General features: G+C 60.6%; 44 protein-coding genes, 1 other RNA gene and 1 pseudogene (2 of these 46 only partly in view). 25 read left to right on the forward strand and 21 right to left on the reverse strand.

The annotated features are described in order from the left end of the window. The 4 genes in view from HBO10_RS12150 to HBO10_RS12165 are tightly spaced (at most 37 nt apart) and all read right to left on the reverse strand, a layout consistent with a single transcriptional unit that may run on beyond the window. Positions 1 to 471, reverse strand: partial view of a serine O-acetyltransferase gene (locus tag HBO10_RS12150; protein WP_034128354.1) — the start only. Its footprint begins 522 nt before the window's first position; 471 of the gene's 993 nt are visible here — the first part of the coding sequence; the start codon lies at positions 469 to 471; the stop codon falls past the left edge of the window. A 37-nt stretch (positions 472 to 508) separates the two neighbouring features. Continuing rightward, a complete protein-coding gene (locus tag HBO10_RS12155; protein WP_034128415.1) occupies positions 509 to 1,423 on the reverse strand; it encodes a cysteine synthase family protein in 915 nt (304 codons plus the stop codon). Positions 1,424 to 1,439: 16 nt separating this feature from the next. Then, positions 1,440 to 3,302 (reverse strand): molybdopterin-synthase adenylyltransferase MoeB, encoded by a 1,863-nt coding sequence (gene moeB, locus HBO10_RS12160; protein ID WP_054897195.1) that lies wholly within the window; start codon positions 3,300 to 3,302, stop codon positions 1,440 to 1,442. Between the two features lie 23 nt (positions 3,303 to 3,325). Further along, on the reverse strand, positions 3,326 to 4,270 hold the full coding sequence (locus tag HBO10_RS12165) for an EamA family transporter (protein WP_034128416.1): 945 nt from the start codon (positions 4,268 to 4,270) through the stop codon (positions 3,326 to 3,328). A gap of 109 nt (positions 4,271 to 4,379) precedes the next feature. Here HBO10_RS12165 and HBO10_RS12170 point away from each other — a divergent pair, with 109 nt between their 5' ends. Beyond that, positions 4,380 to 5,804: a PLP-dependent aminotransferase family protein gene (locus HBO10_RS12170; protein WP_034128356.1), complete on the forward strand. Its 1,425-nt coding sequence runs from the start codon at positions 4,380 to 4,382 to the stop codon at positions 5,802 to 5,804. 123 nt (positions 5,805 to 5,927) lie between these two features. Here the strand turns inward: HBO10_RS12170 and HBO10_RS12175 are convergent, their stop codons facing one another. Next, a complete protein-coding gene (locus tag HBO10_RS12175; RefSeq protein WP_034128357.1) occupies positions 5,928 to 6,746 on the reverse strand; it encodes a pyruvate, water dikinase regulatory protein in 819 nt (272 codons plus the stop codon). Positions 6,747 to 6,924: 178 nt separating this feature from the next. Here HBO10_RS12175 and ppsA point away from each other — a divergent pair, with 178 nt between their 5' ends. From ppsA to HBO10_RS12215, 8 genes are all read left to right on the forward strand, one after another. After that, entirely contained in the window at positions 6,925 to 9,300 is a 2,376-nt protein-coding gene (ppsA, locus tag HBO10_RS12180; RefSeq protein ID WP_003193296.1) for a phosphoenolpyruvate synthase, read from the forward strand. Positions 9,301 to 9,406: 106 nt separating this feature from the next. After that, positions 9,407 to 10,396, forward strand: a complete 990-nt coding sequence (locus tag HBO10_RS12185) for an alpha/beta fold hydrolase (protein ID WP_034128358.1) — start codon at positions 9,407 to 9,409, stop codon at positions 10,394 to 10,396. Positions 10,397 to 10,625: 229 nt separating this feature from the next. Then, positions 10,626 to 11,117 (forward strand): ribonuclease E activity regulator RraA, encoded by a 492-nt coding sequence (rraA, locus tag HBO10_RS12190; protein WP_034128359.1) that lies wholly within the window; start codon positions 10,626 to 10,628, stop codon positions 11,115 to 11,117. A gap of 25 nt (positions 11,118 to 11,142) precedes the next feature. Next, positions 11,143 to 12,138: a zinc transporter ZntB gene (locus HBO10_RS12195; protein ID WP_034128360.1), complete on the forward strand. Its 996-nt coding sequence runs from the start codon at positions 11,143 to 11,145 to the stop codon at positions 12,136 to 12,138. An 86-nt stretch (positions 12,139 to 12,224) separates the two neighbouring features. Then, positions 12,225 to 12,470, forward strand: coding sequence for a hypothetical protein (locus HBO10_RS12200; RefSeq protein WP_014719486.1), 246 nt, complete (start codon positions 12,225 to 12,227; stop codon positions 12,468 to 12,470). A gap of 2 nt (positions 12,471 to 12,472) precedes the next feature. Then, positions 12,473 to 13,297 (forward strand): mechanosensitive ion channel domain-containing protein, encoded by an 825-nt coding sequence (locus HBO10_RS12205; protein WP_003193288.1) that lies wholly within the window; start codon positions 12,473 to 12,475, stop codon positions 13,295 to 13,297. An 87-nt stretch (positions 13,298 to 13,384) separates the two neighbouring features. Further along, complete coding sequence (sigX, locus tag HBO10_RS12210) at positions 13,385 to 13,975, forward strand: RNA polymerase sigma factor SigX (protein WP_003193286.1); 591 nt, start codon at positions 13,385 to 13,387, stop codon at positions 13,973 to 13,975. A gap of 107 nt (positions 13,976 to 14,082) precedes the next feature. Beyond that, positions 14,083 to 15,063, forward strand: coding sequence for an OmpA family protein (locus tag HBO10_RS12215; protein WP_034128361.1), 981 nt, complete (start codon positions 14,083 to 14,085; stop codon positions 15,061 to 15,063). 57 nt (positions 15,064 to 15,120) lie between these two features. Here HBO10_RS12215 and cobA read toward each other — a convergent pair whose 3' ends face one another. From cobA to HBO10_RS12255, 8 genes are all read right to left on the reverse strand, one after another. After that, positions 15,121 to 15,864: a uroporphyrinogen-III C-methyltransferase gene (cobA, locus tag HBO10_RS12220; protein WP_034128362.1), complete on the reverse strand. Its 744-nt coding sequence runs from the start codon at positions 15,862 to 15,864 to the stop codon at positions 15,121 to 15,123. Between the two features lie 10 nt (positions 15,865 to 15,874). Further along, positions 15,875 to 18,583 (reverse strand): nitrate reductase, encoded by a 2,709-nt coding sequence (locus tag HBO10_RS12225; protein ID WP_034128363.1) that lies wholly within the window; start codon positions 18,581 to 18,583, stop codon positions 15,875 to 15,877. Further along, positions 18,583 to 18,900 (reverse strand): nitrite reductase small subunit NirD, encoded by a 318-nt coding sequence (nirD, locus tag HBO10_RS12230; protein ID WP_034128364.1) that lies wholly within the window; start codon positions 18,898 to 18,900, stop codon positions 18,583 to 18,585. The genes HBO10_RS12225 and nirD overlap by 1 nt, the downstream gene beginning before the upstream one ends. Beyond that, positions 18,897 to 21,350: a nitrite reductase large subunit NirB gene (nirB, locus tag HBO10_RS12235; protein WP_034128365.1), complete on the reverse strand. Its 2,454-nt coding sequence runs from the start codon at positions 21,348 to 21,350 to the stop codon at positions 18,897 to 18,899. The genes nirD and nirB overlap by 4 nt, the downstream gene beginning before the upstream one ends. A 232-nt stretch (positions 21,351 to 21,582) precedes the next feature. Continuing rightward, the gene (locus tag HBO10_RS12240) at positions 21,583 to 23,250 is read right to left on the reverse strand and encodes a bifunctional protein-serine/threonine kinase/phosphatase (protein ID WP_034128366.1); all 1,668 of its coding nucleotides are present in this window, start codon (positions 23,248 to 23,250) and stop codon (positions 21,583 to 21,585) included. Continuing rightward, complete coding sequence (locus HBO10_RS12245) at positions 23,250 to 24,461, reverse strand: nitrate/nitrite transporter (protein WP_032903097.1); 1,212 nt, start codon at positions 24,459 to 24,461, stop codon at positions 23,250 to 23,252. Before HBO10_RS12245 ends, HBO10_RS12240 begins: the two co-directional genes overlap by 1 nt. Positions 24,462 to 24,607: 146 nt before the next feature. Next, positions 24,608 to 25,183, reverse strand: a complete 576-nt coding sequence (locus HBO10_RS12250; protein WP_003193274.1) for an ANTAR domain-containing protein — start codon at positions 25,181 to 25,183, stop codon at positions 24,608 to 24,610. A gap of 13 nt (positions 25,184 to 25,196) precedes the next feature. After that, positions 25,197 to 26,396, reverse strand: a complete 1,200-nt coding sequence (locus HBO10_RS12255; protein WP_034128367.1) for a CmpA/NrtA family ABC transporter substrate-binding protein — start codon at positions 26,394 to 26,396, stop codon at positions 25,197 to 25,199. A 246-nt stretch (positions 26,397 to 26,642) separates the two neighbouring features. Here HBO10_RS12255 and HBO10_RS12260 point away from each other — a divergent pair, with 246 nt between their 5' ends. The 5 genes from HBO10_RS12260 (at position 26,643) to HBO10_RS12280 (ending at position 29,906) form a co-directional block, all read left to right on the forward strand. Then, positions 26,643 to 27,563, forward strand: a complete 921-nt coding sequence (locus HBO10_RS12260) for a secretin N-terminal domain-containing protein (protein WP_230633871.1) — start codon at positions 26,643 to 26,645, stop codon at positions 27,561 to 27,563. Between the two features lie 14 nt (positions 27,564 to 27,577). Beyond that, positions 27,578 to 27,793, forward strand: coding sequence for a FliM/FliN family flagellar motor switch protein (locus HBO10_RS12265; protein WP_034128368.1), 216 nt, complete (start codon positions 27,578 to 27,580; stop codon positions 27,791 to 27,793). Between the two features lie 164 nt (positions 27,794 to 27,957). Beyond that, positions 27,958 to 28,347 carry a winged helix-turn-helix domain-containing protein gene (locus HBO10_RS12270; protein WP_169922008.1) on the forward strand — a complete coding sequence of 130 codons (390 nt, stop codon included), beginning with the start codon at positions 27,958 to 27,960 and terminating at the stop codon, positions 28,345 to 28,347. Positions 28,348 to 28,381: 34 nt separating this feature from the next. Continuing rightward, a complete protein-coding gene (locus tag HBO10_RS12275; protein WP_096143572.1) occupies positions 28,382 to 28,801 on the forward strand; it encodes a transglycosylase SLT domain-containing protein in 420 nt (139 codons plus the stop codon). Positions 28,802 to 28,886: 85 nt separating this feature from the next. Next, a complete protein-coding gene (locus HBO10_RS12280; protein WP_034128370.1) occupies positions 28,887 to 29,906 on the forward strand; it encodes a quinone-dependent dihydroorotate dehydrogenase in 1,020 nt (339 codons plus the stop codon). 127 nt (positions 29,907 to 30,033) lie between these two features. On the opposite strand, the gene HBO10_RS12285 is transcribed toward HBO10_RS12280, so the two are convergent. After that, complete coding sequence (locus tag HBO10_RS12285) at positions 30,034 to 30,249, reverse strand: ribosome modulation factor (RefSeq protein WP_002553055.1); 216 nt, start codon at positions 30,247 to 30,249, stop codon at positions 30,034 to 30,036. A gap of 532 nt (positions 30,250 to 30,781) precedes the next feature. Here HBO10_RS12285 and rlmKL point away from each other — a divergent pair. After that, positions 30,782 to 33,046 carry a bifunctional 23S rRNA (guanine(2069)-N(7))-methyltransferase RlmK/23S rRNA (guanine(2445)-N(2))-methyltransferase RlmL gene (gene rlmKL / locus HBO10_RS12290; protein WP_034128371.1) on the forward strand — a complete coding sequence of 755 codons (2,265 nt, stop codon included), beginning with the start codon at positions 30,782 to 30,784 and terminating at the stop codon, positions 33,044 to 33,046. Positions 33,047 to 33,270: 224 nt separating this feature from the next. Then, on the forward strand, positions 33,271 to 35,655 hold the full coding sequence (locus HBO10_RS12295) for a GGDEF domain-containing protein (protein ID WP_060765343.1): 2,385 nt from the start codon (positions 33,271 to 33,273) through the stop codon (positions 35,653 to 35,655). A 129-nt stretch (positions 35,656 to 35,784) separates the two neighbouring features. On the opposite strand, the gene dacB is transcribed toward HBO10_RS12295, so the two are convergent. Next, positions 35,785 to 37,245: a D-alanyl-D-alanine carboxypeptidase/D-alanyl-D-alanine-endopeptidase gene (gene dacB / locus HBO10_RS12300; RefSeq protein ID WP_034128373.1), complete on the reverse strand. Its 1,461-nt coding sequence runs from the start codon at positions 37,243 to 37,245 to the stop codon at positions 35,785 to 35,787. 236 nt (positions 37,246 to 37,481) lie between these two features. Between dacB and HBO10_RS12305 the strand changes: the two genes are divergently transcribed. Continuing rightward, positions 37,482 to 37,826, forward strand: a complete 345-nt coding sequence (locus tag HBO10_RS12305) for a YggL family protein (protein ID WP_003193255.1) — start codon at positions 37,482 to 37,484, stop codon at positions 37,824 to 37,826. A 37-nt stretch (positions 37,827 to 37,863) separates the two neighbouring features. On the opposite strand, the gene HBO10_RS12310 is transcribed toward HBO10_RS12305, so the two are convergent. Further along, a complete protein-coding gene (locus tag HBO10_RS12310; RefSeq protein WP_034128374.1) occupies positions 37,864 to 39,054 on the reverse strand; it encodes a benzoate/H(+) symporter BenE family transporter in 1,191 nt (396 codons plus the stop codon). A gap of 339 nt (positions 39,055 to 39,393) precedes the next feature. Between HBO10_RS12310 and HBO10_RS12315 the strand changes: the two genes are divergently transcribed. Then, entirely contained in the window at positions 39,394 to 40,158 is a 765-nt protein-coding gene (locus tag HBO10_RS12315; protein WP_014719469.1) for a GntR family transcriptional regulator, read from the forward strand. Between the two features lie 135 nt (positions 40,159 to 40,293). On the opposite strand, the gene guaD is transcribed toward HBO10_RS12315, so the two are convergent. The 4 genes from guaD to xdhA form a co-directional block, all read right to left on the reverse strand. After that, positions 40,294 to 41,598 carry a guanine deaminase gene (gene guaD / locus HBO10_RS12320; RefSeq protein WP_034128375.1) on the reverse strand — a complete coding sequence of 435 codons (1,305 nt, stop codon included), beginning with the start codon at positions 41,596 to 41,598 and terminating at the stop codon, positions 40,294 to 40,296. A gap of 12 nt (positions 41,599 to 41,610) precedes the next feature. Then, a complete protein-coding gene (gene xdhC, locus HBO10_RS12325) occupies positions 41,611 to 42,450 on the reverse strand; it encodes a xanthine dehydrogenase accessory protein XdhC (protein WP_034128376.1) in 840 nt (279 codons plus the stop codon). A gap of 65 nt (positions 42,451 to 42,515) precedes the next feature. Then, positions 42,516 to 44,942 carry a xanthine dehydrogenase molybdopterin binding subunit gene (gene xdhB / locus HBO10_RS12330; protein ID WP_034128377.1) on the reverse strand — a complete coding sequence of 809 codons (2,427 nt, stop codon included), beginning with the start codon at positions 44,940 to 44,942 and terminating at the stop codon, positions 42,516 to 42,518. Continuing rightward, entirely contained in the window at positions 44,935 to 46,383 is a 1,449-nt protein-coding gene (gene xdhA / locus HBO10_RS12335) for a xanthine dehydrogenase small subunit (RefSeq protein ID WP_034128378.1), read from the reverse strand. The genes xdhB and xdhA overlap by 8 nt, the downstream gene beginning before the upstream one ends. A 280-nt stretch (positions 46,384 to 46,663) precedes the next feature. On the opposite strand from xdhA, the gene HBO10_RS12340 reads away from it, so the two are divergent. The 4 genes from HBO10_RS12340 to ligA all read left to right on the forward strand — a co-directional run bounded on the left by HBO10_RS12340 (position 46,664) and on the right by ligA (position 54,391). Then, positions 46,664 to 47,323, forward strand: coding sequence for a GntR family transcriptional regulator (locus tag HBO10_RS12340; RefSeq protein ID WP_034128379.1), 660 nt, complete (start codon positions 46,664 to 46,666; stop codon positions 47,321 to 47,323). A 2-nt stretch (positions 47,324 to 47,325) separates the two neighbouring features. Then, on the forward strand, positions 47,326 to 50,814 hold the full coding sequence (gene smc, locus HBO10_RS12345) for a chromosome segregation protein SMC (protein ID WP_034128380.1): 3,489 nt from the start codon (positions 47,326 to 47,328) through the stop codon (positions 50,812 to 50,814). A gap of 259 nt (positions 50,815 to 51,073) precedes the next feature. Further along, positions 51,074 to 51,937 carry a cell division protein ZipA gene (gene zipA / locus HBO10_RS12350; RefSeq protein WP_034128381.1) on the forward strand — a complete coding sequence of 288 codons (864 nt, stop codon included), beginning with the start codon at positions 51,074 to 51,076 and terminating at the stop codon, positions 51,935 to 51,937. Positions 51,938 to 52,024: 87 nt separating this feature from the next. Next, complete coding sequence (gene ligA, locus HBO10_RS12355) at positions 52,025 to 54,391, forward strand: NAD-dependent DNA ligase LigA (protein WP_034128382.1); 2,367 nt, start codon at positions 52,025 to 52,027, stop codon at positions 54,389 to 54,391. A gap of 120 nt (positions 54,392 to 54,511) precedes the next feature. Here ligA and HBO10_RS31300 read toward each other — a convergent pair. Further along, positions 54,512 to 54,631, reverse strand: a pseudogene (locus HBO10_RS31300) (outer membrane lipoprotein carrier protein LolA); the annotation flags it as partial. 47 nt (positions 54,632 to 54,678) lie between these two features. On the opposite strand from HBO10_RS31300, the gene HBO10_RS12360 reads away from it, so the two are divergent. The 3 genes from HBO10_RS12360 to HBO10_RS12370 all read left to right on the forward strand — a co-directional run. Next, the gene (locus tag HBO10_RS12360) at positions 54,679 to 55,845 is read left to right on the forward strand and encodes a putative zinc-binding metallopeptidase (RefSeq protein WP_034128384.1); all 1,167 of its coding nucleotides are present in this window, start codon (positions 54,679 to 54,681) and stop codon (positions 55,843 to 55,845) included. Between the two features lie 98 nt (positions 55,846 to 55,943). Then, positions 55,944 to 56,040, forward strand: an RNA gene (gene ffs / locus HBO10_RS12365) — signal recognition particle sRNA small type. 150 nt (positions 56,041 to 56,190) lie between these two features. After that, positions 56,191 to 57,671 carry the 5' portion of a hypothetical protein gene (locus tag HBO10_RS12370; RefSeq protein ID WP_169921998.1) on the forward strand. Its footprint extends 481 nt past the window's final position, so only the first 1,481 of its 1,962 coding nucleotides appear in the window; it begins with the start codon at positions 56,191 to 56,193; its stop codon lies off the right edge, out of view.

Genomic DNA, 57,671 nt, shown 5'->3' on the forward strand with positions numbered 1-57,671 from the left:
ACCGCGCGCACCCAGGGTCACGCCGCAGAGGATGTAGCAGTCGTTGCCGATCACGCAGGTCTCGCCGATGACCGTGCCGTAGCCATGGTCCAGCACAAAGCGCCGGCCGATGCGCGCTGCCGGGTGAATCTCGGCGCCGGAGAGAATCTTGCCCTGGTTACTCAGTTTGAGGGCCATGCGCGAAAAATCGCCGTGGTCAGCGGCCTGGAAATGCCACACCAGGTGCGCAAGGCGGTAGAACAGCACGGCCTTGAACGAGGCGTAGGATTCCAGGATCAACTCACCGCGCCCACGGGACGCGGGGTCGCGATAGGCATAGGCAATCAGGTCCTCGGCCACCGCCTGGGCGGCGGTCTGGATCAACGGTGCCAGGTGCGGCTCCAGCTGCTTCATCTGTCTGGGCGTCAGGGTGGTGATGAGGTGGGTGAGCAACTCATCGTGCAGCTGTTGCATGTCGATAAAGCCCCCCATGGAGACACCCCCGTACATTGAATGGTTGGAAGCCCCGTTATTCGAAACTGGGCAGGTAGCTGTCGGCATTGTCGTAGACCATGGTCAACACCACCGTTTCAGGCGGCAGTTCGGGGGCGAGTTGGGCGATGGCAACCATGTTGGCGGCCGAAGACAGCCCGAGGCTGATGGCATCGGTGCGCATGATGCGTTTGATCATGTCCAGGCAATCGGCGTGCGACACCTTGAGCATGCCGTCGATCACGTCCAGGTTGAGGATGCTGGGGATCAGGCCAATCGACAGGCCCTGGATCCCGTGCGCTGCGTGTTGGTCTTTGAGCAGGTCGCACTCTTCCGGTTCTACACCCATCACCCGCAGCGCCGGCCAGGCGGCCTTGAGGGTTTCGCCGATACCGGTGATGTGTCCACCGGTGCCAATGCCGCTGACGAAGTAGTCCACGCGCTGTTCACCGAAGGCGCGAAGGATTTCCGGGGCGGTGGTGTCGCGGTGGGTTTGGGGGTTGGCGCCATTGCGTTGCTGGTTGAGCATCACATAGTTGGGGTTCTCCAACTGCAGCTCCATGCACTTTTCGCCGTGGGAGTTATTGCCCAGGCGACTGTCGGACAGCACTACCCTGGCGCCATACAGACGCAGCAGTTTCTGTTTTTCCGGGCTGTAGTTGTCAGGGATCACCAGCACTACTTTGTAGCCCAGCACATTGCCGGCCATCGCCAGGCCAATGCCGGTGTTGCCGCCACTGGGTTCGATGATGGTCTGCCCGGAATCACGGATCAGCACGCCGCGGCGCTCGGCATCCAGGATCATGCCCAGGGCGATGCGCGCCTTGTGGCTGCCGCCGGGGTTGAGGGACTCCAGCTTGGCGTAGACCTCGATGCCGAGGTCTTCGGAAAACTGGGCCAGACGCACGATCGGCGTTTGGCCGATGACGTCGAGAATGGAGTTATGCAGCATCAGCACGTCCCCACTTTCAGTACAACGGCATGTCAGGTTCGACGTCGCGAACCCAATGTTTCATGCCACCCTGGAGGACTTTGGTGTTGGCAAAGCCAGCCGCCAACAGGGTGCTGGCGGCTTGCTCGGCACGGGCGCCTGCGTAGCAGATCAGGTAGTGGGTGTTGTCGCGGCTCAGGCTGGCGAGTTGCCCGTCCAGCTCTGCCAACGGGATATGCACCACGCCCGGTAATTTGCACACTTCCAGTTCGCTGGCGTCACGCACGTCGAGCAATACATCGGCGCTGCTGGGGTGTTCAAGCACTTGCTTGAGCACCTGGGGCTTGATATAGCGTTCCGCGGCCAGGGAGGGCAGGCTCGGTACGGCATCGGCGCAGGTGGCCGGCGCGACGGTTTCGCTATGGCGCAGGTCCGAGCAGCAGGGGCAATCAGCGCGGCGCTTGAAGCGGATCTCGCTGAACTTCATCGCCAGTGCGTCAAAGCGCATCAAACGGCCGGACAGGGGTTCGCCAATGCCGATCAGCAATTTGATTGCCTCGGTTGCCTGGATCATACCGACCACGCCCGGCAACACGCCGATCACACCGCCCGCGCTGCAATTGGGTGCCAACTCTGCGGGTGGGGCCTTGGGGAACAGGCAGCGATAGCACGGCCCACCTTTATAGTTGAGCACGCTGATCTGCCCGTCGAAACGGTAGATAGCGCCGTACACCAAAGGTTTGCCCAACTGCACACAGGCGTCGTTGACCAGGTAGCGGGTGTCGAAATTGTCGGTTCCGTCGATCACCAGGTCATAGGCGCCCACCAGTTCCAGGGCGTTGTCGCTGTTGAGCGCGGTGTTGTACGCGTTGATCTGGATATGCGGATTGAGGTCCAGCAGGCGCTGCTTGGCGGACTCGACCTTGGGCATGCCCAGGGTGCTGTTGCCATGCACAATCTGGCGTTGCAGGTTGCTGCTTTCCACCACATCAAAGTCCACCAGCCCCAGGGTGCCGATGCCGGCCGCGGCCAGGTACAGGCTGATGGGCGAGCCCAGCCCGCCGGTACCGATGACCAGCACCTTGGCTTTCTTCAGGTTCAATTGGCCTTCGCGGCCCACGCCCGGCAGGGTGATGTGGCGCACGTAGCGCTGCACTTCTTCGTTGCTCAGCGTATCGATGTCCATGCCACCTGAGGTGGCGAGCAACACTTCGATCCGGGATTTCGGCGGCAGGGCTTCATCGGCTTCGATCAGCGCCTCCTCGGCGGTAAACAGGAAGTGTTCCTTGAGCTGGTTGTTCTTTTCATGGAACAGGTGCTGACGCAATTGGGGGTGATGGGTGCAGAGATTTTCAATGACTTCGCGCAATGTCGATCCGGCCCCCTCAAGGGTCGATTCCGGCAGCTTGGCCACGCGAACCAGAATGTCGGGGAAAGAGACAGCGTTCATGGACAACTCCGTGTGCAGGTCGTTGAAAGGTTGAAGGGAGAAATGCTTGCCATCCCAGGCAAACAGCTTGGAGCCCAGGGCCTGGCCCTGGCGGACATCCACCACCAAATAGCTGACGGGGAAGATCGGCTCGCCCAGAAACAGTGCCTTGTCCTGGTCTTCGTCACTGAAATAGGCGCCGACATCCGGGTGTGAGTGGTAGATCACCACCACCGGGTTGTCACTGCGAAACGCCTTGTTCATCAGCAAGGTGTCGGCCACCGAAAAGGTGTAGCCATTGGCCGCGCTGCGTGGGTACATCTCGGGGTTCTTGCGGTGCAGCTCATTCTGGATATTGCTGCCCAGGTACACGCTGCCGTCGGCGAAGACGAAACCACAGCACTCCTCGGGGTAGCTGCGGCTGGCGTGGGCGTAGATCTGTTCCAGGGCGGTGGGGCGGAGGACGTCCATGTTTCTCTCGCGTTGGTTGAGGGTCACTTTTTCTTGGCCATGAGTTTTTCGATCGGCAACTTGGTAATCGCAAAGCCGGCCAGCAGGATCGCCGAGTACAGCATCAGGTCGCGGGAAATTTCCACGCCTTCGTACCAGGCTCCGATGATGACCGCGAACACCGGGAAGATGATGAAGACGAACGACAGGATGATCGGGCTCAGGCGCTTGAGCAGCATGAAATACACAATGAACCCACCCACCGAGGCCACTAGCCCCAGGTAGAACAGCGCGCTCCAGGAGCGCAGGGTGATGTCGTCGAACGTCGGTGTTTCAAACCACAGGCCGGCCAGGAACAGCATCAGCCCGGCAATGCCGATGGGCAGGGTGTTGTAGGTGATGACGCTGATGGCGCTGCCTTTTTGTTTGGTAATGACATAGCACAAGGCGTGCATGATCGCGGCGCTCAGAATGGCCAGTACCCCGAAGAACTCGGCGTGGTCCAGGTGCAGGCCCTGGCTCTTGATGATCATGTAAAGGCTGCCGAAACCAATGCCGATGCCGACCACCTGGGAGAAATAGATGCGCTCGCGCAGGAACAGCGCGGAGAAGATCAGGATGAACACTGGCATGCAGCTGAACAGCAGGGCCGTGAGGCCCGACGACACATGCATTTCGCCGTAATTGAGCAAATAGTAGGGAACGCTGAAGTAGGACAGGGTCACGAATACGAAGAACCAGCGGCTTTCCCGGGGAAACAGGATCGGCTCACGGCGCACCATGGCAAAACACAGGAACAGCGGAAACGCGATGAGAAAGCGCAGGCCGGCAGATGTCAGCGGCGGCACGCTCTCGACGGCGATCTTGATGCCCAGCCACGTAGTGCCCCAACTCAGGCACACGATAAGGAACATCACGCTGGTCACCAGCCCGGCGAGCCACTGTTTTTGCGTTTTTGTTTTTGCAGTGTTTTCGAGAACGGCGGACATTGGCATCGTTTATTGCTTCCCTGGGCCGAAATTGAACTCTATATTGAACTTGTAATGAGTTATGTTTATCGGCGATTGAACCCGTAAAAGCACACTATTAGGGCGAAAGATGGCTGTCAAAACAAATATTGACATGGTGTCAATTATGCGTGAGGGCCTGTCCAACGGGCAGGGCGTGAAGTACAAGCGCCTGTCTGATGTGATGGAACGGGGCATCCTCGAAGGCTTGATTGAACCGGGACGAAAACTGCCGCCCCATCGGGTGCTTTCCGACAATTTAGGCGTGACCATCGGCACCATCAGCCGGGCCTACGGTGAACTGGAACGCCTGGGCCTAGTGGTTGCACGGGTAGGTGACGGCACCTTCGTGCGCAAGCGTGGGATGGAGCGCCAGCGTGATGAGGGCTTTCGTAATTTCAGCGAGGAGCCGCGCCAGTACTTCGACATGAGCCGCAATATGCACATTCCCGGGCAAGAGACGGTGTTTCTCGCCCAGAGCTTTCAAACCCTGTCGACCAACGCCAAGTTCCTCCAGGACATCAGCGCCTACACCCCCGACGCCGGCCTGCCGCGTTACCGTGAAGCGGGCGCGCAATGGCTGGTACAGCGCGAGTTTCATCCGATTCCCGAGCAGGTCATCTGCGTCAACGGCGGCCAGCACGGCTTGCTGTGCGCCATGATGGCGTTGCTGCGTGCTGGCGATACGGTGGTCACCGAGCAGTTGACTTATCCCGGGCTGATTACCGCCGCACGCATGTTGGGGGTGCGGCTGATCGGCCTGGAGATGGATGAGGAAGGCGTACTGCCCACGGCGCTGGATGAGGTCTGTCGCAATCACCGTATTTCGGCGTTGTACTGCACGCCGACTATCCAGAATCCGACCACCGCTGTGTTGTCGGTGGCGCGCCGCGAAGCCTTGGCCAGGGTGTGTCGCGAACATAACCTGCTGATTCTGGAGGACGAAGCCCACGGTGTGCTGGTGGAGGACCGTCCGCCGCCCCTCAGCTATTTCGCGCCTGAGCGTACGATCTTGATCAGCAGCCTGAGCAAGGCGGTATCGGCCGGTTTGCGGGTGGGCTACGTGCATGCGCCGCCGGCGCTGGTCAGCCGCATCTCGGCGGCGCTACGTTCGACCTGCTGGATGGCCACACCTGTGACCCTGGAACTGGCGACCCAGTGGATTGAAAACGGCACGGCGGAATATTTGTTGCGTCAGCAGATCAACGAGATCAGCCGTCGCAAGACGCTGGTCGAAGATTTATTGACCGGCCTGGCGTATCGCACCCACCCCAATAGCCCGCACTTCTGGATCGAAGTACCGGAGCCCTGGCGCGCCTCGGAAATCGAGGCGGAGCTCAAGCAGAACAATTACCTGATCGCCACCGCCGAGGCGTTTGCCGTGGGGCAGACGGCGGTGCCGCAGTTTATTCGGGCGAGTATCTGCAACACGTCGGGTGATGATCAGTTATTGCGCGAGGGGTTTGATGCGCTGGCGACGGCGTTGGGGCAGGGGGGCGGACGGTTTCATCTGTGAGACCGCGTTATTGCTCGTTCCCACGCTCTGCGTGGGAATCCATCTTGCGACGCTCCGCGTCGCTATTGCGGGACGCGGAGCGTCCCAGGCGGCGTTCCCACGCAGAGCGTGGGAACGATCAGATCACTTGAAGCGCCGCTCCACACCCTTCTCCACCAGAATCTTCGCCGAAATCTCTTCCACCGAAAAATGCGTGGAATTGATGTGCGCAATATTCTCCCGGCGAAACAGATTTTCTACTTCACGCACTTCAAATTCGCACTGGGCATAGCTGGAGTAGCGGCTGTTGGGCTTGCGTTCGTTGCGGATGGCGGTCAGCCGGTCCGGGTCGATGGTCAGGCCGAACAGCTTGTGTGAATGCGCGCGCAAGGCGGTGGGCAGGGTCAGGTGCTCCATGTCGTCTTCGGTCAGCGGGTAGTTGGCCGCACGAATACCGAATTGCATGGCCATGTACAGGCAGGTAGGGGTCTTGCCGCAACGCGACACGCCCACCAGGATCAGGTCGGCCTTGTCGTAGTAGTGGGTGCGGGCACCGTCGTCGTTGTCGAGGGCGAAGTTCACCGCCTCGATACGCTCCATATAGTTGGAGTTATGCCCGATGGAATGGGACTTTCCGACGGAATAGGACGAATGTTCACTCAACTCCTGTTCCAGCGGCGCCAGGAAGGTAGAGAAAATGTCGATCATGAAACCATTCGACGTTGCGAGAATCTCACGAATGTCTTGATTGACGATGGTGTCGAAAATGATCGGGCGAAAACCGTCTTTTTCAGCCGCCAGATTGATTTGTTGTACCATGGCCCGCGCTTTATCCACGCTGTCTATATAAGGCCGGGTGAATTTGGCGAAGGTAATGTTTTCGAACTGCGCGAGCAGGCTCTGGCCCAATGTTTCGGCTGTGATGCCGGTGCCGTCGGAAATAAAGAAAGCAGATCGTTTCATTTGAGCCCTGGGCCTTAAGCTGATGGCGAATCTTGGATATGATAGGCGCGATTTTGCCGTCCCGCAGTGGGCCGCATTCTCACTTATTTTCCAGGTCCAGGCCACAAGCGCTGGCGTTAGCTCCTACTGAGCAACCCGCGTCCTGAGCTTTTCCAACACAGAAAGTGGAGAGATCACCTTGGTAGAGTACGTAGTTTCCCTCGATAAGCTCGGCGTCCATGATGTAGAGCATGTGGGGGGCAAGAACGCATCCCTCGGCGAGATGATCAGTAATCTTGCAGGCGCTGGTGTCTCGGTGCCCGGTGGTTTCGCCACCACGGCCCAGGCTTACCGCGACTTCCTCGAGCTGAGCGGCCTCAACGCCCAGATCCACGCCGCGCTGGACGCCCTGGACGTCGATGACGTCAACGCTCTGGCCAAGACCGGCGCCCAGATCCGCCAGTGGATCATGGAAGCCGAGTTCCCCGAGAAGCTCAACGAAGAAATTCGCACCGCCTTCGCTACCCTGTCGGCCGGTAACCCGGACATGGCCGTCGCCGTGCGTTCCTCGGCCACCGCCGAAGACTTGCCGGACGCCTCCTTTGCCGGCCAGCAGGAAACCTTCCTCAACATTCGCGGCGTCGAAAACGTGATCCGCGCGGCCAAGGAAGTGTTTGCCTCCCTCTTTAACGACCGTGCGATTTCCTACCGCGTACACCAGGGTTTCGACCACAAGCTGGTGGCCCTGTCTGCCGGCGTGCAGCGCATGGTGCGTTCGGAAACCGGCACTGCCGGCGTGATGTTCACCCTGGATACCGAATCCGGTTTCCGTGACGTGGTGTTTATCACCGGCGCCTACGGCCTGGGCGAAACCGTCGTACAAGGCGCGGTCAACCCCGACGAATTCTACGTACACAAGGGCACCCTCGAAGCGGGCCGCCCGGCCATCCTGCGCCGTAACCTGGGCAGCAAGGCCATCAAGATGATCTACGGCGACGAGGCCAAGGCCGGTCGCTCGGTCAAAACCGTTGAAGTCGACAAGGCCGAGCGCGCACGTTTCTGCCTGACCGACGCTGAAGTCAGCGAGTTGGCCAAGCAGGCGATGATCATCGAAAAGCACTACAAGTGCCCGATGGACATCGAGTGGGCCAAGGACGGTGACGACGGCAAGCTGTACATCGTGCAGGCTCGCCCGGAAACCGTGAAGAGCCGCACTTCGGCCAACGTCATGGAGCGCTACCTGCTCAAAGAAACCGGCACCGTGCTGGTAGAAGGCCGTGCCATTGGCCAACGCATTGGCGCAGGCAAGGTGCGGATCATCAAGGACGTGTCCGAGATGGACAAGGTCCAGCCGGGTGACGTACTGGTTTCCGACATGACCGACCCGGATTGGGAACCGGTGATGAAGCGCGCCAGTGCCATTGTCACCAACCGTGGCGGGCGTACCTGCCACGCGGCGATCATTGCCCGTGAGCTGGGGATTCCGGCAGTCGTGGGTTGCGGCAACGCCACCCAACTGCTCAAGGATGGCCAGGGCGTGACCGTTTCCTGCGCCGAAGGCGATACCGGCTTTATCTTCGAAGGTGAGCTGGGCTTCGATATCAAGCAAAACTCCATCGACGCCATGCCCGACCTGCCGTTCAAGATCATGATGAACGTCGGCAACCCGGACCGCGCCTTTGATTTTGCGCAGTTGCCGAACGCCGGCGTGGGCCTGGCCCGCCTGGAATTCATCATCAACCGCATGATCGGCGTGCACCCCAAGGCACTGCTGAACTATGACGGGCTGCCGCTGGACATCAAGGAAAGCGTCGACAAGCGCATTGCTGGCTACAACGACCCGGTAGGTTTCTACGTCGAGAAACTGGTCGAAGGCATCAGCACCCTGGCTGCGGCGTTCTACCCGAAAAAGGTCATCGTGCGCCTGTCGGACTTCAAGTCCAATGAATACGCGAACCTGATCGGCGGCAAGCTCTACGAACCGGAAGAAGAAAACCCGATGCTGGGTTTCCGCGGCGCCTCGCGTTACATCAGCGAAGCCTTCCGTGACTGCTTCGAGCTCGAATGCCGTGCGCTCAAGCGTGTGCGCAACGAGATGGGCCTGACCAACGTCGAGATCATGGTGCCGTTCGTGCGCACCCTGGGCGAAGCGAGCCAGGTCGTGGACCTGCTGGCAGAAAACGGTCTGACCCGCGGCGAGAACGGCCTGCGCGTGATCATGATGTGCGAATTGCCGTCGAATGCCATCCTGGCTGAAGAGTTCCTGGAGTTCTTCGACGGTTTCTCCATCGGCTCCAACGACCTGACCCAGTTGACCTTGGGCCTGGACCGCGATTCGGGGATCATCGCCCACCTGTTCGACGAGCGTAACCCAGCGGTCAAGAAGCTGCTGGCCAACGCCATCCAGGCTTGTAACAAGGCTGGCAAGTACATCGGTATCTGCGGCCAAGGCCCTTCGGACCACCCTGACCTGGCCAAATGGCTGATGGAGCAGGGGATCGAGAGCGTCTCGCTGAACCCCGATTCCGTGCTGGAAACCTGGTTCTTCCTGGCTGAAGGCCAAGCGTCCGCCTAAGGGCGTAAGGTCAAAAGTGCCGGTCACTCGTTGCGGGTGACCGGCATTCTTATCTGTACAGGGCGGGAATCCTTGCGGACGCCGCCCTTTTTTGTGCAAGAGCATTATGCAAAGCAGCAGCCATCTGTTTCCTGTCGCCCTGATCAGTGCTGAACGTCGCGGCGACCTGAGTGAAGACGTCTACCGGCTCAAACCCGGTAACAGCCCGGACGGCACCGTCGAGCTGGCGGTTACCCGTTTGGGCCTGGCCGATGTCCCGGAAAACCGGGGCACGCCGATTATTTTGTTGCATGGCAGTTTTTCCAATCGGCGTTTCTGGTATTCGCCCAAAGGTATCGGCCTGGGGGCTTACCTGGCGCGTCGCGGATTTGATGTGTGGATCCCGGAAATGCGCGGCCATGGTTTGTCCAAACGCAATCACGACTACGCCAGAAACCGTGTCGCCGATTACGCGCGCTACGATTTGCCGGCCGTGGGGGCGTTTGTGTGTGAGCAAAGCGGGCAGATTCCGCACTGGATCGGGCATTCCCTCGGTGCCACTACCCTGGCTGCGGCCTTGGGTGGGCGGCACTTGGATGCATCAGGGGTGGCCTCGGTGGCGTTGTTCGGCTGCCAGGTCAGTCGCACCCACTGGCCGTTGAAAATTCCACCGGTGGAGTGGAGTGGTCGCTTTATTCTCAAGCGCCTTGCCCATCTGTCCGGCCCACGCTTCAAGCGTGGGCCGGAGGACGAACCGGCTGGCGTGATGATCGAAGCGATGCGTTGGAACGGCCTGTTCGGCCGGTTTGGCGATGCCGAGCATGATTGGTGGAAAGGCTTGGCGCAGGTCGATGTGCCGCTGTTGGCGGTGAGCGCAGCGGGCGACCGGCAAGACCCGGACTGGGCCTGCCGCAAGCTCTTCGAGCAAGTGGGCAGCGAGCATCGCCAGTACCTGTGCCTGGGACGTCAGCAAGGTTTCAGCGAGGATTTCGGCCATGTGCAGATGCTGGTCAGCAAAGCGGCCCAGGCCCAAGTGTGGCCTTTGGTCGAGCGTTGGTTGAACGACCCGCTGACACCCTTGTTGGGTACGCAACCCGAGGTGTCCGCAGCGGTTTGACGAAACGCTCTACCAAGGGCGTTTCACTCTTGAATGGTTGCGGCTAAGATATGACGCGCCACGCGCTTCTGGTCATATTCAGTCGCGTAACGTGTATTGCGTTGCGCTGATCGTGGTTTGATCATGGCCGCCGCCCACTCGCAGGCGCTTAAAGAATGCCTGTCGCGGGGCGTTTTCTTGATGTACACCGTGGATGTTCGACCTCTTCTTTGATGACAGGAGTTTCTCGATGAACCATTACGTGACCCCCGACCTGTGTGACGCCTACCCGGAGCTGGTGCAGGTAGTGGAGCCGATGTTCAGCAACTTCGGTGGCCGAGACTGCTTTGGTGGCGAGATAGTCACCCTCAAATGCTTCGAGGATAACTCGCTGGTCAAGGCGCAGGCTGACCTGCCGGGCGCTGGTAAAGTGCTGGTGGTCGACGGTGGTGGTTCGCTGCGCTGCGCGTTGCTGGGTGACATGATTGCCGAGAAAGCCGCGAAAAATGGTTGGGAAGGGCTGGTGATCTACGGGTGCATCCGTGACGTAGACGTCATCGCCCAGACCGACCTGGGTGTGCAGGCCCTGGCCTCTCATCCGAAAAAAACCGACAAGCGCGGCCTTGGCGACCTGAACGTGCCGGTGACATTCGCAGGCGTGACGTTCCGCCCCGGTCAGTACATTTATGCCGATAACAACGGGGTGATCGTGTCACCCAGCCCGCTGAAAATGCCTGAATAAACTGCCGCAACCGATCGGGGTGAGGATGTTCGAAGAAGAAAACGCGCAATGGGGGCTGGTGCATGCCCTGGTGCTGGACGGTAAAGGCGGTGCGCGTTCGATTGCCCGGACTGAGCTCGACGATTTGCAGTTGCAGCCCCAGGAAAGCCTGTGGCTGCACTGGGGTCGCAGCCATCCTCAAACCCAGACCTGGCTGCGTAAATCCAGCGGCCTGAGCGAGTTTGCCTGTGACTTGCTGCTGGAGGAAAACACCCGTCCACGCCTGTTGCCGCTGCCGGACGCCGAATTGCTGTTGTTTCTGCGCGGGATCAATCTCAACCCAGGCGCGGAGCCGGAAGATATGGTGTCGGTGCGCATCTTCGCCGCCGCCAACCGAGTGATTTCCCTGCGTTTGCGCCCCTTGCGCGCTACCGATGAGTTGCTGGTGCAACTGGCAGACGGCAAAGGCCCCAAGACGGCGTCTGAACTCATCCTTTATATGGCTCAGTACCTGACCAACAAAGTGCAGGATCTGGTCGCTGGCTTGTCTGAAATCGTCGATTCCGAGGAAGAAAAACTCGATGCCGACGAACGGTATACCCCGGAGCACGGCAGCGTTCTGCAGATCCGTCGAAGAGCCGCCGGACTCAAGCGCTTCTTGGCCCCACAGCGGGATATTTTCGCCCAGCTGACACGAATCAAATTGGCGTGGTTCTGCGACGACGATGCCGACTATTGGAACGAACTGCACAACAGCCTGACCCGTTACCTGGAAGAGCTGGAATTGGCCAGAGAGCGCGTGGGGCTTGTGCTGGAGGCTGAAGACCGGCGCTTGAGCCTGCGCATGAACCGCACCATGTACCGCTTCGGGATCATCACCGGGATCTTCTTGCCGATGAGTTTTCTTACCGGTTTGCTCGGTATCAATGTGGGCGGCATTCCGTTCTCTGCCAGCCCTTATGGATTCATGATTGCGTGCCTGTTGATGGTGTCTGTGGCACTGGGGCAATGGTGGCTGTTTCGGCGATTGCGCTGGGTTTGACCTGAATATGACCTGAACGTAAGAAAGGGCCGATGTGACCCGATGAATTTTACCCTCGTCTTTTAAATCACTTGCGAGAGGTCTCTATGCACGATCCGTTCGAACAGTCTTTGCGTGACATGCTCAATGCTTCGCCATCCAACCGTGATGACGATGCCTGCCTGGGCCGCGTACTGAAAACCGCCAACCGTCAGGTAGGGGCGGGTGACCTGTTCGGTCTGCTCGGGCGTTGGTTACCAGCGTTGATGATGGCCCTGAACAATGGTTCGGCCCATGTATCACCGGTTTCCCGTCGTAAACCTCTTGCTAGCACTGCTGATAAGGCTGATTGAATATGGAACTTGATCTCTGGACCCAGAGCCTGGTCACCGCGATGACCGCATTGTGGACCAAGGTGGCGAATTTCATTCCCAACCTGTTTGGTGCCCTGGTCCTGGTATTGCTGGGTTTTGTCGTGGCCAAGCTGCTCGATACCCTGCTGTCCAAACTGCTCGCCAAACTGGGGCTCGATCGCCTGATGGCGGGCACTGGCCTGACCAAATTGCTCGGCCGCGCGGGGTTGCAAGTACCGATTTCGACCCTGATCGGCAAGATCGTCTATTGGTTTGTTCTACTTATTTTTCTGGTTTCTGCAGCGCAGTCCCTTGGACTTGAGCGAGTTTCAGCTACGCTCGACATGCTGGCACTGTATTTGCCGAAAGTTTTCGGCGGCGCGCTGGTGCTGCTGGTGGGGGTTTTACTCGCGCAACTGGCCAACGGGCTGGTGCGCGGGGCCGCCGAAGGCGTGGGGTTGGACTACGCGGCAGGCCTGGGGCGAATCGCACAGGGGCTGGTGATCATCATCAGTATTTCCGTCGCGATCAGCCAGTTGGAGGTCAAGACTGACCTGCTCAACCACGTTATTGTGATTGTTTTGATTACCGTTGGTCTGGCAGTTGCGCTGGCCATGGGGTTGGGAAGCCGGGAAATTGCCGGTCAGATTCTTGCGGGAATCTATGTGCGTGAGCTGTATCAAGTTGGGCAACAGGTGCGTGTGGGCGAGGTCGAAGGGCAAATCGAGGAGATCGGCACAGTCAAGACGACCGTGCTGACCGATGACGGGGAACTGGTGTCGCTGTCGAACCGGATTCTCCTGGAGCAGCAGGTCAGTAGCCGCTAATCCGGCAAATCCTGCTAATGTACGCCGCCGCAAACCCGGGTTACCGGGTTGCAGCGGACATTGACCTGACTGTCGGCACGACTTGTTTTGAATAAAGCCCAAACGCTGTCCACGCGCTATGACCCCCGTGAGCTCTCTGATGAGGAGTTGGTCGCGCGCTCGCACACGGAGCTGTTTCACGTAACACGCGCGTACGAAGAATTGATGCGCAGGTATCAACGCACTCTGTTCAACGTTTGTTCAAGGTATTTGGGGAACGATAGAGACGCGGATGATGTCTGTCAGGAAGTGATGCTCAAGGTGCTATACGGCCTGAAGAACTTCGAGGGCAAATCGAAGTTCAAGACCTGGCTGTACAGCATCACGTACAACGAGTGCATCACGCAGTATCGGAAGGAACGGCGAAAGCGTCGCTTGATGGACGCTTTGAGTCTGGACCCCCTTGAGGAGGCGTCTGAAGAGAAGGCGCCGGCACCCGAGGAAAAGGGCGGACTTGATCGCTGGTTGGTGCATGTGAACCCGATTGACCGCGAAATTCTGGTGCTTCGATTTGTCGCAGAGCTGGAATTTCAGGAAATCGCTGACATCATGCATATGGGTTTGAGTGCTACAAAAATGCGGTACAAGCGTGCTCTTGATAAATTACGTGAGAAATTTGCGGGCGAGACTGAAACTTAGTGCGTAGCAAATATCTCTTACGTGTAGGCAAGTTCTGTTAGACTTGTCGCCGAGTTGTCCCCCGGTTTGTGGGACTGCTTTACAATCACCAGATGGGGATTTAACGGATGAAACTGAAAAACACCTTGGGCTTGGCCATTGGTTCTCTTATTGCCGCTACTTCTTTCGGCGTTCTGGCACAAGGCCAAGGCGCAGTTGAAGGCGAGCTGTTCTACAAGAAGCAGTACAACGATAGCGTTAAGCACATCGAAGACGGCTTCAACCCAGGCGCTCGCATTGGTTACTTCCTGACCGACGATCTGTCGTTGAATCTGTCGTACGACAAGACCAACCACACCCGTTCGAACGACGGCACTGGCAACCAGAAGATCAAAGGTGACACTGGCAGCCTCGTTGCTCAGTACCACTTCGGTCAGGCTGGCGTTGATAGCCTGCGTCCATACGTTGAAGGCGGTTTCGGCCACCAGAGCCGTACCAACGTTCAGGCTGACGGCCACAGCGGTCGCGACCAGACCACTTTCGCTACCATCGGTACCGGCGTGAAGTACTACTTCACCAACAACCTGTACGCTCGTGCTGGTGTTGAAGCTGACTACGGTCTGGACAACGGCAAGTGGGACTACTCCGCACTGGTTGGCCTGGGCGTGAACTTCGGCGGTAACGCTGGCGCAGCTGCTCCAGCTCCTACCCCAGCACCAGCTCCAGAGCCAGTTCCAGAGCCAGAAGCTCCGGTTGCTCAGGTTGTTCGTGTTGAGCTGGACGTTAAGTTCGACTTCGACAAGGCCGTTGTTAAGCCTAACAGCTACGGCGACGTTAAAAACCTGGCCGACTTCATGGCTCAGTACCCAGCTACCAACGTAGAAGTTGCTGGTCACACTGACTCCGTCGGTCCAGACGCTTACAACCAGAAGCTGTCCCAGCGTCGTGCTGACGCTGTTAAGCAAGTCCTGGTTAAAGACGGCGTTGCTCCTAGCCGTGTAACTGCTGTTGGTTACGGCGAATCCCGCCCAGTTGCTGACAACGCAACTGAAGCTGGTCGCGCTGTTAACCGTCGCGTAGAAGCGTCGGTTGAAGCTCAAGCTCAGTAATTACTGAGTAAAGAAAAGCCCGGCTCAGGCCGGGCTTTTTTTCGCCTGCGATTTGCCTCAGGCGCTTGCCGCAGCGGTGATGCTAGCCATCTGTGCGGCGCCGGCAACCTGGCCAATCACCAGGATGGCCGGGCTCTTCAGTGCAAAGGCTTTTGCAGCTTCATGCATGGCCGCCAGGGAGCTGCGGCATTCGCGTTGCTGGGGCAATGAAGCGTTTTCGATCATTGCCACCGGCATATCCGCAGCCATGCCGCCGTTGAGCAGCTGTTCGCGGATTTCTTCCAGCTTCGCCACGCCCATATACACCACCAGCGTGGTTCCACCCTCCGCCAGCGCACGCCAGTTCAAGCTACTGTCATCCTGGGTATGCGCGGTGACCAAGGTCACTCCACGGCTCACCCCGCGCAAGGTCAAAGGGATGTCACACTGGGTCGCCCCGGCCAGCCCTGAGGTGATGCCATTGACCAATTCCACCTCGATTCCACGCTCGCGCAGCCAGGTTGCCTCCTCGCCACCGCGGCCAAAAATACACGGGTCACCGCCTTTAAGGCGTACCACGCACTTGCCCTGGCGTGCATAACGCAACATCAGGCGGTGAATAAAATCCTGCGGGGTAGAACGACATCCCCCGCGCTTGCCGACGGTAATTACCCGAGCTCTGGTGCAGTGTTCCAGTACTGTCGGGTTGACCAGATCATCAATCAGCACGACGTCCGCTGCCTGCAGAGCCCGGACCGCTTTCAGGGTCAGCAACTCCGGGTCACCCGGTCCTGCGCCTACCAGCCACACTTTTGCGCTCATGTTGTTCCCCTTAAACACTGATGGCGATTGGCTGCGGGTTGCTGGCCAAAAGACGTTTGATTTCCGGCACGCAGGAGCCGCATTGGGTGCCGCAGCCCAGGGCCTGTTTGAGGCCATTCAGGTCCAGGCCGCTGCCGATACCGGCACACACGGCGTTTTCGCTGACGTTCTTGCAGTTGCACACAATCTTGTTGCTGGCCGTGGTACCGCCCGGCGGCGCGCTCAAGGGCGCCAGTAACCAGCGCCGCAGTTGCTCGTCGGCCCGGCCTTCCAGCCACAGGCTTTGCAGCCAGTGACGGGCCAGGGTTTCGCCGGCCAGGCGCAGGGCGGTGATGCGACCTTTCTCGATTTTTACGCGCTTGCCGATTGAGCGGCGCGGATCGTCATAGGCCATTACCGGGCCGTCGTTGAGGCCCAGCAGGTGGTCGATACGGGTCAAGAGTTGCAGGTCGGGCGCCTCGGTATGCGCGGCGCGCACCAGCAACGCGGGGCGTTCACGGCCAGCCAGGCTCAGGCTGACGTAGGCAAAGGTTTCACACAGTGGGCGCAAGGCTTCGAAGTGCTGCTGTACATCGCCTTCGATCAGCGCAAACAGCTGCCACGGCAGTTGCACTGCTTCCAGGCGCACACCGCTGTGCTTGAGCTCCGGCTGCTTGGACAAAGGGTCGAACGCCGGTTGAGTGAGGGTATTGACGCCGCCCTTGAGAAAGCGGTCGCCCCAGTGCATGGGCAGAAACGCTTGGCCGGGACGCACACTGTCATCGCTGCCGACGGCGACGATCACGCTGCCGCGACGGCTTTTCAGGCTGACTAGGTCACCCTCTTTGAAGCGGTGGCGGCGTAGCTCATCCGGATGCAGGCTCAACAATGCTTCACTGACGTGCCCGAACAGCTGCGCTGCCGTGCCGGTGCGGCTCATCCCGTGCCATTGATCACGCAGGCGACCGGTGATCAGGGTCAGGGGGAATCGCGCATCGCGCTGTTCCTTGGCGGCGCGGTAAGGCTCGGCGACAAATCGCGCCCGGCCCGTGTCAGTAGGGAAAATGCCGTCGGTGTACAGGCGCGACGTACCCGCTTGCGCACCCTCGGGAAAGGGCCACTGCTGCGGGCCGAGCCGGTCGAGCAGGGCGTGGCTGATGCCGGACATATCCAGGTCACGACCTTGGGTCAGTGACTTGAATTCATCAAACAGCTGCGCCGCTTGCTCAAAGGCGAACAGGCTCGGCAACCCCGGACGCAGACGACGCTCCAGGCGCTGTGCGAAATCCACCGTGATCGCCCAATCCGCGCGTGCTTCACCCGGTGGGTTGATGGCACGGCGCACGTGGGAAATACGCCGCTCGGAGTTGGTCACCGTGCCGTCTTTTTCACCCCAACTGGCGGCGGGCAGTAGCAGGTCGGCATAGGCGGCGGTTTCGGTGGTACGAAACGCTTCCTGCAACACCACGAACGGGCACGCTGCCAAAGCGGCGCGCACCGCGTTCTGGTCGGGCAGCGATTGGGCTGGGTTGGTACAGGCGATCCACAACGCCTTGATCTTGCCAGCCTGCACCTGTTCAAACAGTTCGATGGCGGTAAGGCCCGTAGTCGCGGGCAGTTGTTCCACGCCCCAATAGGCCGCTACTTCAGCGCGGTGTTCAGGGTTGGCCGCTTCGCGGTGGCCCGGCAGCAAGTTGGACAGGCTACCGGTTTCGCGCCCGCCCATGGCGTTCGGTTGGCCGGTCAGGGAAAACGGCCCGCAGCCCGGCCGGCCAATGGTCCCCGTGGCTAGATGCAGGTTGATCAACGCGCTGTTTTTGGCGCTGCCGGCGGTGGATTGGTTAAGCCCCATGCACCACAGCGACAAAAAGCTGCTGGAGGTGCCGACCCACTGCGCGCACAGGCGCAGTTGTTCGACGCTGATGCCGCACAGCTGCGTGACCATCTGTGGCGTGTAGTCATGCACCAGGCGCTTGAGTTCGGCCAGGCCGTCGGTATGGGCCTGGATAAACGCACAGTCGATCCAGTCTTCCCACAGCAGTAAATGCAAAATCCCGTGGAACAACGCCACATCCGTTCCCGGCAAGATGGCCAAGTGCAGGTCGGCCAAGTCGCAGGTGTCGGTACGCCGAGGGTCAATCACCAGCACTTTCATCTGCGGGCGTTGCGCCTTGGCTTGCTCCAGGCGTCGGAACAATACCGGGTGGGCGTAGGCCATATTGCTGCCGACGATCATCACGCAGTCGCTGTTTTCCAGGTCTTCATAGCTGCACGGCGGCGCATCGGCGCCCAGGCTGCGCTTGTAGCCGACCACCGCCGAAGACATGCACAGCCGAGAATTGCTGTCGATATTATTGGTGCCCACCAATGCGCGGGCCAGCTTGTTGAAGCTGTAGTAGTCCTCGGTCAGCAGTTGCCCGGAGATATAGAACGCCACACTGTCGGGCCCGTGTTCGGCAATGGTATCGGCGAACACGTTGGCCGCGTGGTCCAGGGCAGTGTCCCAGTCGGTGCGGGTGCGCGCCAGTTCTTTGCCCAAGCGCAATTGCGGGTAAAGAGCGCGGGCGCTCAAGTCGCCGGTCAGGTGCAGGCTCGCGCCTTTGCTGCACAACTTGCCGAAGTTGGCCGGATGGCTGGGGTCGCCTTGCACCCCCACGATCTGTTCGCCGTCATGCTCGATCAGCACGCCGCAGCCCACCCCGCAATAACAACAGGTGGACGCGGTGGTCTGGCGGTTCATCAACCCGCGTCCCGCAGGGCCAGCATCACCCGGCCGTTTTCGACCCGGGCCTGATGATGGTGGGCGCAGCCGATATCCGGGGCCTGGGCTTGGCCAGTCGCCAGGTCGATCTGCCAGTTGTGCAGCGGGCAGGCCACCCGCTTGCCGTAGATCAAGCCTTGGGACAGCGGCCCGCCTTTGTGTGGGCAGCGGTCGTCGAGGGCAAAGACTTCATCGTCACTGGTGCGAAAAATCGCAATGTCACCTTTCGGCCCGCTGATGATGCGCGAGCCCAGGGCGTTGATTTCATTGAGCGCGCAGATATCCAGCCAGTTCATAGCGAGACCTCCAGTTGTTTGACGGGGATCACGTCGAATTCCTTTTTCAGCAGCGGCTGTTCCAGGCGTTCTTTCCACGGGTCCTGCTCGAATGACAACGAGAACTGCAAACGCTCATTGAGGGCCTGGCGGCGGGCCGGGTCTTCCAGCACAGCCTTCTTGATATGCTCCATGCCCACCCGCTGCAGGTAGTGCACGGTGCGCTCCAGGTAGAAGGCTTCTTCGCGGTATAGCTGCAGGAATGCGCCGTTGTATTCGCGTACTTCCTCGGCGGTTTTCACCTTGACGAAGAACTCCGCGACTTCGGTCTTGATCCCGCCGTTGCCACCGATGTACATCTCCCAGCCCGAGTCGACACCGATAATGCCTACGTCCTTGATGCCCGCTTCCGAGCAGTTGCGTGGGCACCCGGAGACCGCCAACTTGACCTTGTGAGGCGACCACATGTTGAACAGGTCATGCTCCAGCTCGATGCCCAGTTGCGTCGAGTTCTGCGTGCCAAACCGGCAGAACTCGCTGCCCACACAGGTTTTGACGGTGCGGATGGATTTGCCATAGGCATGCCCGGACGGCATATCCAGGTCCTTCCATACCCCTGGCAAGTCCTGCTTCTTGATACCGAGCAAGTCAATGCGCTGGCCGCCGGTGACCTTGACCATCGGCACGTTGTACTTGTCGGCCACATCGGCGATGCGGCGCAACTCCGAAGGATTGGTCACGCCGCCCCACATCCGTGGGACCACAGAGTAGGTGCCGTCTTTTTGAATATTGGCGTGGGCCCGTTCGTTGATCAGCCGCGATTGCGGGTCGTCCTTGGCTTCGCCGGGCCAGGTGGAGATCAGGTAATAGTTGAGGGCCGGGCGGCAGGTGGCGCAGCCATTGGGGGTGCGCCAGTTCAGGTAGCGCATGGTGCTGTCGATGGTCAGCAGGTGCTGCTCGCGGATGGCCTGGCGGATCTGCCCGTGGTTGAGGTCGCTGCAGCCACATATGGCTTTTTCACTTTTGGGTTTGACGTCGGCGGCGCCGCCCACGGTGTTGATCAGGATCTGCTCGACCAGCCCGGCACAGGAGCCGCAGGAACTGGCGGCCTTGGTGTGTTTTTTCACCTCATCGACACTGAACAGCCCTTGTTCCTGGATCGCCTTGACGATGGTGCCTTTGCACACACCGTTGCAGCCGCAGACTTCGGCGCTGTCGGCCATGCTCATGGCTTTGTCCTGGCCTTGGTGGCCGACATCGCCGAGTGCATTTTCACCGAACATCAGATGATCGCGGATTTCACCGATGGCGTGGTTCTCACGGATCTGGCGGAAATACCAGCCGCCATCGGCGGTATCGCCGTACAGGCAGGCGCCGACCAGGATGTCGTCCTTGATCACCAGCTTCTTGTACACGCCGCCAATCGGGTCGGAGAGCGTGATGGTTTCGGTGCCTTCGCCGCCCATGAAGTCGCCGGCGGAGAACAGGTCGATGCCGGTGACTTTCAGCTTGGTCGAGGTCACCGAGCCCTTGTAAGTGGCAAAGCCCAATTGGGCCAGGTGGTTGGCGCAGACCTTGGCCTGTTCGAACAAGGGTGCCACCAGGCCATAGGCGATGCCGCGATGGCTGGCGCATTCACCGATCGCATAGATACGCGGGTCGTAGGTTTGCATTGTGTCGTTGACCAGGATCCCACGGTTGCAGGGGATGCCGGACTTTTCCGCGAGTTCGGTATTGGGGCGGATGCCGGCAGCCATCACCACCAGGTCGGCCGGGATGATGTCGCCATTCTTGAACTGCACCGAGCCGACGCGGCCATTGCCGGCATCGTGCAGGGCCTGGGTTTGCTCGCACAGGCGAAACACCAGGCCGCGACTTTCCAGTTCGGTTTGCAGTAGCTGGCCGCTGGTCTTGTCCAGTTGCCGCTCCAGCAGCCATTCACCGATGTGCACCACCGTCACGTGCATGCCGCGCAGCATCAGGCCGTTGGCCGCTTCCAGGCCGAGCAGGCCGCCGCCGATCACCACCGCATGCTTGTGGGTCTTGGCGGTGTCGATCATCGCCTGTGTATCGGCAATGTCGCGGTAACCAATCACGCCCTGCAAGCTGTTGCCGGGAATTGGCAGGATAAACGGCGTGGACCCGGTAGCGATCAGCAGGCGGTCATATTCGGCCTCGGTGCCGTCTTCGGCGATGACTTTGCGCTTGACTCGGTCGATCTGCACCACTTTGCGGTTGAGCAGCAGTTTGACGTTGTTGTCCAGGTACCAATCCAGGTCGTTGAGCACGATCTCTTCGAAGGTTTGTTCACCGGCCAGTACCGGCGACAGCAGGATGCGGTTGTAGTTGGTGTGAGGCTCGGCGCCGAACACGGTGATGTCGTACAGCTCGTTGCTCAGCTTGAGCAGTTCTTCAAGGGTGCGAACCCCGGCCATGCCGTTGCCGATCATCACCAGTTTGAGTTTTTTCATGTCGTTCTCCGCAATGGCTCGACAAATCGTGCGCAAACAAAAAAGGCATCCCCGCTAGTCAGCTAGCGAGGACGCCTTTGTCCTGGTCCCGTTCTCTCGGGAAGCTCGGCCCTTCGTCGTTGAAGGAGCGGCTATATGTGGGGTGTTGAGAACGTTAATGCAGCAGCTGTGCCAAGTCCCTATAGCCCAGGTTTACTGGGCGTTTACACGGAGAGTTGACGGATTCTGCCCGCTAGTGGTGCATCAGCCAGTACAGCAGCACCAGATTGAGTAGCAGCGAAGCCATCGCCAGGGTCTGCCAGACTTTCAAGGGTTCGCGTTCGAGCAAAGGGCGTGGGCGTACGCTCAATTCGCGGCGATCGGCCTGCTCCAGCACCAATAGCCATTCTTCGGCGGTTTCATAACGTTGGGCCGAGACAGCGGTCACCGCTCGTTCCAGGCTGTGTGGCAACCATTCCGGCAAGTCGGGGCGATAACGGCTGGCGCTGACGGGTTGGGAAAACCTGGGCCGTTGGAAGGCCTCGATTTCACCGTAGGGGTAATGCCCAGTCAGCAGGTAATACAAGGTCACGCCGACGCTATATAAGTCCTGTTGTGCCGTAGGCTGCTCGCCAGCGAACGCCTCGGGCGCGATGAAACTCGGGGTGCCGGGCAGCAGTTGCGCACGGTCCTCGGAGAGCCCGGGGCAATAGGCCAGGCCGAAGTCCAGCACCCGCAGTTCGCCATCTTCTCCCAGCAGCAGGTTTTCTGGCTTGATGTCGCGGTGCAGGATCTGCCGGCGATGCAACAGGCCCACGGCGCGCAGCAAGCGTTCGGCAATCGACTGCCATTGTGCCAACGGCAGCGGGCCCTGTTGTTGGAACAGTTGGGCCAGGGTTTGCCCGGCGTATTCGCGCATCACGTAGTACAAATGCTGACGGCCACTGGCGGCATGCACTTCGGGAAAGGCCCGGCCGGCGACCCGGCGCAGAAACCATTCCTCCGATAACAAGGCCTGGGCGGCGTCGGTATCGTCGCAACGCAACGGCAAGGTCTTGAGCAGCCAGGGTTGCCCCTGGGCGTCGTGCACGCGGTACAGCAACGACTGCCGACTCTGCGCCAGCACGCTTTGCACCTGCCAGCCTTCAAAGGTTTGCCCGACTTTCAGCGGTGGCGGCAGTGGCCATTGCTGCAACTGCACCAAGGCGTCGCCGAGGGTGGCCGCGCCGAGTTGATCGATGCGCACCAGCAAGGCGCTGGCGTTGTCTTGACTACCCGCCAGGTGGGCGGCGTTGACCAGGGTGTTGACGGCCAGCTCGAGGTCGCTTTGTTCGCGCAGGATCGCGCCGATGCTGTGATCGCCCAGCGTGGCCCACACCCCATCGCTGAGTAGCAGGAAACACTCGCCCTCGCGCAATGGGCCATCGAGGAAATCCAGCACCAGATGCTGATCCAGGCCGAGGGCGCGCTTGAGCACATGTTGCATGCCCGGCTGTTCCCACACATGGTCTTCGCTGATGCGTTGCAACTCTCCGTCAAGCCAACGATACGCCCGGCAATCACCGACATGGGCCAGGGTGAAGCGTTGGCCGCGAAACACCAGGGCGCTGAGGGTGGTGAGCAACGGTTGGCCGCCGCCGTTGGCTTGCAACCAGCGATTCTGCGCCAGTAACAAGCGCTCCAGCGCTTGGGCCACGCCCCAGGTCTGTGGCGTAGCGTAGTAGTCCAGGGCCAGGGCCTGCAGGGTCGAGCGTGCGGCCAGGCCACCGTCGGCGCACTGGCTGACGCCGTCGGCCAGTGCGCACAGGTAGCCTTTGCTCGCGGCCAGTTCCGCCATGGGCGTGACCACCCGCAGCGCATCCTGGTTCTCGCTGCGCGGGCCGATGGCACTGGCCTGGGCGACGCTCAGTTGCAGGCTCATCAGACGCGGGCGGCGGTCACGGCGGCCGAACCCCAGGTGGTTCTCCAGCGCCGTTTCACCCCATGCAGGCCGAACCAGGCCAACACACCGAGGCTGGCGAACAACCACAGGGCCAGTTGATAGCTGCCAGTACTCTGCTTGATCGCGCCCATGCCCGCCGCAAGGGCGAAGCCACCGATGCCACCGGCCATGCCGATCAGGCCGGTCATGACGCCGATCTCACTGCGAAAACGCTGCGGCACCAGTTGGAATACTGCGCCATTGCCGGCGCCCAGGCCGAGCATGGTGCAGACAAAAAGCGCCAAGGCTGCGTAGGAGCTGGGCAAGTTGAACCCCACTGCCGCAATGCAGATCACCGCCACGCTATACATGCCGAGCAGGGTCTTGATCCCGCCGAATCGGTCTGCCAGGGCGCCACCCAATGGGCGCATCAGGCTGCCACCGAACACACAGGCGGCGGTGTAATAGCCGGCGGTCACCGGGCTCAGGCCGTACTGGTCGTTGAAGTAGCCGGGCAGGGCGCTGGCCAGGCCGATAAACCCGCCGAAGGTCACGCTGTAGAAAAACATGAACCACCAGCTGTCGCGGTCGCCCAGGGCCTTGAAGTAGTCGGCCATGGATTTGGCTTTCGGCCGTTCAGGCGCATTGCGCGCAAGCCAGGCGAATACGATCAGGGTCAGCACCAGTGGGATCAGCGCAAAGCCGAATACATTGCTCCAACCAAAGGCGGCCGCCAGCACGGGCGCCAGCAACGCCGCAAACACGGTGCCGGAGTTACCGGCGCCGGCGATGCCCATAGCCTTGCCCTGATGCTCCGCGGGGTACCACTGTGACGCCAAAGGCAGGGCGACCGCGAAGGACGCACCGGCCATGCCCAGGAACATGCCCAGCAGCAGCGCTTGTTCGTAGCTGTGGATCCCCAGTTTCCAGGCGCAGAACAGCGCCACGATCACAATCACCTGGCCAATCAGCCCGGCGGTCTTGGGCGACAGCTTGTCGGCCAGCATCCCCATCAAGAAGCGCAGTACCGCGCCCGCCAGGATTGGGGTGGCCACCACCAGGCCGCGCTGTTGGGTGGTCAGGTGCAAGTCAGCGGCAATCTGCACCGCCAGGGGGCCCAGCAGGTACCAGACCATGAAGCTCAGGTCGAAATACAGGAACGCGGCAAACAGGGTCGGGGTGTGCCCGGATTTCCAGAAGCTTGATTTCATCACGCACCTCAACGGTTGGGGGTCTAGAAACGAAAAAACGCCGCCACCGGGTTCGCGAGGGCAAACCGGGTGGGCGACGTCTTTGTCGTGAGGGGGCAACCGCCGTTGGCTACCTGTGATAATTCTTTAGCAAGAGCTGAGCCAGATCAGCCGAGCAACTCGCTCATGGCAATAATCTGCTCCGCCACCTGGATCAGTTTCTGTTGACGGCTCATGGCCTGGCGGCGCATCAGGGTGTAGGCCTCTTCCTCGTTGCAGCTCTTCATCTTCATCAGCAGGCCCTTGGCCAACTCGATGCGCTTGCGTTCGGCCAGTTGCTGGTCGCGGGCATGAAGCTGGGCGCGCAGGGCCTGGTCACTCTCGAAGCGCGCCATGGCCACATCGAGGATCGGTTGCAGGCGCTGGGCCTGGATGCCTTCGACGATATAGGCACTGACGCCGGACTTGATGGCCTGGCGCATCACATTAGGGTCGTGCTCGTCGGTGAACATCACGATGGGCCGTGGCTGATCGCGGCTGACCAGCACCACTTGCTCCATCACATCGCGCCCGGGTGACTCGGTATCGATCAGGATCACATCAGGACGCACTGTTTCGACGCGTGCGGGCAGGTCGATGGTCAAGCCGGACTCATCGATCACCTCGAAGCCGGCCTCGGTCAATGCGGCCTTGAGGCGCCCGACCTTGCGCGGGGTGTCGTTGATCAACAGGATTCGCAGCATCGTCGGGCTCCTGTCAGCGCAGCGCTTGGCGATTGGCATCATCGGCCAGGGCATGCAGGTGGAAGCTGCGGGCGTAGCCAGCGGGGTCGCTGCCGTCCCAGGTCTTGCCATCGAGCAACTGGCTGCGGCGCATGTCCGATTCGCCTGCGTTAATGCCCACCGCCTCGGCAGCCTGGCGATACAGTGCCAATTGCTGAACTTGCCGGGCAACGCCCAGGTAGTCAGGGTCTTCCCGCAGCAAGCCCCAGCGCCGGAACTGGGTCATGAACCACATGCCATCGCTGAGGTAAGGCAGGTTCACCTCGCCGTCGGCGAAAAAGCGCAGTGCATGGGGATCCTGCCAGTGGTTGCCCAGGCCATCGTCATAGTGCCCCAGCAGGCGCGGTTCGATGCAGGCCACAGGTGCGTCGAGGTATTCACTGGCACTGAGCAACTGGGCGGTAGAGCGGCGGTTTTCACGGCTCTGCTCGATAAACCGGCTGGCCTCGAGGATCGCCATGACCAGTACGCGTGCGGTATTGGGGTACGCGTCAGCGAAGGCTTGGGTGCAGCCCAGGACTTTTTCCGGGTGGTCCGGCCAGATTGCCTGGCTGGTCGCCAGGGTAAAGCCCTGGTTCTGTTGCACTGCGCTGGCGCACCAGGGTTCACCCACGCAAAGTCCATCGATGCGTCCGGCTTGCAGGTGCGCCACCATTTGCGGCGGCGGCACCACCACACTGTTCACATCCTGCAATGGGTGAATGCCTTGGCTCGCCAGCCAGTAATACAACCACATGGCGTGGGTGCCGGTGGGAAACGTCTGAGCGAAGGTCAGTTTTGTCCGACTTTGGTGCACATGGCCTTTCAACGCCTCAGGAGTGATCACGCCTTGCTGTTGCAGGCCGTGGGACAGGTTGATGCCCTGGCCATTCTGGTTCAGCCCCATCAGCACTGCCATGGGGCTGGCGGCGACGCCGCCGATGCCCAGGTGTACGGCATAAATCAGCCCGTAGAGACTGTGGGCGGCGTCGAGTTCACCGCTGACCAGCTTATCGCGCAGGTTGGCCCAGGACGCCTGGCGTTTGAGGTTGAGTGTGAGGCCGTAAGGTTGGGCGAAGCCCTGGGTGGCGGCGACCACCAGCGAGGCGCAATCGGTCAGGGCCATGAACCCAAGATCCAGGCTGCTCTTTTCCGGGGCATCGCTGCCGTGTACCCAAGCCAGCGGATCGTTCATCAATACCTGCCTTTTCTGAAAAAAAAGCGCCGTTTCCCAGGCTGGCGTTACAGGCCATTGCAGGGAAACGACGCCTCTGTCCGTAGGCCCGTACCGCCGTTGGTGCGAGCCTGATACAGAGTGCATAGCAAGGCACATGCCATGGGTGGGTCGGTGCAACTGGCCGTCAACTTTCCATCATGATTGAACCTCGTGCGCCTCGCAGTATGGCCGCTTCCTCAGGCCAGACCGCCAGGCATTCCCACGGTGCACGCTGATTTCCTCGCAACCCTCAATTGCCGCTGGCTGTACAGCGTGCTGCTGTGCGCCGCGCTGTTGCTGGGCAGTCGCACGGCCTGTGGCGAGGTGTACCAGGCACAGGATGAGGGGCTGCCGGCTTTCTTTGCTGCGTTGTCTGTGTCATTGGGCCTGCCCGTGGTGACCAGCCGTGCCGTGGCTAGTAGGCAGGTGAGCGGAGCGTTCGATTTTGCGGCGCCGCAACAGGTCATTGAAACGCTCGCCGCGCGCGAAGGCTTGATCTGGCACAGCGATGGCCAAGTGTTGCACGTCTACGCTGCCGACGAAGCGAGAAGCTCGGCGGTGGCGCTGCAACATATTAGTGTCGACAGGCTGCGTGGCATCATGCGGCGTGCAGGGCTGGATGAGCCGCGTTATCCGCTGCGCGCAAACGGGGCGCGCATGTTCTACGTGTCCGGGCCTCCGAGCTATGTCGATCATATATTGCGGCTGACGCAACTGATGGATCGACCCCCTCGCAAGGCGCCAGAGCGCCCGCCTGCATTTGGCGTGGTGCAAGTGGTCAATTTCCCGGTGGAAGATCACCCGCACGGCGTGGGTACCAACAGGGGCCTGGTACCAGGCATGCTCTCGATGATCCATGCCCGGCTATCCCAGGCGCAGAGGGTCCAGTTGGCCGACGGCCGCCTTGCGTTGCTGGCCTATCCGGATACCAACAGTGTGTTGATCAAGGGCTCGCCTGCCCAGGTGAAAGTTATCGAGAAACTGCTGGCCGAGCTGGATGTGGCCCAGGTGCTGAATGAAACCTTGCCAGGGCAGGCGCATGCCGGTGGTGGCTACTCGCAGGCCGGGCCACCTCAGTTGACCGCCGCGCAATATGAGCGTGTGCAACGTGCGTTCCTACGGACGGAGCGCGAGTTTTCCCCCTGAAAAGGCATTTGTCCATGCACCTGGAAATACTGCTGCAGGAGCAATTGATCAGCCGCAAGCGTTTGGCCGCGTTCGCGCCGGGAAAAGTGCTGCCCTTGGACCCAGGCGTCACACGATGTGTGGAGGTGCGGGTCAATGGACAATTGATGGCGTTAGGTGAGTTGGTGCAGTTGGAGGACCGGCTAGGGGTTGAGTTGCAGGAGACTTTCCAGGAGTGGCTGTCGCGATAAGGGGTGCAAGCGATTTGTCTGACCGGCAGCGGCCCAAAAAAAACCATTGAATGGGTTTTTTCCTAACGCGAGTCTGCGGGGCGGTTTTTATAGTCGTGCCAATGGCAGGTGAGCCGGTTCACACAGTAAGGATTTGAATGTCAGTAGTCGATACAGAGGTGCGTATGGCCGTCGTGACGCAAGAAACGGCGGCATCCCTGGTCTTCGCTCGCTGGACCTTGCACGGCGATGGTCCTTTGATAGGCGCGGATGCGGATATACAGCTGCCTCCCAAGGAGGGGCAGGTGCTGAGGTTGCTGCTGGCCTCCGGTGGCGCACTGATGACCAAGGACCGCTTGCTGGAACTGGCCTGGCCTCGGGGCGAGGTAGCCGATGAGTCACTTACGCGTTGTATTTATTCCCTGCGCAAGCATTTGAGGGCCGACAAAGGCTTTATCAAGACTATTTATGGCAAGGGCTATCGCTTTACATGCCCGGTACGGGTGGGTGATCAACCGAGGGCTGTCCTGCACCTGTGCGCCGTCTGTGGTCAGGCCAGTAATGTTAAAAGTTAGGGTCGGGGGCAGAGGCCTGTTGTTCAGTGTGCTGATGGGCTGTAACCCGGCATGGGCCTATTGCTGGGAAGAGGCGGCCAGCCGCTACGATCTCGAGCCAGAGTTACTGCAGGCTATCGCCTCAGTCGAGTCGGGTTACCGTGCGCAAGCGATGAACTACAGCAACCGAAACGGCACACGGGATATTGGCTTGATGCAGATAAACAGCATTCACCTGCCTCGTTTGCTCAAGCAGGGTATTACCGAAGAGCGGTTGTTGAACGAACCTTGCCTGTCGGTGGAAGTAGGCGCCTCGATTCTTGCCGATTTTATACAGCGTTTTGGCTACAACTGGACGGCAGTGGGCGCTTACAACGTTGGGCCCGGCCCTGGCCCTCAGCGTGAGGCATTACGCCTGCGCTACGCCGAGAGGATCTGGGTGCGCTATGAGGCCTTGATGGCGCAGCGTCAATGAGATCGAGTGTCATGCCTCGCATGCAACCCACCGCCGCGGCTATAATCACCGCCACCTTTTACCGCCATCCGAGTCTAGCCCGCCCATGTATAACCTGGCCCGCCAGCTGTTGTTCAAACTCTCCCCGGAAACCTCCCACGATCTGTCCCTGGACCTGATCGGTGCTGGTGGCCGCCTGGGGCTCAATGGCCTGGTATGCAAGGCACCGGCGAAAATGCCGGTGTCGGTGATGGGGCTCGACTTCCCCAACCCGGTCGGGCTGGCAGCCGGTCTGGACAAGAACGGCGCCGCCATCGACGGGTTTGCGCAGTTGGGTTTCGGCTTTGTCGAAATCGGCACCGTGACCCCACGGCCGCAACCGGGCAACCCCAAGCCCCGCATTTTCCGCCTGCCGGAAGCGGAGGCGATCATTAATCGCATGGGCTTCAATAACCTCGGCGTCGACCATCTGCTGTCGCGGGTTCAGGCGGCGAAATACACCGGCATACTGGGTATCAACATCGGCAAGAACTTTGACACCCCTGTGGAACGTGCGGTGGATGACTACCTGATATGCCTGGACAAGGTCTATGCCCACGCCAGCTATGTCACCGTCAACGTCAGCTCGCCCAACACTCCGGGCCTGCGCAGCCTGCAATTTGGCGATTCCCTCAAGCAACTGCTCGAAGCCTTGCGCCAGCGCCAGGAAGACCTGGCCGTGCGTCACGGCAAGCGTGTGCCGCTGGCCATCAAGATCGCGCCGGACATGAGCGATGAAGAAACCGTCCTGGTGGCCCAGGCCCTGGTGGATTCAGGGATGGACGCGGTGATTGCAACCAATACCACCCTCAGCCGCATGGGTGTCGAGGGCCTGGCCCATGGTGACGAGGCGGGCGGCCTGTCGGGCGCGCCAGTGCGTGACAAGAGCACCCATATCGTCAAGGTGCTGGCGGCCGAGTTGGCCGGGCGTTTGCCGATCATCGCGGTGGGCGGTATCACCGAAGGCAAACACGCGGCTGAGAAGATCGCGGCCGGCGCCAGCCTGGTGCAGTTGTACTCCGGCTTCATCTACAAAGGCCCGGCATTGATTCGCCAGTCGGTGGATGCCATCGCTGCCTTGCGCTGACAATCTGCTGGGCAATAAAAAGGGCTCCATAAAGGAGCCCCTGGGCCGAAGCCCGCCGCCCGGATGGGGCGCGCGTGGTTAAGTCGTTACTCGTTCAGAGATGTGTGTCGGAATAAAGTGCCCCTGATTAGCCGACGGCGTGAAGTTCGTTGAGTCTGTGGATGCCCGCAGTGCCAGTCATACCGTCCCAGTTGTCGCCGCGTCCTTCTCGCCAGCCGTTGATCCAGGCTTGGCGTACCGACGGTAGAGTAAATGGGCAAAGCTCACGGGATTTTCCATGAACGCCATATTGATATCCGCGTAAAAATGCTCTTTCCAACGGATCACGCTTAAGTCTTCTCATAGGGTGTTTCCCTCACTTGTTGACTGTCTAGATATCCTTCGGCCTTGTCCAAGGCCGGGCAGAGTTTTTCTGCCGTTGGTGGGCTCGCTGCCGGCGTGGCGAGCCGATGTGTCGGCACCGTTACGGCGCCAACCTGTGTTGAGTTCTAACCAATAGGTCACATGTATTCAATGATCGTTTTGTCATAAGCACGTAACGATAACGATGCTATAGCCATAAGCTGGGATGGTTATTCGCCCCTTTTATAGGGCAAAGCCAGCTATGATGTGCCCTGCACAGAGGAAAGGTTTAATCCCTTGGTGAGAATGACCGCCTGTTGCAGTCGGTTATTATTCGACGAAGGGTCGGAATATTTCTTTTTGTTGCACAACATTCTTCTTCTGCCTCGCCAATAAAGGCTCAAGGGCCCGTCAGACGGGGTGGAACGGCACATTCGTGCCACGCGAGCACTCTTCGAGAAAAGTGCTTGATTGAAAACCGAACCGGCGATGCGTCGCCTGTTCACTTATTGCTGAAAAGCCTGGAATGCCCCATGTCGGACCGTTTTGAACTCTTCCTCACCTGCCCCAAGGGCCTCGAAGGCCTGCTGATCGAGGAAGCCGTCGGGCTTGGCCTTGAGGAAGCCCGCGAGCACACCTCGGCCGTGCGCGGCATGGCCGACATGGAAACCGCTTACCGCCTGTGTCTCTGGTCACGCCTGGCCAACCGTGTGTTGCTGGTGCTCAAGCGCTTCCCGATGAAGGACGCCGAAGATCTTTACCACGGCGTGCTGGACATCGAATGGGCTGACCACATGGTCCCCGACGGTACCCTCGCGGTGGAGTTCAGCGGGCACGGCTCGGGCATCGACAACACCCACTTCGGCGCCCTGAAGGTCAAGGATGCGATCGTCGACAAACTACGCACCCCGACCGGCGAACGTCCGTCCATCGACAAGATCAATCCTGACCTGCGCATTCATCTGCGCCTGGACCGTGGCGAAGCCATCCTGTCCCTGGATCTTTCCGGCCACAGCCTGCACCAGCGCGGCTACCGCCTGCAGCAGGGTGCGGCACCGCTGAAGGAAAACCTGGCGGCGGCGATCCTGATCCGCGCCGGCTGGCCGCGTATTGCGGCCGAAGGCGGCGCGCTGACAGACCCGATGTGCGGTGTGGGTACCTTTCTGGTCGAGGGCGCGATGATCGCCGCCGACATGGCCCCCAACCTCAATCGTGAACTGTGGGGGTTCACCACCTGGCTGGGCCACGTCCCGGCGCTGTGGAAAAAACTGCACGCAGAAGCCACTGAGCGCGCCGCTATCGGCATGAACAAGCCGCCGTTGTGGGTGCGTGGCTATGAAGCCGACCCACGCTTGATCCAGCCTGCTCGCAATAACATCGAGCGCGCCGGGCTGAGCCATTGGATCAAGGTGTACCAAGGCGAAGTCGGTACTTTCGAGCCGCGCCCGGACCAGAACCAGAAAGGCCTGGTCATCTGCAACCCACCTTACGGCGAGCGCTTGGGTGATGAAGCCAGCCTGTTGTACCTCTACCAGAACCTCGGCGAGCGCCTGCGCCAGGCCTGCATGGGCTGGGAAGCGGCGGTGTTTACCGGCGCGCCGGACCTGGGCAAGCGCATGGGTATCCGTAGCCACAAACAGTATTCGTTCTGGAACGGCGCATTGCCGTGCAAGTTGCTGCTGATCAAGGTCAACCCGGATCAGTTCGTCACGGGCGAGCGCCGCACTCCTGAACAGCGTCAGGCCGAACGTGAGCAAGCGGCCTACGACCAGGCCCCGAGCGAGCCGGCAGAGCGTCAGTACAACAAGAACGGCAACCCGATCAAGCCCGCCCCGGCCCCCGTGGTGGAACAGGCGCGCTTGAGCGAAGGCGGGCAGATGTTCGCCAACCGCCTGCAGAAGAACCTCAAGCTGTTGGGCAAATGGGCCAAGCGCGAAGGGGTTGATTGCTACCGTGTGTATGACGCCGACATGCCTGAATACTCCATGGCCATCGACCTGTACCACGATTGGGTGCACGTACAGGAATACGCCGCGCCTAAATCCATCGACCCGGAAAAAGCCTCGGCCCGCATGTTCGATGCCCTGGCGGCAATTCCCCAGGCACTGAACGTCGACAAGAGCCGTGTGGTGGTCAAGCGTCGTGAGCGTCAGAGCGGCACCAAGCAATACGAGCGTCAGAGTGCCCAAGGTAAATTCACCGAGGTCAGTGAAGGCGGCGTTAAGTTGCTGGTCAACCTCACCGATTACCTGGACACCGGCCTGTTCCTCGACCATCGCCCAATGCGCATGCGCATCCAGAAGGAAGCGGCGGGCAAGCGCTTCCTCAATCTGTATTGCTACACCGCCACAGCCAGTGTGCATGCTGCCAAGGGCGGCGCGCGCAGCACCACCAGCGTCGACCTGTCCAAGACCTACCTGGACTGGGCGCGTCGCAATTTCTCCCTCAACGGCTTCTCCGACAAGAACCGCCTGGAACAGGGTGACGTGATGGCGTGGCTGGAAGCGAGCCGCGATGAATTCGACATGATTTTCATCGACCCGCCGACCTTCTCCAACTCCAAGCGCATGGAAGGCATCTTCGACGTGCAGCGTGACCATGTGCAGTTGCTCGACCTGGCCATGGCGCGCCTGGCGCCGGGTGGCGTGCTGTACTTCTCCAACAACTTCCGCAAGTTCCAGCTGGAAGACAACCTCAGCGAACGCTATGCGGTCGAGGAGATCAGCGACAAGACCATCGACCCGGATTTTGCGCGCAATGCCAAGATCCACCGCGCCTGGAAAATCACCGCACGCTGATTTCCCCCTATAGGAGCGAGCTTCTGTGGCGAGGGAGCTTGCTCCCGCTGGGCTGCGCAGCGGCCCCGGAAACTTGCGGGCGCTTCGCACCCGAGCGGGAGCAAGCTCCCTCGCCACAATAAGCCAGTTGACGGTTTTGCGCTGGTCAAACCCATGACCGATGGCTATAACTTAAGCCCTAGCCAAAGTGACACCCCCGCACACTGGCGCTGTGAGTGTTGCCTATGCCGATGCAAGTCGTTCGCCCGAAAATCCTTGGTTTTATCAGTGAGCAGGCATCGGCTTGGCTGGTGGCATTGGTGGTGTTAGTGGTTGGTAGCGCGCTGACGGTGGTCGTCGCGTGGGCGGCGTCCGACCTGTATCAGCAACAGGTGCGCCAGCGGTTCCAGTTGCTGGTCAACGAGCGCTACAGCCGCATCCAGGAACGTTTTGAAGACCAGGAACAACGCCTGGGCAGCCTGCAGCGTTTCTTCGTCAATTCCGGCGAGGTGTCCCGCAACGAGTTCGACGGTTTCGCCAAACCGCTGTTGTTGCATGCCCGTGCTTATGCGTGGGCACCACGGATATTTCGCACGCAGCGCAGCCTGTTTGAACAGGACATTTCTCGCCAGCGTGGCATTCCCTTCAGTATCCGCGAACTGAATACCTCCGGTGAATTGGCGCCAGCGGCTGAGCGCGATGAATACGTACCGGTGCTGTACAGCCAGACGCAAAGTTTGCTGGGCTCGCCGCTGGGCTTTGATTTGCTGGCGCAGCCCCTGCGCCGTGCAGCGCTGGAGCGTGCACAACAAAGCGGCCAGTTGGCGGTGTCACAGCCCATGCAATTGGTGGGGGTGGAGCCCGCTTATGCGGCAGGCGTGTTATTGGTGGCGCCCGTGAGCAAAGTCGCGGGGGCCGAGCCTTATGGTTTTGTGATGGCGGTTATCAGCATGCGCCAGCTGGTGGCCGAGGGGTTGCCCAGGCCCAACCGTGACAACCTGGTGATGCAGATCGTAGACACCTCCGACACCCAGCAACGGGTGTTATATGCGTCCAGTAACGCCTTGGGCAGCAGTGGCTTGACGGCTGCACGCCGCCTCTCCCTGGGCGATCATGTGTACGCTCTTAGCCTGAGCGCCAGCGAAGTGTTCGACAGGGCCAACCATTCTTCGATGCACGCCATTCTGGCGATGGGTGTGTTGCTCAGCGCCTTGCTCAGTGCGCTGCTTTACATGTTGGTCAGCCAGCGCCAGCGCGCACTGAAATTGGTGGAGCAACGCACCGTTCAATTACGTGCCCGTGAGCAGGAGTTGCGTGGCGCCCATGGGCAACTGCGCAGCGTGTTGAATGCGGCGACTCAAGTGGCGATCATTGCCACTGACCTGCGCGGTGTGATCAACACCTTCAATGCCGGTGCCGAACAGATGTTGGGCTTCAAGGCCGAGGAGGTGCTTGGGCATATGACCTTGGACCGTCTGCATGTGGCCGTGGAACTCGACGCCCGCGCCGAGGCGTTGAGCAGGGCGCTGGGCAAGCGCATTCCAGCGAGTCAGGCGATGCTGGTGGAGAGCCCGGACAGTCAACATGAAGGACGTGAGTGGACGCTGGTGCGCAAGGATGGCAGCCAGTTGACGGTCAACATGTTGCCGACCGTGCTCTTGGATGACCATGGCCTATGGGTCGGGCACCTGGCGATTTACCTGGATGTCACCGAGCAAAAGCGCGCCTATGAGGCCCTTGCCGTCCGCGACCGCCTGCTGAAAAAACTCAGCGCCCATGTGCCTGGTGGCATCTTCCAGTTCACCCTGGAGCCCCAGGACAACGGGCGTTTCATCTATGCCAGCGAAGGCATGCGCGATATCTATGAAATCGAGCTGGGCATGCTGCAGAAGGATGCGCGCACGGTCCTGGAGCGCATTCACCCTTTGGATCTGGAGCGAGTGCGTGCGTCGATACGCCTTTCTGCGTTGCAAATGAGCCATTGGCGAGAAGAGTACCGCGTGCAATTACCCCAGCGAGGCCTGCGCTGGATTCGCGGCGAAGCGACGCCGGAAGAGTTGCCGGGAGGCGGTACGCTTTGGCACGGTTATGTATCGGATATTTCTGATCTCAAACGGGTCGAGGAAGAACTGCGCGCGTTGTCCATCACCGACTCCCTGACAGGGATCTATAACCGGCGCTATTTCCAGGATCGTCTCAAGGGCGAAATGCTTCGGCTCAACCGTATATCTGGCGCGCTGTCGTTGATCATGCTCGATATCGACCACTTCAAGCGCATCAACGATCAGCACGGCCATGCCGTGGGCGACAGCGTGTTGCAGGAGTTGTGCAAGCGTATCGGCCAACGCTTGCGCCGCACCGATGTGTTTTGCCGGATCGGCGGGGAGGAGTTCGTGGTGCTGTGCCCCAACACCGATGGCGCGCAGGCATACAGCCTGGCGGTGCAGTTGTGGCAGTCGTTGCGTGATGCGTCGATGGAAACGGTGGGGGTGGTTACCGCCAGTTTCGGCGTGGCCAGTTGGCGGATTGACGAAGGCATTGATGGGTTGCTGCTGCGCGCTGATTCGGCGGTGTACGTGGCCAAGCAGGCGGGCAGGGACCGGGTCGAGGAAGCCCTGATGCTTGAATGATCGTTCCCACGCTCTGCGTGGGAATGCATCCTAAGACGCTCCGCGTCACGCCTTGAGCGCGTACGCAGAGCGTCTAGAACAGCATTCCCACGCAGAGCGTGGGAACGATCAGACAGGGTAATGGGGTGCTTAGAGGACCGGCGCGGCCGCAACGGCCTTCGGCTGGCGATACAGGTCCAGCAGCACCTGATCCAACACCGACGAGGCTCCCCAAGGCTTGGAGTCGTTGAGAATCGCCACCACCGCCCAGGTATTGCCATTGTTGTCGCGGCTGTAGCCGGCGATGGCGCGTACGGTGTTCAAGGTGCCGGTCTTCACATGGGCTTCGCCGCGCAGGGCGGTGGTTTTCAGGCGTTTACGCATGGTGCCGTCGGTGCCGGCGATCGGCATCGAGCTGATGTACTCCGCCGCATAAGGGCTTTTCCACGCCGCTTGCAGCATGGCCGCCATCTCGCGGGCGCTGACCCGTTCGGCGCGTGACAGGCCGGAGCCGTTTTCCATCACCAGGTGCGGCGCGGTGATGCCTTTCTTGGCCAGCCACTGGCGCACGACACGTTGCGCGGCCTTGGCATCGTCGCCATCGGCATCGTTGCGAAACTGTGCACCCAGGCTCAGGAACAACTGCTGGGCCATGGTGTTGTTACTGTATTTGTTGATGTCACGGATGATCTCCGCCAGGTCCGGTGAGAAGGCGCGAGCCAGGACTTTTGCATCCTTGGGCACCGGTGCCTGGATATCACGGCCCTGGATGGTACCGCCCAACTCTTTCCAGATCGCCCGCACGGCGCCTGCGGTGTAGGTGGCGTGGTCGAGCAGCGACAGGTAAGTCTGCGAGCTGCAGCCATCACCCAGTTGGCCGCTGACGGTCACGGTCACGCTGCCGTCGGCGGCGGTCACCGGGCTGTAGCGCACGTCACCGGTGCACTGCTTGGCGTTGGTGACTTTCACCTGGTTGTCGATGCGAATGCTGGCAATCGGCGGCTCGACCGATACGATCACCCGCCCCGAATCATTGCGGGTCACGAAGCGCAGGGCCTTTAGGTTGACCAGCAAGGCGTCGGGCTTGACCAGAAACGGCTTGTTCTCATCGTTGCCGTCGTCGTTGAACTCGGGTAATTGCGGCTGGTTGAAGAAGTTACGGTCCAGCACCAGGTCGCCGGTGACTTGCTGAACGCCATTGGCGCGCAGGTCGCGCATCAGCAGCCAGAGCTTTTCCATGTTCAGCTTGGGGTCGCCGCCGCCCTTGAGGTACAGGTTGCCACGCAATACGCCGCCGCTGAGGGTGCCATCGGTGTAGAACTCGGTCTTCCACTGATGGTTGGGGCCGAGCATTTCCAGGGCCGCGTAAGTGGTGACCAGCTTCATGGTGGAAGCCGGGTTCACCGAGACGTCGGCGTTGAAAACCGTAGGGGTACCAGGGCCGTTCAGGGGCAGCATCACCAGGGACAGCGCGGTATTTTGCAGCTTGGCCTTCTGCAAGGCCTGCGCAACGCTGGGTGGCAGGGTGTTATTGACGGGAGCAGCGGAAACGGAAAAGGCCAGGGGCAAGACAACACTGGCAAGTAACACTGAACGCAAAGATTTGATCATAAGAAATAAAACCCTACTGCTGAGGAGGGTGAAAAAGGCGAGGGGTACGGAAGAAAATCCCTCATTGGTCACGAAAGTGTCGGCATTATGCCCCAAGCTGGCGCTGCTTGTAGCTGAACGATAGCTGCTAATCGCGGTTTTTTTGCGCGCATTTGCCCGTCGGTCCCAGAGAGTCGGGCAATTGCCGCCTTAAACTGCTAAAGTGCCGCCCGTTAATACTTATGAGGATTGTTCCAATGGCGACTAACCGTTCCCAGCGTCTGCGCAAAAAACTGTGCGTTGATGAATTTCAAGAGCTGGGTTTCGAACTGAACCTGGACTTCAACGAAGGCCTGAGTGAAGAAGCTATCGACGCTTTCCTCGAAGCATTCATCAAAGAAGCCATGGAAGCCAATGGCCTGGGCTATGTCGGCGGCGATGACTACGGTCTGGTTTGCCTGCAAAAGCGTGGCTCGGTCTCCGAAGAGCAGCGTGCTGCGGTCGAAGCCTGGCTGAAAACCCGTTCCGAGCTGACCAAGGCTGAAGTCAGCCCGTTGCTGGACGTGTGGTATCCGGAAAAGCCGATCAACGCGGCTAAGTGATACTGAAAAAAACGGCGACCTGAGGGTCGCCGTTTTTTTATGCCTTGCGCCAATTCAGAATCAGCAGCGTCAACACCCCCGCCACAATCCCCCAGAACGCCGAACCGATGGAAAACAACGTCAAGCCTGACGCCGTGACCATAAAGGTAATCAGCGCCGCTTCCCGTTCCTTCGGCTCATTCATGGCGATGCTCAAGCCATTGATGATCGAGCCAAACAACGCCAACGCCGCAATCGACAGCACCAGTTCCTTGGGCAGGGCTGCGAACAGTGCTGCCAGCGTGGCGCCGAATACCCCGGCAATCCCATAGAACACCCCACACCACACCGCAGCGGTGTAGCGCTTGTTGCGGTCTTCATGGGCGTGCGGCCCGGTGCAGATCGCGGCGCTGATCGCGGCCAGGTTGATGCCGTGGGAGCCGAACGGTGCCAGCACCAATGACGCCAGGCCGGTGATGGTGATCAACGGCGAAGCCGGCACGGTGTAGCCGTCGGCTCGCAGCACGGCTACGCCGGGCATGTTCTGCGAGGTCATGGCCACCACGAACAGCGGAATGCCGATGCTGATGGTCGCCGCCAGCGAGAAGTGCGGCGTCGTCCAAACAGGCGTCGCCACCTCCAGATGAAAACCGCTGAAATCCAGCAGCCCCATCAGCCCTGACAAGGCGGTACCGATGAGCAAGGCGGCCAGCACGGCATAACGCGGCGACAGGCGCTTGATGATCAGGTAGGTGAAGAACATCCCCAGCACCAGCCCGGTACGATGCTGGGCGGCGACGAAAATCTCGCTGCCGATCTTGAACAGGATCCCCGCCAGCAACGCCGCCGCCAGTGACGCCGGAATCCGCTTGACCAGTTTCTCAAAGCTGCCGGTCAACCCGCAGAGCGTCACCAGTACCGCGCAGGTGATGTAGGCACCGATGGCCTCGCCATAGCTCACGCCGCCCAGGCTGGTGATCAGCAGCGCCGCGCCAGGGGTGGACCAGGCGATGGTGATCGGTGTGCGATAGCGCAGGGACAGGCCGATGCTGCACACCGCCATGCCGATGGAAATCGCCCAGATCCACGAAGAAATCTGCGCGGCGGTCAAGCCGGCGGCCTGGCCGGCCTGGAACATCAGCACCAGGGAGCTGGTGTAGCCGGTCATCATGGCGATAAAGCCGGCGACGACGGCCGACGCAGAAGTGTCGGCCAGCGGGCGCAAGGGCGCTTGGGTGGCGTCGGTCATGGAGAGGTGTTCCTTTTTACCTGACTCCGCACGCTGTAGGAGCGAGCTTGCTCGCGAAAATCGCCAACGATAACGCGGGCAATCAGATTAAACGCGGCGCCCTTGGGATCTTCGCGAGCAAGCTCGCTCCTACAGTGGGATGTCGTTCATGGGAAATCGTGGAATCAAGCCTAAACTCAAACGTAACGAGTCATTGCAATACAGCCGAGGCCGCAAACAGCCGTACAGTGTGTTGGCGCAATGGGTTGTGTACAATGTGCGCTGTTTTTAGGTGATACTTGCCAGCGACACGCTGTTGCCGTATTACCGTTAATTCGCCGTTCTCAAACCCGAGTGCCCATGAACGAACAGTTGCAACCTCTCAAGAAACAACCGCGAGCCGGCAAGGCCGGTCGCAGCGGAACCCAGGACGATATCGTCTATGCGCATATCTTCGAGGCGATCCTTGAACAACGCCTGGCGCCCGGAACCAAATTGAGTGAAGAGGCACTGGGCGAGATCTTCGGCGTGAGCCGCACCATCATTCGCCGTGCGCTGTCGCGCCTGGCCCATGAAAGCGTGGTACTGCTGCGGCCCAATCGCGGTGCGGTGGTTGCCAGCCCAAGCGTCGAAGAAGCGCGCCAGGTGTTCATGGCACGGCGCCTGGTGGAGCGGGCGATCACGGAGTTGGCGGTGCAGCACGCCACGGCCGAGCAGTTGGCCGAGTTGCGCCAGATGGTCAACGACGAGCGCGACAGCTTCTCGCGCGGTGATCGCGGCGCCGGTATCCGTCTCTCTGGCGAATTCCATTTGAAACTGGCCGAAGCCGCGAAGAACGCGCCGCTGATCAGCTTCCAGCGCAGCCTGGTGTCCCAGACGTCATTGATCATCGCCCAGTACGAAAGCGGCAACCGCTCGCACTGTTCCTACGATGAGCACACCCAGTTGATCGACGCGATCGAAGCCCGGGATGCGACGTTGGCGGTGAACTTGATGATGCATCACATGGATCACATCGACAGCAAGCTCAACCTCGATGAAGAGAGTGCGTCGGATGATTTGCATGCGGTGTTTTCGCATCTTTTACAGACTAAAAAACCTGGGCGCTCGTCTGTAAAGTTGTAAACCCAATCAAATGTGGGAGCAGGCTTGTGTGGGAGCCGGGCTTGCCCGCGATGCAGGCGCCGCGGTGTATCAGTTACACCGCGGTGATGTTATCGCAGGCAAGCCAGCTCCCACATTGGTTGTATGTAGCTTGAATCAGCGCTGGTGCACCAGTTGCCCGGCTGCATAGGTCTGCAACACCGTCCGGTCATCCCCCAACGTCATCAGCACAAACAACGTCTCGGCAATGTTATTGGCCTGTTTCAGGCGATAGCTCAGCAGCGGCGTGGCGTTGTAATCCAACACCAGGAAGTCTGCATCGGTGCCTGGTTGCAACGTGCCGATCTTGTCTTCCAGGCGCAGCGCTCGAGCGCCGCCCAGGGTCGCCAGGTACAGCGACTTGAACGGGCTCAGCCGCGCACCTTGCAGTTGCATGACCTTGTAGGCTTCGTTCAGGGTTTGCAGCAGCGAGAAGCTGGTGCCGCCGCCCACGTCGGTGCCCAGGCCCACGTTCAAGTTGTGTTTCTCGGCCATCGGCAGGTTGAACAACCCACTACCGAGGAAGAAGTTCGAAGTCGGGCAGAACGCCACCGCCGAGCCGGTCTCTGCCAGCCGTGCGCATTCGTCGTCGCACAGGTGTACGCCGTGGGCAAACACCGAGCGCTCGCCGAGCAGCTTGTAGTGGTCGTAGACATCCAGGTAGCCGTTGCGCTCCGGGAACAGCTCATTGACCCACTCGATTTCCTGCTTGTTCTCGCTGATGTGGGTCTGCATGTACAAATCCGGGTACTCGCCCAGCAGCTGACCGGCCAGCGTCAGTTGCTCCGGCGTGCTCGTAGGGGCGAAGCGTGGCGTCACCGCGTAATGCAGGCGCCCCTTGCCGTGCCAGCGCTCGATCAGCGCCTTGCTTTCCTGGTAGCCGGATTCGGCGGTGTCGGTGAGGTAGTCCGGCGCGTTGCGGTCCATCATCACCTTGCCGGCGATCATGCGCAGGTCGAGTTTCTCGGCCGCTTCAAAGAATGCATTCACCGATTGCGGGTGCACGCTGCCGAACACCAGCGCTGTGGTGGTGCCGTTGCGCAGCAGTTCCTTGATGAAGATATCGGCGACTTCTTCGGCGTGAGCCTTGTCGGCAAACTGGCTTTCACAGGGGAAGGTGTAGGTGTTGAGCCAGTCCAGCAACTGCTCGCCATAGGCGCCGACCATACCGGTCTGCGGCAGGTGGATATGGGTGTCGATCAAGCCAGGGGTGATCAGCGCGTCCTGGTAATGGGTGATGTCGATATCGGCGGGCAGGCTCGGCAGCAGGTCGCTGGCGTGCCCGAGGGCACTGATCTGGCCGTTGTCGATCACCAGCAGGCCGTCCTCGAAATATTCATAAGAGGCTTCGATCCCCACGATGGCAGGGTCGGCGATGCTGTGCAGGATGGCGGCACGGTAGGCTTTGCGAGTCAAAGGCATGATCGTCTCAATTCAGATAGCGTGGCTGCGGCGCGAAGCCGGCAGCAGTTTGGCAATAGGTTCGGCGCCGGCAAGATGCTGGCCGAAATTGGCGTTATAGGTGGCGATGATTTCGCCGGCGATGGAGATGGCGATCTCCACCGGAAGCTTGCCCTTGACCTCGGGGAGGCCCATGGGGCAACGCATGCGTTGCAACTGCGCGGCGTCAAAGCCGCGATCACGCAGGCGGTGTTCGAATTTGACCCGCTTGGTTTTCGAGCCGATCAGGCCGAAGTAGGCGAAGTCGTTGCGCTTGAGCAGGGCGGCGGTCAGTTCCAGGTCCAGCGCGTGGTTGTGGGTCATGACGATGCAGTAGCTGCCTGCAGGCAGGTCGGCAATTTCGTCGACCGGCTCTTCGCTGACAATTTTACGCACGCCTTCGGGGATGTGCTGCGGGAATTCCTGCTCGCGGGAATCGATCCAGCGCACCCGGCAGGGCAGACTCGCCAGCAATGGTACCAACGCACGGCCGACGTGGCCGGCGCCAAACACGGCGATGTGCGCTTGCGCCTGGCCCATGGGTTCGAACAGCAGCACGGTCACGCCGCCGCAGCACTGGCCCAGGCTGGCGCCGAGGCTGAAGCGCTCCAGATGGGTGTTCTGCTGGCCGCGCACCAGCATGTCCCGGGCGATCTGCATCGCCTTGTATTCCAGGTGCCCGCCGCCGATGGTGTCGAAGGTGTGCGCGGCGCTGATGACCATCTTGGAACCGGCGTTGCGCGGGGTTGAGCCGAGTTCTTCGATGATGGTGACGAGCACGCAGGGTTCGCCCTGGTTTTGCAGGGTGGCGAGGGCGCTGATCCAGTTGTCCATGTCTACCTCCAGTCAGATCGTTCCCACGCTCCGCGTGGGAATGCATACCGTGACGCTCAGCGTCACTAGAGCGGACGCACAGCGTCCAGGGCGGCATTCCCACGCGGAGCGTGGGAACGATCAACAGCCTTTAGCGCCCGCAACTGCCGCATCTGTTCACACCCCCACAACACCCGCTCGGGCGTGGCCGGCGCATCGATCCTGGGCTGCTGGCGATAGTCAGCCAAGCTCGCCACCGCATCCTTGATTGCACACCACGAGGCAATCCCGAGCATGAACGGCGGCTCGCCCACGGCCTTGGAATGGAACACCGTGTCCTCCGGGTTCTTGCGGTTCTCTACCAGCTTCACCCGCAAGTCCAGCGGCATGTCGGCCACTGCGGGGATCTTGTAGCTTGCCGGGCCGTTGGTCATCAGCTTGCCCTTGTTGTTCCACACCAGCTCTTCCATGGTCAGCCAGCCCATGCCCTGGATGAAGCCGCCTTCCACCTGGCCGATGTCGATGGCCGGGTTCAGCGAGGCGCCCACGTCATGCAGGATGTCGGTGCGCAGCATTTTGTATTCGCCGGTCAGGGTGTCGACGATCACTTCGCAGCAGGCCGCGCCGAACGCGTAGTAGTAGAACGGCCGCCCGCGTGACTGGCTGCGGTCGTAGAAGATTTTCGGGGTTTTGTAGAAACCTGTGCTGGAGAGCGATACCTGGGCGAAATACGCCTGCTGGATCAACGCCTCGAAGCTCAGGATCTGCTCGCGCACGCGCACATGGCCGTTGCGAAACTCCACGTCCGCCTCGCTTACGTCGTACTTGCGCGCCGCAAACTCCACCAGGCGCTGCTTGATGGTTTCGGCCGCATTCTGCGCGGCCTTGCCGTTCAGGTCGGCGCCGCTGGAGGCAGCGGTGGGCGAGGTGTTGGGTACCTTGTCGGTGTTGGTGGCGGTGATCTGGACGCGGTCGATTTCTACCTGGAATACCTCGGCCACGACTTGCGCGACCTTGGTATTCAAGCCCTGGCCCATCTCGGTGCCGCCGTGGTTCAGGTGGATGCTGCCATCGGTGTAGATATGGATCAGCGCGCCGGCCTGGTTGAGGAAGCTGGCGGTGAACGAAATACCGAATTTCACCGGGGTCAGCGCCAGGCCTTTTTTCAGGATCGGGCTGTGGGCGTTGTAGAGGCGGATCGCTTCGCGGCGCTCGGCATATTGGCTGCTGGCTTCCAGTTCGGCGGTCATTTCTTCGAGCATGTTGTGCTCGACGGTCTGGTAGTAGTGGGTGACGTTGCGTTCGGTCTTGCCGTAGTAGTTGGCCTTGCGCACCGCCAACGGGTCTTGGCCCAGATGGCGCGCAATGGCGTCCATCACTTCCTCGATGGCGACCATGCCTTGGGGGCCGCCGAAGCCGCGATAGGCCGTGTTGGAGGCCGTGTTGGTCTTGCAGCGATGGCCATTGACCGTGGCGTCGCCCAGGTAATACGAGTTGTCGGCGTGGAACATGGCGCGGTCGACAATCGAGTTGGACAGGTCCGGCGAACAACCGCAGTTACCCGCCAGCTCCAGGTTGATGCCGTGCAGTCGGCCGTTGTCGTCAAACCCCACGTCGTATTCGATATAGAAGGGGTGGCGCTTGCCGGTCATCAGCATGTCTTCGACCCGTGGCAGGCGCATCTTGGTCGGCTGGCCAGTGAGGCGCGCCACCACGGCGCACAGGCATGCCGGGCTGGCGGCCTGGGTTTCCTTGCCGCCAAAGCCACCGCCCATGCGGCGCATGTCGACCACGATCTTGTTCATCGACACATCCAGCACTTCGGCCACCAGCTTCTGCACTTCGGTGGGGTTTTGCGTGGAACAGTAGACGATCATGCCGCCGTCTTCGGTGGGCATCACCGAAGAGATCTGGGTTTCCAGATAAAAGTGCTCCTGGCCACCGATATGCAAGGTGCCCTGGATACGGTGCTTGGCGCTTGCCAGCGCAGTGGCCGAATCGCCGCGCTGGTGGGTGTGGCTGTCGAGCACGAAGTGCTTGTTGCGAAACGCCTCGACCACATCCAGTACCGGTTCCAGGTCTTCATATTCGATCACCGCCGCCATCGCCGCCTTGCGTGCGGTCTCCAGGTCGCGGGCGGCCACGGCCAGTACCACCTGGCCCACGAACTGCACGGTGTCGATGGCCAGCAGCGGGTCGCCGGGCATCAACGGGCCAATGTCTTTCAGTCCCGGTACGTCTTCATGGGTGATGGCAATGCGTACGCCGTCGAAGGCGTAGCAGGGCGCGGTGTCGATGCTGATGATCCGGGCATGGGCGCGGTCGGACATGCGCGCATACAGGTGCAACTGGTTGGGAAATTCCAGGCGGTCGTCGATGTACTGCGCTTCACCGCTGACGTGCTTGGCGGCGCTGTCATGCTTGACGCTGCGACCTACCCCGGTGGTGAGGTCCTGGGCAAAGAGTGCGGCGAGTTCAGCCTCGGTTTTTACCACGGCGTGATGGTTAGACATAAGCGGTCACCCGAGTCTCGATGTGCGGCGTTTGCAGTTCGATGAAGTATTTGCGCAGCAGGTTTTGCGCGCTGAGCAGGCGATATTCCTTGCTGGCGCGGAAGTCCGAGAGTGGGGTGAAGTCCTGTGCCAGGGCGGCGCAGGCTTTCTCGACCGTGGCCAAGTTCCAGATGGCGCCCACCAACGCGGCCTCGCAATTTTTTGCGCGTTTTGGTGTGGCGGCCATGCCTCCGAAGGCAACGCGTGCCGCGCTGATCACACCGTTGTCGATGTTCAGGTTGAACGCTGCGCACACCGCGGAAATATCGTCGTCCAGGCGCTTGGACACCTTGTAGGCCCGGAACAGCGTGTGGCCCTTGGGCACGATGATGGTCTCGATGAACTCGCTGTCCTGGCGCGCGGTGACGCGGTAGTCGATGAAGTAGTCTTCCAGCGCCAGGGTGCGGCGGGTGTTGCCTTTGCACAGCACGATCTGTGCGCCCAGGGCAATCAGCAGCGGCGGCGAATCACCAATGGGCGAAGCGTTGCCAATATTGCCGCCCAGGGTGCCCTGGTTGCGGATTTGCAGGGAGGCGAAGCGCTGCAGCAGTTCGCCGAAGTCCGGGTATTCGTGGTGCAGCGCGGCGTAGCAGTCGGAGAGGGCGGTGGCCGCGCCGATTTCCAGGCGGTCGTCGAACTGCTCGATGCGCTTCATGGCTTCAATGTTGCCGACGTAGATCATCACCGGCAGGGTGCGGTGGAACTGGGTGACCTCCAGCGCCAGGTCAGTGCCGCCGGCCAGCAGGCGGGCTTGCGGGTAGGCGTCATAGAGGTCGGCCAGGTCGGCGACGGTCAGTGGCACCAGGCAGCGCTTGTCACCGCTGTTGAGTTCACCGGTTTGCGTCGGCGCGATGGCCTTGAGGCGGGCGATGGTTTCAGCCTGGCGGCTGTCGAATTGATCCTGGGGTTTGTTGCAGCAGGCCTGTTCGGCGGCGGCGAGGATCGGGCGATAACCGGTGCAACGACACAGGTTGCCCGCCAGGGCTTCATGGGCTTTCTGGCTGTCGGGGGCATCGCTGTTCTTTTGCAGGGCAAACAGCGACATCACGAAACCTGGGGTACAAAAGCCGCACTGCGAACCGTGGCACTCGACCATGGCCTGTTGCACGCTGTGCAGTTGGCCCTGGTGCTTGAGGTCTTCGACGCTGATCAGTTGTTTGCCGTGCAGTGACGACACGAACGTCAGGCAGGAATTGAGGCTGCGATAACGAATCTGCTCGGCGCCTCGCTCGTCGGTGTGCAACTCGCCGACCACCACGGTGCACGCGCCACAGTCGCCGCTGGCGCAGCCTTCCTTGGTACCGGATTTGCCCACATGCTCGCGCAGATAGTTGAGCACGGTCAGGTTGGGGTCCAGGGCGTGCTCGCTACGGAGTTCCTGGTTAAGTAAAAACTGGATCACGGAAGGCCTCGCAGACTCATTATTGTTGTTAACCGCTTTGCGCCGAATCTAGTCATGTCTGACTTTTCGGTCAATGGTTTTCTGACCTAAGGGTCAAGAAAATACGATCACAACACTTTCAATTATGGTCCAGTCTTCTGGAACCGGCGTTTTTGGCGGCTTACAGGCTTTCAACGTTGCTTATTTCGTGCCAAATTCGCCAAGGTGGGCGTAGCGCCATCAGCGGGCCAATGCGCTACACTGCCGCGCTTGTACCGATAGCAGATTTCGAAGGGAAAACATGACGTTCAAGGCGCCGGACAGTCTCGCCGAGCAAATTGCTCACCACCTCGCCGAACGTATCATTCGCGGCGATCTCATGCCTGGGGAGCGAATCCAGGAACAGAAAGTCACTCTGGCGCTCAACGTCAGCCGTGGTTCCGTGCGCGAAGCTTTGCTGATCCTTGAGCGCCGCCATCTGATTGCGATCCTGCCGCGCCGTGGCGCCCACGTCACCGAACTCACCGCGCACAAGGTGCAGAGCCTGTGTACGTTGATGGGCGAGATGTACATCCTGCTCGGCAATGCGGTTGCCGAAGGCTGGCAGACCCAGGCCGACATGGCGCCGTTTCTGCAGATCCAGCAACGCCTGCAGCTGAGCCTGGAGCGCGAGGACATCCGCGCTTTCGTCGAAGAAAGCTTCAATGTGATGCGCGCTGCGTACCCCTTCGCCAACAACCCGTATTTGCAGGAAACCGTCGAAAACCTGCAACCGGCGATGAACCGCGCCTATTACCTGGCGCTGGATCAGCGCAAGGCGTCCATGAGCGAGTTCCTGGCGCTGTTCGAGCAATTGCTCGCCGCAGTACTGGCCCGTGACCTGGTGCAGATTCGCCTGGTGCTCACTGCCTATTGCCAGCGCAGCAGTTCGCTGGTCATCGCAGCCTTGGCGGACGCCTAAGCGTGCGGCTCAAGTGCATCAAGTTGGCGGGGTTCAAATCCTTCGTCGACCCGACCACCGTCAACTTCCCCAGCAACATGGCGGCGGTGGTGGGGCCCAATGGCTGCGGCAAGTCGAACATCATCGACGCCGTGCGCTGGGTGATGGGCGAGAGCTCGGCGAAAAACCTGCGCGGCGAGTCGATGACCGACGTCATCTTCAACGGCTCCACCAGCCGCAAGCCGGTGAGCCAGGCCAGTATCGAACTGGTATTCGATAATTCCGACGGCACCCTGATCGGCGAATACGCAGCCTACGCGGAAATTTCCATCCGTCGTAAAGTCACCCGCGACAGCCAGAACAGTTACTTCCTCAACGGCACCAAGTGTCGCCGTCGCGATATCACCGATATCTTCCTTGGCACTGGCCTGGGCCCGCGCAGCTACTCGATCATCGAGCAGGGCATGATCTCCAAGCTGATCGAAGCCAAGCCCGAAGACCTGCGCAACTTTATCGAAGAAGCGGCTGGCATCTCCAAATACAAGGAGCGCCGCCGCGAGACTGAAAACCGTATCCGCCGCACCCACGAAAACCTCGCCCGGCTGACCGACCTGCGCGAAGAGCTGGAGCGCCAGCTCGAACGCCTGCACCGCCAGGCCCAGGCCGCCGAGAAGTATCAGGAATACAAGGGTGAAGAGCGCCAGCTCAAGGCGCAATTGTCGGCCCTGCGCTGGCAAGCATTGAATGACCAGGTGGGCCAGCGCGAAGCGATTATTGGCACCCAGGAAGTCAGTTTTGAAGCATTGGTGGCCGAGCAGCGTAATGCCGACGCCAGCATTGAGCGCCTGCGTGACGGTCACCATGAGTTGTCCGAACGCTTCAATCTGGTGCAAGGCCGCTTCTATTCGGTGGGCGGTGACATTGCCCGGGTCGAGCAGAGTATCCAGCACGGCCAGCAGCGTTTGCGCCAGTTGCAGGATGACTTGAAGGAAGCCGAACGCGCACGCCTGGAAACCGAATCGCACCTGGGCCATGACCGTACCTTGCTGCTGACCCTGGGCGAAGAGCTGGACATGCTCACCCCCGAGCAGGAAATCACCAGCGCCGCCGCCGAAGAAGCCGCCGCCGCCCTGGAAGAATCCGAAGCCACCATGCACGGCTGGCAGGAACAGTGGGACGCCTTCAACCTGCGATCCGCCGAGCCACGCCGCCAGGCCGAGGTGCAGCAGTCGCGCATCCAGCAGTTGGAAACCAGCATGGAACGCCTGGCCGAGCGCCAGCGTCGGTTGCAGGAGGAGCGCGTATTGCTCGCTGCCGATCCGGAAGACGCGGCGATCATGGCGCTGAGCGAACAACTGGCCGAAAGCGAAATGACCCTGGAAGAGCTGGAGGCCAGCGAAGAACAGCAAGTGGAGCGCCTGGAGCAACTGCGCCAGCAATTGCACACCGCGACCCAGGCGCAGCAGCAAGCCCAGGGCGACTTGCAGCGGCTCAATGGTCGGTTGGCTTCGTTGGAAGCCTTGCAGCAGGCCGCGCTCGACCCCGGCACCGGCACCGCCGAATGGCTGCGCGACCAGCATTTGGCCGAGCGCCCGCGCCTGGCTGAAGGCTTGAAAGTCGAAGCCGGCTGGGAACTGGCGGTGGAAACCGTGTTGGGTGCCGATCTGCAAGCGGTGCTGGTGGATGATTTTGCGGGTTTCGACCTGGCCGGGTTTGCCCAGGGCGATTTGCGCCTGCTCAGCCCGGCGCCCGAGGGTGCACGGGTGCCGGGCAGCTTGCTGGACAAGGTCGAGGCGGCGATGGATCTGTCGCCATGGCTGGGCCAGGTCAGGCCCGTGGAGACCCTTGAGCAAGCCTTGGCCCAACGCGGCCAATTGGCGGCCGGCGAAAGCTTGATCAGCCGCGATGGTTATTGGGTCGGCCGCCACTTCCTGCGCGTGCGCCGCGCCAGTGAGGCGGAAAGTGGCGTATTGGCCCGTGGCCAGGAAATCGTCAACCTGAGCGCCGAGCGTGAAGAACGCGAAGCCACACTGGAAAGCCTGGAAACCGAACTGCAAACCCTGCGCGCTACTCAGCGCCAGCAGGAAACCGGCCGCGAACACCTGCGTCGGCTGTTGCAGGACGAAGCGCGCCAGCAAGGCGAGTTGAAAGCCCAACTTTCCGCGAGCAGAGCCAAGGTGGAGCAATTGACCCTGCGCCGCACCCGTCTTGACGAAGAAGTGGCCGAGATGGGCGAACAGCGCGCCCTGGAACATGAACAGATCGGTGAAGCGCGCCTGCACTTGCAGGAGGCCCTCGACAGCATGGCCATGGACACCGAACAGCGCGAGTTGCTGCTGGCCCAGCGCGACAGCCTGCGCGAGCGCCTTGACCGCGTGCGCCAGGAAGCCCGGCAGCACAAGGATCACGCCCATCAGTTGGCCGTACGCCTGGGCTCGTTGCGCGCCCAGCATGATTCCACGCGCCAGGCCCTTGAGCGCCTGGAGATGCAGTCCGAACGCCTGACCGAAAAGCGCGAGCAACTTAGCCTCAACCTGGAGGAGGGCGAGGCGCCGCTGGAAGAGCTGCGCCTCAAGCTTGAGGAATTGCTCGACAAGCGCATGACCGTCGATGTCGAACTCAAGACCGCCCAGATCGCCCTGGAAGACGCCGACCGTGAACTGCGCGACGCCGAAAAGCGTCGCACCATGGCCGAGCAGCAATCGCAGTTGATCCGCGGCCAGCTCGAACAACAGCGTATGGAATGGCAAGCCCTCACCGTGCGCCGCAAGACCTTGCAAGACCAATTGCTGGAAGACGGCTATGACCTGCACGGCGTGCTCAACACCCTGACCGCCCAGGCCAACGAGAAAGACGCCGAAGAAGAACTTGAACGGATTGCCGCACGTATTCAACGCCTGGGCGCGATCAACCTCGCCGCTATCGATGAGTACCAGCAGCAGTCCGAGCGTAAACGTTATCTGGATGCCCAGGACGCCGATCTGGTTGAAGCCCTGGACACCCTGGAAAACGTGATCCGCAAGATCGACAAGGAAACCCGCAACCGCTTCAAAGATACCTTTGATCAGATTAATGGCGGTTTACAGGCGTTATTCCCAAAAGTTTTCGGTGGTGGCAGCGCCTACTTGGAACTGACGGGCGAAGATCTACTCGATACAGGGGTAACGATCATGGCGCGGCCTCCGGGCAAGAAGAACAGCACCATCCATTTATTGTCTGGCGGCGAAAAAGCCCTGACCGCATTGGCCCTGGTATTTGCCATCTTCAAGTTGAACCCGGCGCCGTTCTGCATGCTCGACGAAGTTGACGCGCCGCTGGATGACGCTAACGTTGGACGCTACGCTCGGTTGGTCAAAGAGATGTCCCAGACCGTGCAGTTCATCTATATCACCCACAACAAGATCGCCATGGAAATGGCCGACCAGTTGATGGGGGTGACGATGCATGAGCCTGGATGTTCGCGATTGGTAGCGGTGGATGTGGAAGAGGCGATGGCGATGGTGGAATCCTGAGCCACGCCGGGAGAGAGAATTTACAGCACGCTGTAGGGCGATTTACCGGCCTGGGGAAAGTGGCAAATGGACATATTTGTTCAAGGCATTTTGACAGACGGTGTAAAGTTATCTTTGGTCGTGCTAGTTTAATGTCAATTTTTCGTGTGCGTGGGCAAAACGTCAGTCAGAACATAGAGTTGGCGCCACGTTTTAAAGCGGTTTGCACGGTGCTAAACCCCTTATTTTTCAGCATTTTTTATTAGAGGCACGGGATTACATGGAAATCGGTCTGCGCGAGTGGCTGATCGTCATCGGCATTATTGTCATTGCCGGTATTCTTTTTGATGGCTGGCGCCGCATGCGCGGTGGCAAGGGCAAGCTCAAGTTCCGGCTGGACCGAAACCTGTCCAACTTGCCTGACGACGACGGCGCCGCCGAGCTGCTGGGGCCGCCCCGTGTGCTGGATACCCATAAAGAGCCGCAACTGGATGAGCACGACCTGCCGTCGATGAGCGCCCCGCTGCGTGAAGCCCGCGAGCCGTCGTCCAAGCGTGGCAAGCGCGGTGGCGCGGCGGTTGCCGAGCCGCACCAGGGCGACCTGAACCTCGACGTTGATGATGGCCCGAGCTTCAGCAGCCGCGATGACGATTTCCCGGACGAGGCGTCCGCCAAGAGTGCGGCGCGCCAATCGGTCAACGATCAGCCGGCTGCCGAAGAAGTGCTGGTCATCAGCGTGATCTGCCGCGACGCCGGCGGTTTCAAAGGCCCGGCACTCTTGCAGAACATCCTCGAAAGTGGCCTGCGTTTTGGCGAGATGGATATCTTCCATCGTCACGAAAGCATGGCCGGTAACGGCGAAGTGCTGTTCTCCATGGCCAACGCGGTCAAGCCGGGCACGTTCGATCTGGACGATATCGACCTGTTCAGCACCCCGGCGGTGAGTTTCTTCCTTGGCCTGCCAGGCCCGCGTCACCCGAAACAAGCGTTCGACGTGATGGTGGCCGCTGCCCGCAAGCTGTCCCAGGAGCTCAACGGCGAGCTCAAGGACGACCAGCGCAGCGTGCTCACCGCCCAGACCATCGAACACTACCGTCAGCGCATCGTCGAGTTCGAGCGTCGCGCCCTGACACAGAAACGCTGAGGATCGATCTTAAGCGTTGTCTGTAGAATCCGTGCACTAACATATTGAGCAGCTTCGGCTGCTCTTTTGCTTTATGAGAGAACACCCATGACCGCCGCCCAAACCCGCATCCTCGAACTGCGCGCTGAGCTGGATCAGCACAACTATCGCTACCACGTCCTCGACGAGCCGAGCATTCCGGACGCCGAATACGACCGCCTGTTCCACGAGCTCAAGGCCCTGGAGGCCGAGCACCCGGAACTGGTGACGCGTGACTCACCGACGCAGCGGGTCGGCAGTGCGGCATTGTCGGCGTTCACCCAGGTCAAACACGAGATCCCGATGCTCAGCCTGGGCAACGCCTTCGATGAAACCACCATGCTGGAGTTTGATCGCCGGGTCACCGAGGGCCTTGATCTGCCGGTGGGCGATCTATTTGGCGCTGGCGCGGCGGTGGAATACAGCTGCGAGCCGAAGCTGGATGGCCTGGCGGTCAGCCTGCTGTACCAGGATGGCGAGCTGGTGCGCGGTGCCACCCGGGGCGACGGCACCACTGGCGAGGACATCAGCGTCAATGTGCGCACCGTGCGCAATATCCCCCTGAAACTGCACGGCACGGGCTGGCCAGCCACCCTGGAAGTGCGCGGTGAAGTGTTCATGTCCAAGGCCGGTTTCGAGCGGTTGAACGCCTCGCAACTGGAAGTGGGCGGCAAGACCTTCGCCAACCCGCGCAACGCCGCGGCGGGCAGCCTGCGCCAACTGGATTCGAAGATCACCGCCAGTCGCCCGCTGGAATTCTGCTGCTATGGCATCGGCCAGGTGACCGCGGATATCAGCGACACCCATATCGGCAACCTCAAGCAGTTGCAGAAGTGGGGTATGCCGATCAGCCACGAATTGAAGCTGGCCAAGGGTATCCAGGAATGTCTGGACTACTACCGCGACATCGGCGAGCGCCGCAATGCGCTGGGCTATGAAATCGACGGCGTGGTGTTCAAGGTCAACAGCATTGCCTACCAGCGTGAACTAGGCTTCCGTGCCCGCGAGCCGCGCTGGGCGATCGCGCACAAATTCCCGGCCATGGAAGAACTCACCGAGCTGCTCGACGTGGAGTTCCAGGTCGGTCGTACCGGTGCGGTCACGCCGGTGGCGCGCCTCAAGCCGGTCAAGGTGGCCGGCGTGACCGTGTCCAATGCCACCCTGCATAACATGGACGAAGTGGCACGCCTGGGGCTGATGATTGGCGACACCGTGATCATCCGCCGCGCCGGTGATGTGATTCCGCAGGTGGTCTCGGTGGTCACCGAGCGCCGCCCGGAAAACGCCCGCGCCGTGCAGATCCCGCAAAATTGCCCGGTGTGCGGTTCCCATGTGGAGCGCACGCAACTGGTCAAGCGTAGCAAGGGCAAGGAAACCGTCAGCGAAGGCGCGGTGTACCGTTGCGTCGGGCGCCTGGCTTGCGGTGCGCAACTCAAGCAGGCAATCATTCATTTTGTCTCGCGCCGGGCCATGGACATCGACGGCCTGGGCGACAAGACCATCGAGCAACTGGTGGATGAACAGCTCATTGGTTCGCCGGCCGATCTCTACAAGCTCAAATATGAACAGATCATCGACCTGGAAGGCTTTGCCGATATCTCCAGCAAGAAGCTGATCAGCGCCATCGAAAACAGCAAGACCCCGACCCTGGCACGCTTTATCTACGCCTTGGGCATTCCCGATGTGGGCGAGGAGACGGCCAAGGTCCTGGCGCGCTCGCTGGCGTCCCTGGAGCGCGTTCAAAAGGCGTTGCCAGAGGTGCTGACGTACTTGCCGGATGTAGGTCTGGAAGTGGCCCATGAGATCCATAGCTTCTTTGAAGACGGGCACAACCAGCAGGTGATTGGCGCGCTATTGTCACCGGACGAATGCGGTTTGCAATTGCAGGAGCAGGGCGAACTCAGCGCGGAATTCGCCGCGAGCACCACCTTGGGCGGTTTGCTCGACAAGCTGCACGTGCCGTCGGTGGGGCCAGGTGCTGCGCAGAAACTCGCGGACAAGTTCGGTTCGCTGGAAGGCGTAATCAAGGCTGACTGGCTCGATATGCGCCAGGCGCTGCCCGAGAAGCAAGCCAAGGCTGTGCGGGACTTTTTCGATAATGCCGACAACGCCAGCCATGCCTTGGCCATCGAGCAGCAGCTCAAGGACTTTGGTATGCATTGGCAGAGCGAGAAAAAGGTCGTTGAAGGCTTGCCCGAAGCCGGGCACACCTGGGTACTCACGGGCTCCCTGGAGCTGATGAGCCGCGATGTGGCCAAGGACAAGCTCGAAAGCCTGGGGGCCAAGGTGGCCGGTTCCGTTTCGGCGAAAACCCACTGTGTGGTGGCGGGACCGGGCGCTGGCTCGAAACTGGCCAAGGCCAATGAGCTGGGCCTGAAAGTACTGGACGAAGAGGCCTTCGTCGCCTTCCTGGCCAAGCACAACATCACCGTCTGATTGATCGTCCCCACGCTCCGCGTGGGAACGCATCCTGTGACACTCCGCGTCACGGCCTTCGCGCAGACGCAGAGCGTCCAAGGCGGCATTCCCACGCGGAGCGTGGGAACGATCTCTCAACACTGTAGGAGCGAGCTTGCTCGCGAAGAACCGGAGGGCGCCGCTGTGAACCAGGCAGCCTGCGTTATCGTTAACGATCTTCGCGAGCAAGCTCGCTCCTACAGGGAGCAGTTGAACGATCCCGAGCGAGAAATGATCTAGTCTCTGTCACCCAGGGAGAGATCGCCATGTTCCGCTACTTCGAGCAACTCAGCACGCGCATCGCCGCTCCGTTCATGGCCGAAACCTCGCGCAACAGCAAGGTGTGGCAATGCCGGTGTGGCCAGTCGCTGTTCTTTCGCAACAGCCAGTGCCTGGCCTGCCAGGCGGCATTGGGTTACCAGCCGCAGCAAAGCCGCCTGTCGTCCTTGCAACCTGGGCCGGCGGTCGGTACTTGGCTGGCGGACGATAATCTCGATGCCGGCGCATTCCGGCGCTGTGCAAACCTCGATTCACCCGCTGCCTGCAACTGGCTGATTCCTGCCCACAGCACCGCGCCGTTGTGCGTGGCCTGTAGCCTGAACCGCACCATTCCTGACCTCTCGGTTCCGGAAAACCCCGAACGCTGGCGCAAGGTTGAAACCGCCAAGCGCCGCTTGGTGGCGCAACTGATCAGTCTAGGCCTGCAAGTGGTGCCCAAAAGCGTTGACGAAGAGGCTGGCCTGGCCTTCGACTTCATCGGTATCGACCTGGAAGGCAACGCGCCCACCACCGGCCACGCCAATGGGCTGATCACCCTGGACATCAAGGAAGCCGACGACGCCCACCGCGAAAAAGTCCGCGTACAGATGCGCGAGCCGTACCGCACCTTGCTTGGCCATTTTCGCCATGAGGTCGGCCATTACTACTGGGACCGCCTGATTGCCAACAGTCATTGGCTTACACCTTTTCGCAACCTGTTCGGCGACGAACGCGCCAGTTATGCCGAGGCCCTCGACCGGCACTATCAGAACGGCCCGCGCCCGGACTGGCAACTCACCTGCGTGAGCGCCTACGCCACCATGCACCCCTGGGAAGATTGGGCCGAAACCTGGGCTCACTACCTGCACATGATGGACGCCGTGGACACGGCCCTGGGCTTTGGTATGAGCGCCCGCGAGATGGACCTGGATTACCAGCCATTCCCCCTGACCACGCTCTACGACCCTCAACACCCTGGCGGCCCGGCATTCCTCTGCTTCGTCAATGCCTGGATCGAACTGGCCGGCATGCTCAACGAACTGTCCCGCGCCATGGGCCAGCCGGATTTCTACCCCTTCGTGCTGCCGCCCGCGGTGATTGCCAAGCTGCACTTTATTCACCTGGTCATCCAGGAAGAGGGCGGCAGGGCCGATGGGGTTATGGCAAGTGCTTGAGCCTTCTCATTTTTTAATCCGGAACCAACGGTTGTAACTTCCGATGAGATGGGTACAATGGCGCGGCTTGCCGAGAGGCAGCGTCGTTATGGTGACCCCATCGGTCCCCCCGCAACGATTACCCGTGAACCTGGTCAGAGCCGGAAGGCAGCAGCCACAGCGGGAACATTGTGTGCCGGGGTGTGGCTGGTGGGGTTGCCTCCATAACGCTCCCTCCTGCAGTCCCTTCTAAAACTCAAGTTATTTTCAGCCAGTCATCTGTGATGCTTCCTGCACAGTGCATGACGGTCATTTCGCGTCTAGTGGCATACTCCCAAGCGTCTCTTCCCCAGGCTACGAGGCTCTATGCACTCGGAACATTTCGACTTATCCAGCCCCGTATTCTTGCCGATCACCGAGCACACCTGTGCGGGTTTGTTGGGCGGCGAGGGTTTCGATGCGCTTGTAGCCCTGAGTGAGCCCGAATTGGCGGCGGTGCTGGTGATCCAGAACCTGGCGCAGGTGCCGGAAAGCGAGCTGAGCGCCAATGGTGCTGAAAAAGTGTTGACCAAACTGGTTGACTGGGCAGTCGATGCCAGCCATTCGGCCAGTGTGTCCCTGCTCTCTGAAGCGCAGCGGCTGTTCGATCAGAGGAAGCTGTACTTCGGCCTCAATGTGGTCAAAAGCCTGAAGCTGCGCTTTCTGCTGGAGGAGGAAGTACAGGCTCGGGACTATCTGTTGCCCAGTGGCAAATGGGACGTCGAGTATAAAGTCCGCCACCTCAAGGCCAATGATCCGTTCAGCCAGCAGGTGATCACGCCCAGGCATCGCGAGCGCTGGTTGAGCGCTGAGCAAGACAAGCTGCTCAGAACCTTCCGCGCCAACCTGAACGAAGACCTGCATGTTCAAGGCTATGCAGGCATTGGCAAGAGTCACCTGCTGGTGGCCTTGCTGGAGCACCTGCGCCCGGAAAAGACCTTGCTGCTGGCACGCACCCCGGCAAAACTCGAAACCCTGCGTGCGCGCATGGTGGGAGCGCGGGAGCGTAAGGCCGGGCATACCTTCCAGGACTTCGCCCATGCTCTATTGCATGGCCCGAGGCCAAAGCCGCTGAATACGCCGGTGAGGGTGCCGACCAAGCAGGCGCTCGCTCAAGAACTGAATATCTTTGGTTTCCGCCGCCTGGAAGGGCAAGCGGTGGTGGAGGTGTGCCTCAAGGTGCTTGAGGCCTACTGCCGCTCCTGGGAGTACAGCTTGTCGGCCCAGCATTTGCCGCATTTCAAGCAACCGCTCGGCGGCGTCGATGCCAGGGTGCTGCTCGAATATGCCAGCCGGTTGTGGGGCTACCTTGAGGCGAACCCGGCCTGGGGCCGGCATACCGGGTTTGAAGCCTTGTTGATGATCAAGCGCGCCAGCCTTGCAGGCTGCGTGGTGCCCGAGCGCTATACCCACGTGCTCATCGATGAGAGCCAGGACATCCCGGCGCCGCTGTTGCAAATCATCGAGCGCGGCCGCCAGGTGCTGATCACTTTGGGGGATGAGTATCAGCAGGCCAGTGGCGGCGTGGTCAAGCGTGCCCGTGAGGTTCGCCATACCGACGTGTGCTACTCCGTGCGTTCCGGGCGCAATGTCGAGCGCCTGGTCAACCCGTTGATCAGCTTGCACTCGGAAAAAAGCAAATCGCTTTTCGAGGGCGCCCGCGATGCCGATGTCGGCATTGAGTTTTATCCTCAGGGTTTCGTGCCCCCGCAAGGTTGCGTGGTGTTGACCGCTTCCCATTGGGACACCATGCAGTGGGCGATCCAGTTGAGCCACGCCCGCTGTGCGTTCGGCCTCGCGAGCAAAGA

It is taken from the genome of Pseudomonas sp. WS 5503 (genome assembly GCF_012985385.1).
Classification (GTDB): domain Bacteria; phylum Pseudomonadota; class Gammaproteobacteria; order Pseudomonadales; family Pseudomonadaceae; genus Aquipseudomonas; species Aquipseudomonas paracarnis.

Excerpts from the sequence above, each read along its gene's own strand:
- HBO10_RS12155 (WP_034128415.1), bottom strand. The coding sequence starts at position 1,423 with ATGCTGCATAACTCCATTCTCGACGTCATCGGCCAAACGCCGATCGTG.
- moeB (WP_054897195.1), bottom strand. The coding sequence starts at position 3,302 with ATGGACGTCCTCCGCCCCACCGCCCTGGAACAGATCTACGCCCACGCC.
- HBO10_RS12165 (WP_034128416.1), bottom strand. The coding sequence starts at position 4,270 with ATGTCCGCCGTTCTCGAAAACACTGCAAAAACAAAAACGCAAAAACAG.
- HBO10_RS12170 (WP_034128356.1), top strand. The coding sequence starts at position 4,380 with ATGGCTGTCAAAACAAATATTGACATGGTGTCAATTATGCGTGAGGGC.
- HBO10_RS12175 (WP_034128357.1), bottom strand. The coding sequence starts at position 6,746 with ATGAAACGATCTGCTTTCTTTATTTCCGACGGCACCGGCATCACAGCC.
- HBO10_RS12185 (WP_034128358.1), top strand. The coding sequence starts at position 9,407 with ATGCAAAGCAGCAGCCATCTGTTTCCTGTCGCCCTGATCAGTGCTGAA.
- rraA (WP_034128359.1), top strand. The coding sequence starts at position 10,626 with ATGAACCATTACGTGACCCCCGACCTGTGTGACGCCTACCCGGAGCTG.
- HBO10_RS12195 (WP_034128360.1), top strand. The coding sequence starts at position 11,143 with ATGTTCGAAGAAGAAAACGCGCAATGGGGGCTGGTGCATGCCCTGGTG.
- HBO10_RS12200 (WP_014719486.1), top strand. The coding sequence starts at position 12,225 with ATGCACGATCCGTTCGAACAGTCTTTGCGTGACATGCTCAATGCTTCG.
- HBO10_RS12205 (WP_003193288.1), top strand. The coding sequence starts at position 12,473 with ATGGAACTTGATCTCTGGACCCAGAGCCTGGTCACCGCGATGACCGCA.
- HBO10_RS12215 (WP_034128361.1), top strand. The coding sequence starts at position 14,083 with ATGAAACTGAAAAACACCTTGGGCTTGGCCATTGGTTCTCTTATTGCC.
- cobA (WP_034128362.1), bottom strand. The coding sequence starts at position 15,864 with ATGAGCGCAAAAGTGTGGCTGGTAGGCGCAGGACCGGGTGACCCGGAG.
- HBO10_RS12225 (WP_034128363.1), bottom strand. The coding sequence starts at position 18,583 with ATGAACCGCCAGACCACCGCGTCCACCTGTTGTTATTGCGGGGTGGGC.
- nirD (WP_034128364.1), bottom strand. The coding sequence starts at position 18,900 with ATGAACTGGCTGGATATCTGCGCGCTCAATGAAATCAACGCCCTGGGC.
- nirB (WP_034128365.1), bottom strand. The coding sequence starts at position 21,350 with ATGAAAAAACTCAAACTGGTGATGATCGGCAACGGCATGGCCGGGGTT.
- HBO10_RS12240 (WP_034128366.1), bottom strand. The coding sequence starts at position 23,250 with ATGAGCCTGCAACTGAGCGTCGCCCAGGCCAGTGCCATCGGCCCGCGC.
- HBO10_RS12245 (WP_032903097.1), bottom strand. The coding sequence starts at position 24,461 with ATGAAATCAAGCTTCTGGAAATCCGGGCACACCCCGACCCTGTTTGCC.
- HBO10_RS12250 (WP_003193274.1), bottom strand. The coding sequence starts at position 25,183 with ATGCTGCGAATCCTGTTGATCAACGACACCCCGCGCAAGGTCGGGCGC.
- HBO10_RS12255 (WP_034128367.1), bottom strand. The coding sequence starts at position 26,396 with ATGAACGATCCGCTGGCTTGGGTACACGGCAGCGATGCCCCGGAAAAG.
- HBO10_RS12265 (WP_034128368.1), top strand. The coding sequence starts at position 27,578 with ATGCACCTGGAAATACTGCTGCAGGAGCAATTGATCAGCCGCAAGCGT.
- HBO10_RS12270 (WP_169922008.1), top strand. The coding sequence starts at position 27,958 with ATGGCCGTCGTGACGCAAGAAACGGCGGCATCCCTGGTCTTCGCTCGC.
- HBO10_RS12275 (WP_096143572.1), top strand. The coding sequence starts at position 28,382 with ATGGGCTGTAACCCGGCATGGGCCTATTGCTGGGAAGAGGCGGCCAGC.
- HBO10_RS12280 (WP_034128370.1), top strand. The coding sequence starts at position 28,887 with ATGTATAACCTGGCCCGCCAGCTGTTGTTCAAACTCTCCCCGGAAACC.
- HBO10_RS12285 (WP_002553055.1), bottom strand. The coding sequence starts at position 30,249 with ATGAGAAGACTTAAGCGTGATCCGTTGGAAAGAGCATTTTTACGCGGA.
- rlmKL (WP_034128371.1), top strand. The coding sequence starts at position 30,782 with ATGTCGGACCGTTTTGAACTCTTCCTCACCTGCCCCAAGGGCCTCGAA.
- HBO10_RS12295 (WP_060765343.1), top strand. The coding sequence starts at position 33,271 with ATGCCGATGCAAGTCGTTCGCCCGAAAATCCTTGGTTTTATCAGTGAG.
- dacB (WP_034128373.1), bottom strand. The coding sequence starts at position 37,245 with ATGATCAAATCTTTGCGTTCAGTGTTACTTGCCAGTGTTGTCTTGCCC.
- HBO10_RS12305 (WP_003193255.1), top strand. The coding sequence starts at position 37,482 with ATGGCGACTAACCGTTCCCAGCGTCTGCGCAAAAAACTGTGCGTTGAT.
- HBO10_RS12310 (WP_034128374.1), bottom strand. The coding sequence starts at position 39,054 with ATGACCGACGCCACCCAAGCGCCCTTGCGCCCGCTGGCCGACACTTCT.
- HBO10_RS12315 (WP_014719469.1), top strand. The coding sequence starts at position 39,394 with ATGAACGAACAGTTGCAACCTCTCAAGAAACAACCGCGAGCCGGCAAG.
- guaD (WP_034128375.1), bottom strand. The coding sequence starts at position 41,598 with ATGCCTTTGACTCGCAAAGCCTACCGTGCCGCCATCCTGCACAGCATC.
- xdhC (WP_034128376.1), bottom strand. The coding sequence starts at position 42,450 with ATGGACAACTGGATCAGCGCCCTCGCCACCCTGCAAAACCAGGGCGAA.
- xdhB (WP_034128377.1), bottom strand. The coding sequence starts at position 44,942 with ATGTCTAACCATCACGCCGTGGTAAAAACCGAGGCTGAACTCGCCGCA.
- HBO10_RS12340 (WP_034128379.1), top strand. The coding sequence starts at position 46,664 with ATGACGTTCAAGGCGCCGGACAGTCTCGCCGAGCAAATTGCTCACCAC.
- zipA (WP_034128381.1), top strand. The coding sequence starts at position 51,074 with ATGGAAATCGGTCTGCGCGAGTGGCTGATCGTCATCGGCATTATTGTC.
- ligA (WP_034128382.1), top strand. The coding sequence starts at position 52,025 with ATGACCGCCGCCCAAACCCGCATCCTCGAACTGCGCGCTGAGCTGGAT.
- HBO10_RS12360 (WP_034128384.1), top strand. The coding sequence starts at position 54,679 with ATGTTCCGCTACTTCGAGCAACTCAGCACGCGCATCGCCGCTCCGTTC.